This window comes from Aquabacter cavernae, assembly GCF_003993795.1.
In the GTDB taxonomy this organism is placed as follows: Bacteria; Pseudomonadota; Alphaproteobacteria; order Rhizobiales; family Xanthobacteraceae; genus Aquabacter; species Aquabacter cavernae.
On record NZ_RWKV01000001.1, the window covers coordinates 1 to 54,573 of the forward strand.

General features: G+C 69.2%; 56 protein-coding genes and 1 riboswitch (1 of these 57 only partly in view). Of the genes, 22 read left to right on the forward strand and 34 right to left on the reverse strand.

Features of this window, described 5'->3' with window-relative positions; all coding sequences use genetic code 11:
- Positions 1-246 precede the first annotated feature (246 nt).
- The 7 genes from EJJ38_RS00005 to EJJ38_RS00035 all read right to left on the reverse strand — a co-directional run bounded on the left by EJJ38_RS00005 (position 247) and on the right by EJJ38_RS00035 (position 5,371).
- Positions 247-723: an MmcB family DNA repair protein gene (locus EJJ38_RS00005; protein ID WP_127088384.1), complete on the reverse strand. Its 477-nt coding sequence runs from the start codon at positions 721-723 to the stop codon at positions 247-249.
- Between the two features lie 11 nt (positions 724-734).
- The gene (locus EJJ38_RS00010) at positions 735-1,610 is read right to left on the reverse strand and encodes a YihY/virulence factor BrkB family protein (protein ID WP_127088065.1); all 876 of its coding nucleotides are present in this window, start codon (positions 1,608-1,610) and stop codon (positions 735-737) included.
- A gap of 116 nt (positions 1,611-1,726) precedes the next feature.
- Positions 1,727-2,449, reverse strand: coding sequence for a DNA polymerase III subunit epsilon (gene dnaQ / locus EJJ38_RS00015; protein WP_127088066.1), 723 nt, complete (start codon positions 2,447-2,449; stop codon positions 1,727-1,729).
- A 4-nt stretch (positions 2,450-2,453) separates the two neighbouring features.
- Positions 2,454-3,059 (reverse strand): dephospho-CoA kinase, encoded by a 606-nt coding sequence (gene coaE / locus EJJ38_RS00020; RefSeq protein ID WP_127088067.1) that lies wholly within the window; start codon positions 3,057-3,059, stop codon positions 2,454-2,456.
- 4 nt (positions 3,060-3,063) lie between these two features.
- Positions 3,064-3,909, reverse strand: coding sequence for a shikimate dehydrogenase (locus tag EJJ38_RS00025; RefSeq protein ID WP_127088068.1), 846 nt, complete (start codon positions 3,907-3,909; stop codon positions 3,064-3,066).
- On the reverse strand, positions 3,906-4,520 hold the full coding sequence (locus EJJ38_RS00030; RefSeq protein ID WP_127088069.1) for a Maf family protein: 615 nt from the start codon (positions 4,518-4,520) through the stop codon (positions 3,906-3,908). Before EJJ38_RS00030 ends, EJJ38_RS00025 begins: the two co-directional genes overlap by 4 nt.
- Positions 4,517-5,371 carry a pyruvate, water dikinase regulatory protein gene (locus EJJ38_RS00035; protein ID WP_127088070.1) on the reverse strand — a complete coding sequence of 285 codons (855 nt, stop codon included), beginning with the start codon at positions 5,369-5,371 and terminating at the stop codon, positions 4,517-4,519. Before EJJ38_RS00035 ends, EJJ38_RS00030 begins: the two co-directional genes overlap by 4 nt.
- Before the next feature lie 350 nt (positions 5,372-5,721).
- On the opposite strand from EJJ38_RS00035, the gene hemE reads away from it, so the two are divergent.
- The 4 genes from hemE to EJJ38_RS00055 all read left to right on the forward strand — a co-directional run bounded on the left by hemE (position 5,722) and on the right by EJJ38_RS00055 (position 9,857).
- Positions 5,722-6,765, forward strand: a complete 1,044-nt coding sequence (gene hemE / locus EJJ38_RS00040; protein ID WP_127088071.1) for a uroporphyrinogen decarboxylase — start codon at positions 5,722-5,724, stop codon at positions 6,763-6,765.
- A 124-nt stretch (positions 6,766-6,889) separates the two neighbouring features.
- On the forward strand, positions 6,890-7,315 hold the full coding sequence (gene hemJ, locus EJJ38_RS00045) for a protoporphyrinogen oxidase HemJ (protein ID WP_127088072.1): 426 nt from the start codon (positions 6,890-6,892) through the stop codon (positions 7,313-7,315).
- A 13-nt stretch (positions 7,316-7,328) separates the two neighbouring features.
- Positions 7,329-7,826: a universal stress protein gene (locus tag EJJ38_RS00050; RefSeq protein WP_127088073.1), complete on the forward strand. Its 498-nt coding sequence runs from the start codon at positions 7,329-7,331 to the stop codon at positions 7,824-7,826.
- A 63-nt stretch (positions 7,827-7,889) separates the two neighbouring features.
- A complete protein-coding gene (locus tag EJJ38_RS00055; protein WP_127088074.1) occupies positions 7,890-9,857 on the forward strand; it encodes a SpoIIE family protein phosphatase in 1,968 nt (655 codons plus the stop codon).
- Between the two features lie 26 nt (positions 9,858-9,883).
- Here EJJ38_RS00055 and greA read toward each other — a convergent pair whose 3' ends face one another.
- From greA to EJJ38_RS00075, 4 genes are all read right to left on the reverse strand, one after another.
- Positions 9,884-10,360, reverse strand: coding sequence for a transcription elongation factor GreA (gene greA, locus EJJ38_RS00060; protein ID WP_127088075.1), 477 nt, complete (start codon positions 10,358-10,360; stop codon positions 9,884-9,886).
- 76 nt (positions 10,361-10,436) lie between these two features.
- On the reverse strand, positions 10,437-11,324 hold the full coding sequence (locus EJJ38_RS00065; protein ID WP_127088076.1) for an SDR family oxidoreductase: 888 nt from the start codon (positions 11,322-11,324) through the stop codon (positions 10,437-10,439).
- Positions 11,321-12,562, reverse strand: coding sequence for a tRNA epoxyqueuosine(34) reductase QueG (gene queG, locus EJJ38_RS00070; RefSeq protein ID WP_127088077.1), 1,242 nt, complete (start codon positions 12,560-12,562; stop codon positions 11,321-11,323). Before queG ends, EJJ38_RS00065 begins: the two co-directional genes overlap by 4 nt.
- Before the next feature lie 167 nt (positions 12,563-12,729).
- Positions 12,730-13,419 (reverse strand): glutathione S-transferase family protein, encoded by a 690-nt coding sequence (locus EJJ38_RS00075; protein WP_127088078.1) that lies wholly within the window; start codon positions 13,417-13,419, stop codon positions 12,730-12,732.
- 228 nt (positions 13,420-13,647) lie between these two features.
- On the opposite strand from EJJ38_RS00075, the gene EJJ38_RS00080 reads away from it, so the two are divergent.
- Positions 13,648-14,457, forward strand: a complete 810-nt coding sequence (locus tag EJJ38_RS00080) for an undecaprenyl-diphosphate phosphatase (RefSeq protein WP_127088079.1) — start codon at positions 13,648-13,650, stop codon at positions 14,455-14,457.
- A gap of 26 nt (positions 14,458-14,483) precedes the next feature.
- On the opposite strand, the gene EJJ38_RS00085 is transcribed toward EJJ38_RS00080, so the two are convergent.
- The gene (locus EJJ38_RS00085) at positions 14,484-14,702 is read right to left on the reverse strand and encodes a DUF1674 domain-containing protein (RefSeq protein ID WP_205666061.1); all 219 of its coding nucleotides are present in this window, start codon (positions 14,700-14,702) and stop codon (positions 14,484-14,486) included.
- A 100-nt stretch (positions 14,703-14,802) separates the two neighbouring features.
- On the opposite strand from EJJ38_RS00085, the gene secB reads away from it, so the two are divergent.
- The 3 genes from secB to EJJ38_RS00100 all read left to right on the forward strand — a co-directional run bounded on the left by secB (position 14,803) and on the right by EJJ38_RS00100 (position 17,795).
- Positions 14,803-15,285: a protein-export chaperone SecB gene (gene secB / locus EJJ38_RS00090; protein ID WP_127088081.1), complete on the forward strand. Its 483-nt coding sequence runs from the start codon at positions 14,803-14,805 to the stop codon at positions 15,283-15,285.
- A 56-nt stretch (positions 15,286-15,341) separates the two neighbouring features.
- A complete protein-coding gene (locus tag EJJ38_RS00095) occupies positions 15,342-15,962 on the forward strand; it encodes a hypothetical protein (protein WP_127088082.1) in 621 nt (206 codons plus the stop codon).
- A 135-nt stretch (positions 15,963-16,097) separates the two neighbouring features.
- Positions 16,098-17,795 (forward strand): acyl-CoA dehydrogenase family protein, encoded by a 1,698-nt coding sequence (locus EJJ38_RS00100; RefSeq protein WP_127088083.1) that lies wholly within the window; start codon positions 16,098-16,100, stop codon positions 17,793-17,795.
- Positions 17,796-17,885: 90 nt separating this feature from the next.
- On the opposite strand, the gene EJJ38_RS00105 is transcribed toward EJJ38_RS00100, so the two are convergent.
- The gene (locus EJJ38_RS00105) at positions 17,886-19,178 is read right to left on the reverse strand and encodes an MFS transporter (protein ID WP_127088084.1); all 1,293 of its coding nucleotides are present in this window, start codon (positions 19,176-19,178) and stop codon (positions 17,886-17,888) included.
- Between the two features lie 81 nt (positions 19,179-19,259).
- Positions 19,260-20,543 carry an MFS transporter gene (locus tag EJJ38_RS00110; RefSeq protein ID WP_127088085.1) on the reverse strand — a complete coding sequence of 428 codons (1,284 nt, stop codon included), beginning with the start codon at positions 20,541-20,543 and terminating at the stop codon, positions 19,260-19,262.
- A gap of 131 nt (positions 20,544-20,674) precedes the next feature.
- Here EJJ38_RS00110 and EJJ38_RS00115 point away from each other — a divergent pair, with 131 nt between their 5' ends.
- Together EJJ38_RS00115 and EJJ38_RS00120 are read left to right on the forward strand one after the other, a co-directional pair.
- Positions 20,675-21,181, forward strand: a complete 507-nt coding sequence (locus tag EJJ38_RS00115; RefSeq protein ID WP_245454036.1) for a TspO/MBR family protein — start codon at positions 20,675-20,677, stop codon at positions 21,179-21,181.
- 32 nt (positions 21,182-21,213) lie between these two features.
- Entirely contained in the window at positions 21,214-21,408 is a 195-nt protein-coding gene (locus EJJ38_RS00120) for a twin transmembrane helix small protein (RefSeq protein ID WP_127088086.1), read from the forward strand.
- Between the two features lie 303 nt (positions 21,409-21,711).
- On the opposite strand, the gene EJJ38_RS00125 is transcribed toward EJJ38_RS00120, so the two are convergent.
- From EJJ38_RS00125 to argH, 5 genes are all read right to left on the reverse strand, one after another.
- Positions 21,712-21,963, reverse strand: a complete 252-nt coding sequence (locus EJJ38_RS00125) for a hypothetical protein (protein ID WP_127088087.1) — start codon at positions 21,961-21,963, stop codon at positions 21,712-21,714.
- Between the two features lie 63 nt (positions 21,964-22,026).
- On the reverse strand, positions 22,027-23,304 hold the full coding sequence (gene lysA, locus EJJ38_RS00130) for a diaminopimelate decarboxylase (RefSeq protein WP_127088088.1): 1,278 nt from the start codon (positions 23,302-23,304) through the stop codon (positions 22,027-22,029).
- Positions 23,305-23,329: 25 nt separating this feature from the next.
- Complete coding sequence (lptM, locus tag EJJ38_RS00135) at positions 23,330-23,629, reverse strand: LPS translocon maturation chaperone LptM (protein WP_127088089.1); 300 nt, start codon at positions 23,627-23,629, stop codon at positions 23,330-23,332.
- Between the two features lie 105 nt (positions 23,630-23,734).
- The gene (gene bluB, locus EJJ38_RS00140; protein ID WP_245454037.1) at positions 23,735-24,379 is read right to left on the reverse strand and encodes a 5,6-dimethylbenzimidazole synthase; all 645 of its coding nucleotides are present in this window, start codon (positions 24,377-24,379) and stop codon (positions 23,735-23,737) included.
- Between the two features lie 4 nt (positions 24,380-24,383).
- Positions 24,384-25,778: an argininosuccinate lyase gene (gene argH, locus EJJ38_RS00145; protein WP_127088091.1), complete on the reverse strand. Its 1,395-nt coding sequence runs from the start codon at positions 25,776-25,778 to the stop codon at positions 24,384-24,386.
- A gap of 14 nt (positions 25,779-25,792) precedes the next feature.
- Here argH and tlpA point away from each other — a divergent pair, with 14 nt between their 5' ends.
- Positions 25,793-26,530 (forward strand): thiol:disulfide interchange protein TlpA, encoded by a 738-nt coding sequence (gene tlpA / locus EJJ38_RS00150; RefSeq protein ID WP_127088092.1) that lies wholly within the window; start codon positions 25,793-25,795, stop codon positions 26,528-26,530.
- Between the two features lie 205 nt (positions 26,531-26,735).
- Here tlpA and EJJ38_RS00155 read toward each other — a convergent pair whose 3' ends face one another.
- Together EJJ38_RS00155 and tsaD are read right to left on the reverse strand one after the other, a co-directional pair.
- Entirely contained in the window at positions 26,736-27,728 is a 993-nt protein-coding gene (locus tag EJJ38_RS00155; RefSeq protein ID WP_127088093.1) for an NAD(P)H-dependent glycerol-3-phosphate dehydrogenase, read from the reverse strand.
- Complete coding sequence (gene tsaD / locus EJJ38_RS00160; RefSeq protein WP_127088386.1) at positions 27,725-28,777, reverse strand: tRNA (adenosine(37)-N6)-threonylcarbamoyltransferase complex transferase subunit TsaD; 1,053 nt, start codon at positions 28,775-28,777, stop codon at positions 27,725-27,727. The genes EJJ38_RS00155 and tsaD overlap by 4 nt, the downstream gene beginning before the upstream one ends.
- A 90-nt stretch (positions 28,778-28,867) precedes the next feature.
- On the opposite strand from tsaD, the gene hemC reads away from it, so the two are divergent.
- From hemC to EJJ38_RS00180, 4 genes are read left to right on the forward strand one after another with little or no spacing between them, the layout of a single operon-like run.
- Positions 28,868-29,812: a hydroxymethylbilane synthase gene (gene hemC / locus EJJ38_RS00165; protein WP_127088094.1), complete on the forward strand. Its 945-nt coding sequence runs from the start codon at positions 28,868-28,870 to the stop codon at positions 29,810-29,812.
- A 4-nt stretch (positions 29,813-29,816) separates the two neighbouring features.
- Positions 29,817-30,551: a uroporphyrinogen-III synthase gene (locus tag EJJ38_RS00170; protein ID WP_127088095.1), complete on the forward strand. Its 735-nt coding sequence runs from the start codon at positions 29,817-29,819 to the stop codon at positions 30,549-30,551.
- Positions 30,552-30,586: 35 nt separating this feature from the next.
- On the forward strand, positions 30,587-31,825 hold the full coding sequence (locus tag EJJ38_RS00175) for a COG4223 family protein (protein WP_127088096.1): 1,239 nt from the start codon (positions 30,587-30,589) through the stop codon (positions 31,823-31,825).
- Positions 31,822-33,387 carry a heme biosynthesis protein HemY gene (locus tag EJJ38_RS00180; RefSeq protein WP_127088097.1) on the forward strand — a complete coding sequence of 522 codons (1,566 nt, stop codon included), beginning with the start codon at positions 31,822-31,824 and terminating at the stop codon, positions 33,385-33,387. Before EJJ38_RS00175 ends, EJJ38_RS00180 begins: the two co-directional genes overlap by 4 nt.
- Positions 33,388-33,416: 29 nt before the next feature.
- Here EJJ38_RS00180 and EJJ38_RS00185 read toward each other — a convergent pair whose 3' ends face one another.
- From EJJ38_RS00185 to EJJ38_RS00235, 11 genes are all read right to left on the reverse strand, one after another.
- The gene (locus EJJ38_RS00185) at positions 33,417-34,112 is read right to left on the reverse strand and encodes an SOS response-associated peptidase (RefSeq protein WP_127088098.1); all 696 of its coding nucleotides are present in this window, start codon (positions 34,110-34,112) and stop codon (positions 33,417-33,419) included.
- 47 nt (positions 34,113-34,159) lie between these two features.
- A complete protein-coding gene (uca, locus tag EJJ38_RS00190) occupies positions 34,160-37,696 on the reverse strand; it encodes an urea carboxylase (RefSeq protein ID WP_127088099.1) in 3,537 nt (1,178 codons plus the stop codon).
- Between the two features lie 196 nt (positions 37,697-37,892).
- Entirely contained in the window at positions 37,893-38,552 is a 660-nt protein-coding gene (locus EJJ38_RS00195) for an urea amidolyase associated protein UAAP2 (protein WP_127088100.1), read from the reverse strand.
- A gap of 11 nt (positions 38,553-38,563) precedes the next feature.
- Positions 38,564-39,388, reverse strand: coding sequence for an urea amidolyase associated protein UAAP1 (locus EJJ38_RS00200; RefSeq protein WP_127088101.1), 825 nt, complete (start codon positions 39,386-39,388; stop codon positions 38,564-38,566).
- Positions 39,389-39,398: 10 nt separating this feature from the next.
- A complete protein-coding gene (locus tag EJJ38_RS00205) occupies positions 39,399-40,211 on the reverse strand; it encodes an ABC transporter ATP-binding protein (RefSeq protein WP_127088102.1) in 813 nt (270 codons plus the stop codon).
- A complete protein-coding gene (locus EJJ38_RS00210; RefSeq protein WP_127088103.1) occupies positions 40,208-41,020 on the reverse strand; it encodes an ABC transporter permease in 813 nt (270 codons plus the stop codon). The genes EJJ38_RS00205 and EJJ38_RS00210 overlap by 4 nt, the downstream gene beginning before the upstream one ends.
- Positions 41,021-41,045: 25 nt before the next feature.
- Positions 41,046-42,113 (reverse strand): putative urea ABC transporter substrate-binding protein, encoded by a 1,068-nt coding sequence (locus EJJ38_RS00215; RefSeq protein WP_127088104.1) that lies wholly within the window; start codon positions 42,111-42,113, stop codon positions 41,046-41,048.
- Between the two features lie 91 nt (positions 42,114-42,204).
- Positions 42,205-42,320, reverse strand: a riboswitch (guanidine-I (ykkC/yxkD leader).
- A 269-nt stretch (positions 42,321-42,589) separates the two neighbouring features.
- Positions 42,590-43,519 (reverse strand): dihydrodipicolinate synthase family protein, encoded by a 930-nt coding sequence (locus EJJ38_RS00220; RefSeq protein ID WP_127088105.1) that lies wholly within the window; start codon positions 43,517-43,519, stop codon positions 42,590-42,592.
- Positions 43,520-43,575: 56 nt separating this feature from the next.
- Positions 43,576-44,577 (reverse strand): TRAP transporter substrate-binding protein, encoded by a 1,002-nt coding sequence (locus tag EJJ38_RS00225; protein ID WP_127088106.1) that lies wholly within the window; start codon positions 44,575-44,577, stop codon positions 43,576-43,578.
- A gap of 23 nt (positions 44,578-44,600) precedes the next feature.
- Entirely contained in the window at positions 44,601-45,866 is a 1,266-nt protein-coding gene (locus EJJ38_RS00230; protein WP_127088107.1) for a TRAP transporter large permease, read from the reverse strand.
- A 3-nt stretch (positions 45,867-45,869) separates the two neighbouring features.
- Positions 45,870-46,484, reverse strand: a complete 615-nt coding sequence (locus EJJ38_RS00235; RefSeq protein ID WP_127088108.1) for a TRAP transporter small permease — start codon at positions 46,482-46,484, stop codon at positions 45,870-45,872.
- 112 nt (positions 46,485-46,596) lie between these two features.
- Here EJJ38_RS00235 and EJJ38_RS00240 point away from each other — a divergent pair, with 112 nt between their 5' ends.
- The 3 genes from EJJ38_RS00240 to EJJ38_RS00250 all read left to right on the forward strand — a co-directional run bounded on the left by EJJ38_RS00240 (position 46,597) and on the right by EJJ38_RS00250 (position 49,004).
- Positions 46,597-47,286, forward strand: a complete 690-nt coding sequence (locus EJJ38_RS00240) for a GntR family transcriptional regulator (protein ID WP_127088109.1) — start codon at positions 46,597-46,599, stop codon at positions 47,284-47,286.
- Between the two features lie 138 nt (positions 47,287-47,424).
- On the forward strand, positions 47,425-48,276 hold the full coding sequence (gene kdsA / locus EJJ38_RS00245) for a 3-deoxy-8-phosphooctulonate synthase (RefSeq protein ID WP_245454038.1): 852 nt from the start codon (positions 47,425-47,427) through the stop codon (positions 48,274-48,276).
- A complete protein-coding gene (locus EJJ38_RS00250; protein ID WP_127088110.1) occupies positions 48,273-49,004 on the forward strand; it encodes a 3-deoxy-manno-octulosonate cytidylyltransferase in 732 nt (243 codons plus the stop codon). Before kdsA ends, EJJ38_RS00250 begins: the two co-directional genes overlap by 4 nt.
- Positions 49,005-49,009: 5 nt before the next feature.
- Here the strand turns inward: EJJ38_RS00250 and lhpI are convergent, their stop codons facing one another.
- Entirely contained in the window at positions 49,010-49,957 is a 948-nt protein-coding gene (lhpI, locus tag EJJ38_RS00255; RefSeq protein ID WP_127088111.1) for a bifunctional Delta(1)-pyrroline-2-carboxylate/Delta(1)-piperideine-2-carboxylate reductase, read from the reverse strand.
- A 165-nt stretch (positions 49,958-50,122) separates the two neighbouring features.
- Between lhpI and EJJ38_RS00260 the strand changes: the two genes are divergently transcribed.
- The 4 genes from EJJ38_RS00260 to EJJ38_RS00270 all read left to right on the forward strand — a co-directional run bounded on the left by EJJ38_RS00260 (position 50,123) and on the right by EJJ38_RS00270 (position 53,734).
- Positions 50,123-50,578: a hypothetical protein gene (locus tag EJJ38_RS00260; protein WP_245454039.1), complete on the forward strand. Its 456-nt coding sequence runs from the start codon at positions 50,123-50,125 to the stop codon at positions 50,576-50,578.
- A gap of 22 nt (positions 50,579-50,600) precedes the next feature.
- Positions 50,601-50,750, forward strand: coding sequence for a DUF5989 family protein (locus tag EJJ38_RS20220; RefSeq protein ID WP_164738352.1), 150 nt, complete (start codon positions 50,601-50,603; stop codon positions 50,748-50,750).
- Between the two features lie 11 nt (positions 50,751-50,761).
- Positions 50,762-52,594 (forward strand): carbamoyltransferase family protein, encoded by a 1,833-nt coding sequence (locus tag EJJ38_RS00265; RefSeq protein WP_127088112.1) that lies wholly within the window; start codon positions 50,762-50,764, stop codon positions 52,592-52,594.
- A 93-nt stretch (positions 52,595-52,687) separates the two neighbouring features.
- A complete protein-coding gene (locus EJJ38_RS00270; protein ID WP_127088113.1) occupies positions 52,688-53,734 on the forward strand; it encodes an AI-2E family transporter in 1,047 nt (348 codons plus the stop codon).
- 20 nt (positions 53,735-53,754) lie between these two features.
- Here the strand turns inward: EJJ38_RS00270 and EJJ38_RS00275 are convergent, their stop codons facing one another.
- Positions 53,755-54,573, reverse strand: the 3' portion of a protein-coding gene (locus EJJ38_RS00275) for a LysR substrate-binding domain-containing protein (RefSeq protein ID WP_127088114.1). It continues 72 nt past the right edge of the window; 819 of the gene's 891 nt are visible here — the last part of the coding sequence; the start codon falls outside the window, past its right edge; the stop codon is at positions 53,755-53,757.

The following is a 54,573-nucleotide window of genomic DNA, read 5'->3' on the forward strand; positions in this document are numbered from 1 at the left end:
CGGGAAAAACGGCGAGATCCGAGCCATCTGCCGCTCGCTCAGCAGGAACAAATCACCCATGCCAGCCTCCTCAAGGGAGACGGTGAATCACAGATCACAGCAGATTAATAGGTCCTGAGCCTAGAGCTTTCCCGAGCGAAGTGTGACGCGGTTCGCGTGAAGGAAATGCGGTAAAACAAAAAGATAGAGTGTTTCAGTGTTTCCGTGAAAAGCTGAAAAACTCTAGCCGCCTCCCTCGGAACGATCCTAAAAGTCCGGCAGCCCGGAAATATCGGGGTCATAGAGGCGCGAGAGCCGCCCGGCCCCGGCGCGGGCGAGGCGGATGAGCAGCGCCTTGCGGGTGGCCGCCGGCATGGGATGGAGCGGGGCCGGGCGGATGGTCTCGGCGCCGAACGCATCCCCCACCAGGATGCCGGTATCGTCGGGCAGGATCTCCAGGGGAAAGTCCGGCGCCACCGCGAAGAACAGCCGGTCGCACCAGGGCCGGTATTCCGGCCATTTCAGGTCGGCGCGGAAATCGGCGATGGAGGACTTGATCTCCACGATCACGATCTCCCCCTTGCCGTCCAGGGCCGCGATATCCGCCCGCCGCCCCGAGGCGAGGCAGAATTCCGGAATGCCCGTGAGGCCGAGCGCCGCCAGATGGCGCAGCACGCCCCGCTGGATCGCCAGGGCGCCGGGCGACTGGCGCCCGTCCGCCCGCAGCATCGGCTCCTTCGGCATTACGGCGCCGGTCACGAGGCCACCCGTCCGTGGTCCAGAAGGGTGCGCGCCTCTTTCCGGCGCGACTGCGCCCGCGTGATGGCCGCGTTCAGCTCGCCGCCGAACAGGAAGATGCTCGCGGTCAGATAGAGGAAGACCAGCGCGATCATGACCGAGGCGAGGCCCGCATAGGTGGTCACGTAATTGGTGGCGAATTCCGACAGGTAGAAGCCGAACGCCGCCGCCGCGATGAGCCACAGGATCAGCGTGACGAGGATGCCCGGCGCGATCTCCCACCAGCCGCGCCGCCCCGCCGGCAGCCATTTATGGGCCACCACCAGCCCGATGATGAGCACGAAGGAGGTGAGCGCGTAGCGCGCCAGGGTCACGGTCGGGCTGAGTTGGCGCGCGGCGGGCACGTTCTTGATGAGAATGCTCCAGAACAGCGGCCCCAGCACCACCAGGAAGGACAGAGCGAGCATGCCCATGGCGCCGATCAGCACATAGAGGATGGATTCGAAGCGCAGCCGGTACCAGGCGCGGGTCTCGCGGGCCTGGTAGGCGCGGTTCAGCCCGATGCGCAGGCTCTCCACGCCGTTGGAGGAGAAGTAGATGGCCAGCGCCACGCCGAAGGTGAGCAGGTCCGTGCGCACATGGTTGACCACATTGTAGATCTCGCGGGCGATGGGCTCGGAGACCGCGTCGGGCCATGTATCGAGAATGAGCAGGATGGTTTCGTTGGCCAGCGGCCGCAGGTCCAGGAAGGCGGCGAGCGCGGTGACGAAGATCAGGAACGGGAACAGCGACATGAGGATGGAGAGCGCGATATGGCTCGCGATCGCCCAGCCGTCATCGGCCACGAAGGTCCAGACGGCGTCCATGACGATCCGGTAGGTGCGCCGCAACATACCGTTCCCCGCTCCATGGCCGACCTCCGCCCACCCGGGACATGTGCCGCGCAGACGCCCCATTGTGCCATCCCCGGCGCGCGGATGGCAGTGCGAAGCGGGCATTTCCCGTCCCGTCAGTTGGCGGAGGGCTCTCCGTCGGTGGCCACATAGCTGTTCCATATGGCCTTTTCGCCCATGCCCTGGATGAAGGCGGCATGGGCGGCGGTCTCGTCCGGGGTCAGGCGCGAGGGCAGGGGGGTGGGCCTCTGGCGCGCCGCAACGGCTTCCACGGCGACGAGGCGCGGCGCGGCACTTTCCTCTTCCACCAGCCCCACCAGCATGGCCTGCCGGCCGCCCAGCAGCTCGCTATAGACCTCGGCCAGAAGCTCGGAATCCAGCAGCGCGCCATGCTTCACGCGGCGGGACGAATCGATCCCGTAGCGGTTCATGAGCACGTCGAGGCTGTTCGGCCCGCCGGGATGCTTGCGCCGCGCCAGCGCCAGCGTATCCACCACCCGGTCGCGGCGGATGGTGGGGCGCCCGGCCCGGTCCAGCTCCGCATTGAGGAAGCCAATATCGAAGGCGGCGTTGTGGATCACCAGCGTGTCCTCGCCGATGAAGGCCAGGAACTCGTCGGCCAGCGCCGCGAATTTCGGCTTGTCGGAAAGGAACTCGGCGGAGAGGCCGTGGACGTTGAACGCCTCCTGCGGCATGTCCCGCTCGGGATTGATATAGACGTGGAAGACGTTGCCCGTGGTGATGCGGTTCACCATCTCCACGCAGCCGATTTCCACGAGGCGATCCCCGTTCAGGGGGTCGAGGCCCGTGGTCTCGGTGTCGAGCACGATCTCACGCATCCTGTCACGTCCTCCTGCTGCGCCGTCCCGGGCCGCTCAGCGCCCGCACGATGCCGCGCACCTGATGCCGGGCAGCATCGAAGCCCCGGCCGGTATCGATGATGAAATGGGCCCGCCGCCGCTTCTCCGCGTCGGGCATCTGCTTGCGCAGGATGAGCGCGAACCGCTCTTCCGTCATGCCCGGCCGGGCCAGCACCCGCTCGCGCTGCACATCGGGCGCCGCGCTCACCACCGCCACCGCATCCATGCGCCGCGCGGAGCCGGTCTCCAGCAGAAGCGGAATGTCCAGAACCACGAGGCGCGCGCCCGCCGCCCGTGCCCGAAGCAGGAACGCCGTCTCGCGTGCCCGCACCAGAGGATGCACGATGGCTTCCAGGCGCTTCATGGCCTCGGCATCCCTCAGCACCCGCTGGGAGAGTTCCCCGCGATCGATGATGCCGTCACGGGTCACGCCGGGAAAAGCCGCCTCCACGGGCGCCACGGCTTCCTTGGTGTAGAGGTCGTGGACGGAGGCGTCCGCGTCATGCACAGGCACGCCTTCCGCGCCGAACATGGCGGCGGTGGCGGATTTTCCCATGCCGATGGAGCCGGTCAGGCCGAGAATCCACATGGCCTCACCCCTCCAACTGGCCTTTGGCGCGCAGGTCCTCCACCAGCATGGCGCGCAGGCCCGCATCCACCTTCGGGCGGATCCCGAACCAGCGCGCGAAGCCCGGCACCGCCTGGTGCATGAGCATGCCGAGGCCGTCCACGGTGGCAAGGCCGCGCGCCTTCGCCGCCCGCAGGAACGGGGTCTCCAGGGGCACATAGACCGCATCGCTCACCACCGCGTCGTCCCGCGCGCGGGACAAGTCGAGATCGAGCGGCGGCTGGCCCTTCATGCCCAGCGTGGTGGTGTTGGAGATGAGCCCGGCCTCCGCCAGGGGGCCGGACACGGCGTCAAGGCCGATGGGCCGTACCTTCGGCCCGAACAAAGCCTGCAGCTCCTCGGCCCGCGACAGCGTGCGGTTGGCGAGAAAGATGGTCTCCACGCCCCGCTCGATGAGCCCGTGGATGATGGAGCGCGCCGCGCCCCCCGCGCCGAGCACGAGGGCGGGACGCCCTGAGGCATCCCAGCCGGGCGCGTCCGCATCCAGGCTGCCCACATAGCCGATGGCATCTGTATTGCCGCCCATCATCCGGCCGTCCTCGAACCAGATGGTGTTCACCGCCTCCAGCCGCCGGGCGGTGGCGTCCGCCTCGTCCACGGCACGGAAGGCGGTCTGCTTATGGGGCGCGGTGACGTTGCCGCCCTGATAGCGCGCCTTCATCCCGGAGAAGAAGGACGCGGCGGCCTCGGGGGGAATCTCTTCCCGGCCGTAATGGCCGTCCAGCCCGTGCTGCTCGATCCAATAGCCGTGAAGCAGAGGCGAACGGGAATAGGCGGCGGGATATCCGACGATACACAGGCGGACGGTCACGACAGCAATCCTTCCTGCCGCAGGAAGCCGAGCAGCGGCAGGAGCGGCAGACCGAGAATGGTGAAATGGTTTCCCTCGATGCGCTCGAACAGGTGGCTGCCGCGGGATTCCAACTGATAACACCCCACCGACCCGAAAATGTCCGGACCGGCGGCGTCCAGATAGTCCCCGATCTGCACCTCCGACAACGGGCGCATGGTGAGGGCGGCGCTCTCCAAGACCTCGAACACCACTTCCCCATCCCGTGCAACGGCCACAGCCGAATGCAGAACATGGGTGTGACCCTGCAGGCGGGACAGCTGGAGCTTCGCGGCGGCGCGATCCGGCGCCTTGTGGAAGATGGTGCCGTTCAATGCCAGAGTCTGATCGGCACCCACCACATAGCGTCCGGGACCGGCGAGGGACGCACCCTTCAGAGCCTTGGTATGGGCGAGGAGCCGGGCCACATCATCGGGCGCGGCTTCAGCCCCGGGCGCCTGTGCCTCCACGGCCCGCTCATCCACGGACGTGTCGATAACCTCCAGGGGAATTCCCGTGGCCTTCAACATGTCCCGGCGAGCGGCACTGCGGGAGGCGAGGATCAGGGGTCGCGGTGCGATCCAGAAACTCATGTCTCCACGATGCTCCGGCGCTGGCGCTCCTTGAACAAGGCGATGATGGCCGCCGCCGTCTCCTCGATGGAGCGGCGCGTCACGTCGAGCTGCGGCCAGCCGTTGCGCGCGCTGAGCTTGCGGGAAAAGGCCAGTTCCTCGGAAATGGCCTCGCGGTCCACATAGGACGCGCTGGGGCTTGAGGCGTTCAGGCCCAGAAGGCGGTTCTGGCGGATCTCCGAAATGCGGTCCGGGCTTGCCACAAGCATCACCACCAAGGGCTTCTTCAGCCGCTCGATATTGGGCGGCAGCGGCACGTTGGGCACCAGCGGGATGTTCGCTGTCTTGATGCCGCGATTGGCCAGATAGATGGAGGTGGGCGTCTTGGAGGTGCGGGAGATGCCGATCAGCACCACGTCCGCATTCTCCAGATCCTCGGTCATGTGCCCATCATCGTGCATGACGGTGAAGTTCAGCGCGTCGATGCGCTTGAAATAGGTGGCGTCGAGCGCGTGCTGGCCGCCCACGCGCGGCTGGGGCTCGCCGCCGAGATAGGCCTGGAAGAGCTGCACCACGGGCGCCAGAACCGAGAGGAAGGGCACGCCCAATTCCTTGCAGCGCTCCTTCAGGCGGTCGCGGATGTCCCGGTCCACCAGCGTGTAGAGCACGATGCCGGGATTGGTCTCCACCTCGGCCAGCACCCGTTCCAGCTGCTTCATGGAGCGCACGAGGGGATAGACATGCTCGATGGGCAACACGTTGGAATATTGGGCGCAGGCGGCCCGCCCCACATTGATCAGGGTCTCGCCGGTGGCATCCGACACCAGATGCAGATGGAAGTAGGCGGGCTGCGCAACTTTTTCGCCATTCATGCGTTATCCCCCCTATTCCGATGCCCCTGTGGACAGCGTGTGCAGGAACGCATGGTCGGCACGCCCGCGCAAGGCGGGCCTGGGGAGATCGGGAATATCCATCCACATTTCAACCTCTGGGGACGGGATTCCGGACCCCCGCTGTGAAGCAGTGTGGACGGTTTCAAGAGCCGGCTCTTAACCTTTGATTAACCTCATGGATCGTGATCGCCCATCGGGGGAGAATCCCGCCCTTCCGATGGGTCAGTCTGTGGAGCGGTTGTCGATGCGCCTGGGAATGGTTAATCAACCGTTAAAACCAAACAGACTCTCTCTTTAAAAGAGATTCTTTATTTATGACGGGATTGGGAATGACCGGAGTTCCGGCTGAGCGTTCGTCCTTCCTTGCGGTGCTGGACGGGGATGTTATGAACCCTCCTCCGCTCTGGATGATGCGTCAGGCGGGACGCTATCTGCCCGAATATCGCGAGGTGCGGGCCAAGGCCGGAGACTTCCTCACCTTGTGCTATTCGCCGGAGCTGGCCACCGAGGTGACGCTCCAGCCCATCCGTCGCTTCGACTTCGATGCGGCAATCATCTTTTCGGACATCCTGGTGGTTCCCCATGCGCTCGGGGTCGGCCTGCGCTTCGAGACCGGCGAGGGACCGCGGCTCGATCCCGTGACGGACGCCGCCGCCATCGCTGCCTTGCCGGATATTCTCGATCCGTCCCGCGTGGGGCCGGTCTATGAGGCCATCTCCCGCACCCGCGCGGCCCTGCCCCGCTCCACGGCCCTCATCGGCTTCTGCGGCGCGCCCTGGACGGTCGCCACCTACATGGTGGCGGGCCGGGGCACCGACGACCAGGGACCCGCCCGTCTTCTGGCCCTGCGCGAGCCGGACCTGTTCCAGCGCCTCATCGACCATCTGGTGGAGACGTCCGTGACCCATCTGCTCGCCCAGATCGAGGCGGGGGCCGATGCGGTGCAGATCTTCGACACCTGGGCGGGCGTGCTGGACCCCATCTCCTTCGAGCGCTGGTGCTTCGATCCCCTGGCGCGCATCGCCGCCGGCATCTGGGCGGTGAAGCCGGACGCGCGCATCATCGCCTTCCCGAAGGGCGCTTCGTCCAAGGCGCTGGCGCGCATCGCGGCTTTGGGCGTGAATGCGGTGGGCCTCGACTGGACGGCGGACCGCACGGCCCTGCGCAAGCTGGGCGAAAAGACCGCGCTCCAGGGCAATCTCGATCCCCTGCGCCTCATTGCGGGCGGTCCCCAGCTGGACGAGGAAATCCTGCGCATCCGCTCGGATTTCGACGGCGTGCGGCACATCTTCAATCTCGGCCACGGCATCCGCCCCGAGACCCCCATCGCCCATGTGGAGCGGCTGGTGGAAAAGGCGCGCGCACCGCTTTAGGACGCGGCGCCAAGCCGGTTCCTCCGATAATCGCCCATGGGTGTGGACGGGCGTGCGGCCGTGGGCGCCCTTTGCGTGGGGGCCTGCCCATGGCAGAAGGGGCCGGTCACCCTCGGGACCGTGCATGCTCTATCTCTGGATCAAGGCGCTCCACATCATGGCGATCATCTCCTGGATGGCCGCCATGCTCTATCTGCCGCGCCTGTTCGTCTATCATTGCGACGCGCCGGTGGGCTCGCAGCAGTCCGAGACGTTCAAGACGATGGAGTTCAAGCTCTATCGCTACATTTCCAGCCCGGCCATGATGGTGGCCTGGATCGCCGGGCTGTTCCTCGCCTGGGATGCGGGCTGGTTCACGCAGGGCTGGTTCCACGCCAAATTGCTTCTGGTGCTCGTCCTGTCCGGTGTCCATGGGGTGCAGGGCAAATGGCTGAAGGCGTTCGCGCGGGACGAGCGGCCGCACAAAGCGCGCTTCTTCCGCATCATGAACGAGGTTCCGGCCTTGCTCATGGTGGGCATCGTCCTCTTGGTCGTCCTCAAGCCGTTCTGACAGGGGAGACGGCATGAGCCCCAAGCGCCAGATCCACGAACCCGGCCACCGCCGCAAATTCCTGGTGGTGGTGGACGACACGCCCGAATGCGACCGCGCCCTCTATTACGCCGCCCGCCGTGCCGCCCGCACCGGGGCGGGCGTGACCATGCTGGGCATCCTCTCTCTGGAGGAGGTGCGCCAGGAATGGCTGGGCGTGGCGGATCTCATGCGCGCCGAGGCCGAGGAGGCCATGCAGCAGCATCTGGACCGGTTCGCCGCCCGCGCCCGGCAGATTTCCGGCGTTGCCGCAGAGGCGCTGGTCCGGGAGGGCGACAAGGCCGATGCTTTGCTCTCCGTGATCACCGAGGACCGGGACATCGCCGTGCTGGTTCTGGCGGCGGGCACGGGTTCGGATGCGCCCGGCCCTTTGGTGGCGCTTCTGGCGGGCCCGGCGGCAGCGCGCTTTCCCATTCCCGTCACCATCGTGCCGGGCGCCCTCTCCGATGAGGAGCTGGACGCGCTCGCCTGAGGATGGCTCTGGCCTTCCTCCGCCCTTTGCTGCCAACATGGTGCGGGGTGGGAGGACAATGCGGTGAAACTGTTCGAGGCGCGACGGCCTGCCTCCCTGGAGGAGGTCTCCTGGCTGCGCAAGGCGCTGCGGCGCCAGTTCGGCGAATTGCGCCTGCCCTCAGACGTGGCTGACGAGACCGTGCTCGCCGTTGCGGAGCTGGCGGCGAACCTCGTCACCCACAGCCATCCCCCGCCCCGTGAGCTGGCCCTGGAGGCGGTTCTGGACGGCCTCGTCCTCACCGTCACCATCGAGGATGACGGCGGCCCCTTCGCCGGGTTCGAGGCGCAATGGGCGCGGGCGACATTGGCGGGGGCGGAGGACGGCTTTTCCGGCCGCGGCCTCGCCCTTGCCCGGCGCGCGCTCGACCGTGTCACCTATGAGCAGGGGCCGCCCAACCGCCTCACTGCCCGCCGGCTGCTCGCCCGCCGTCGCCCGGTCATCCTGGTGGTGGAGGACGAGGAGGTGCTGCTGGAGACCTATTGCGGCCTCCTGGAGCCCCATTACCGGCTGCTGGCGGCCGCCAATCTGAAGGACGCGCTCAAGATCGCCTCCGACACCACGGTGGACCTGATCCTCACCGACTTCCATCTGGGCTCGGAGCCGGGCACCGCCTTGATCCATGCGCTGGAGGATGACAGCGAGCGCCCGCCCATCCCCATCGTGATGATTACCGGCGATCCCAGCGTGCGGCTGCGCGCCCTGGAATTGGGCGTGGACACCTTCCTCACCAAGCCGGTCCAGCCCACCGCGCTGCTGGAGACGGTGAGCCTCGCCTTGATCCGCGCCACCCGGCAGCGGGCGCGGCTGCTGCGTTATTTCGGCTCGGCGCTGGACAGCCTGGTGCATCCCTCCCTGCCCGAGCGGCTGGGGCCGTTCAATCTGGCGCTGCGCACCGGCACCGCCGATATCGGCGGCGGCGACCTCGTGGTGCATCTGCCGCGCAAGGGCGCGGACCGTATCGTCATGGCCGATGTCATGGGCCACGGCATCAACGGCAAGGCGGGCGCGGTGGCGCAGGCGGCCATGATCCGGGCGCTGGACGTGGGCGAGCAGCTGGCGCCCAGTCCCTATCTCACCCGCTGGTCCAACCTGATCTTCTCCGAGCCCGGCTTCGACGCGGCCATGGCCACGGCGCTGGTGATCGATTTGTGGGAGGACGGCGCCATCGAGATCGCCTCGGCGGGCCATCCCTTGCCCATGGTGCTCTCGCGCACGGGCGTGCGCTCCATCGCCGCCGAGGGGCCGATCCTCGGCATCACCAAGGACGCCCGCTATGAGAGCGTGCAGCTGCGCCTCGACTGGGGCGACCGCCTGCTGCTCGCCACGGACGGGCTCGACCCCGTGGAGCTGGCCAGCGGCGGTCCGTGCCCGGACTGGCTGGTGCGCGAGGTTCTGGAGCGGGGACGCCAGCCGCTGGCCAAGGTGGTGGACGGCGCCTCCCACCGCATCGCCGACCGGCTGGGGCCGGACCCGGAGGATGACTGGACCCTGATCCTGGTGGAAGGCATTTCCCGGGCCCAGCGGGCGGGCGGGCTGCCCGCCATGGCCCAGCCTGTGCCGCCGGAGAGCGATCCCCTCCCATCAGGTACACCGGCACCCGCGCCCGCTTCTCCCACCGTTTCCGTCCCGGCGGACGGGCCATCCACCCTCGATCTCTCCGGCGTCGCCGCCTTGCGTCAGGCGGTGGGGGAAGACGGGTTCCGCCGCCTTGCTTTGCGCTTCGTGGACAACACGCTGCGCCGGTTCCTGGAATGGGAGGATCTGGTGGCACGGCGCGCGGATGTGCCATTGGCCAGCGCTGCCCATGCCTTTGCGGGCGTCCTGGCCCAGTTCGGCCTCGCGGGAACAGCGGCTTTGGCCCGGCAGGTGGAGCACGAACCCGACCCGGCCGCCCGGCTGGATCTCGCCCGCGCGGTCATCCAAAGCGGCCCGCCGGAACTGGCCGCGTTCCGGCAATGGCTCGACGCCCCATCGGACGGCGGGTCGTAGATCTCGCGCTGTGGCCCCCGCTGCCATCAATCGATGGCGATGATCTCCACCTCCTGGCCGGAGACCAGGGCGGCATCGCCCACCGCCTTGCCCATCATGGCCCGGGCCAGCGGGGACACATAGGACACGGAGCCGTTGGCCGGATCCGCCTCGTCCTCGCCCACGATGCGGAAGATCTGGCGCCGTCCGTCCTCCCGGTCGAGGGTCATGGTGGTGCCGAACTGCACCGTGTCGGGATTGGCCTGGGTCTCCACCAGCTGGGCATTGGCCCGCCGGGCGCTCCAATAGCGCAGGTCGCGAGTGGCACGGGCCATGGCCATGCGGTCGGCCTGCACATCGCCCATCTGCGCGGCGGCATAGGCGGCCCGTGCGTCCGCCAGGGCCGTGTCCAGCGCCGCAAGGCCGGTGACCGTCACGAGGTTCGGATGCGGGGAGATGGGACGGTCCGGCAGGTCGGCGGCGGTGGCCTCCAGATCGTTTTCACGGGTGAACGCGACGGACATGGTGTGCGGTTTCCTCGCTATGCCGTTCGGGGTGGACCCTGCGGGGGCGCGTGTTTCTGGTCTGGTGGGGGGCGCGCTAGCGCCCTTCTCCCTCCGCCAGGACGGCCGCGAGCCCCTCGCGGTAGGTGGGATGGCGCAGCGTGACGCCCAAGGATTTCAGCCGGTCGTTGCGCACCCTTTTGTTGCCCGCCCAGAAGGTGAGGGCCATGGGGCTCATCTGCTGGGCGGCTTCCGCGAAGGGCAGGAGCGGCGGCGGCGAAACGCCCAGCAGGGCGGCGGCATGGGCCACCGGCTCGCCGGGCGCGGTGGGCAGGTCGTCGGTCACGTTGAGAATGCCGTCGAACCCCCGCTGGATCACCGCCCGGATGGATTGCGCGATATCGTCCGCATGCACGCGGTTGAACACCTGGCCGGGCTTGTCGATGCGCCGTGCCTCTCCGGCTTGGATCTGCCGTAGCGCATTGCGGCCCGGCCCGTAAATGCCGGCGAGCCGCAGGATGGCGACCGGGATGTCCTTGCGCTGCCCGAAGGCCCGCCAATCCGCTTCCGCTGCAAGCCGCCGGCGCAGCCGGTCAGACCCGGGATTGGGCGTGGTCTCCTCGTCCACCCAGGCGCCGTCATGGTCGCCATAGACGCCGAGCGTGGTGAGATAGATCACCTGGGAGAGGCGCGGGCTGGTGGCGAGGGCGTCTTCGGCCAGCGCCAGGAGCGGGTCGCCGTCCGGCACCGGCGGGGCGGAGAGCAGCAGAATGTCGCTCTCGGCGATGGCCTCGGCCAGCACGTCCGGCAAGGCGGTGCCGTCGAAGGCGATGGCCTCCACGGGGCCGATGCCGGGCGTACCGGCAAGGCGCGCGGCGCCGTCCGGAGTGCGGCTGGTGCCGATGATGCGGTCGAAATCGTGGGGGGTGGTCGCCAGAAGATGGCGGGCGCAATAGCCGAGCCCCACGGCGAGCAAAGTGGTCATGCGGCGCTGTCCTTCAGGCCCGCCTGCCATTCGGCGGCCACGTCCGGGTCGGTTTCGCTGCGCGCATGCTGCGCAGCAAGGCGTGCGAAATCGGTGGGGGGGAGCAATTGCTCCAGCGCCCAGACCGCCGCCCCGCGCACCAGCGGCTCCGGGTCGCCCAGCAGGCGGTCCGCCTGCGGCACGAAGGCCGGATCGCCGGAATTCCCCATGGCGATCAGCACATTGCGCACCATGCGGGTGCGCCCGGTGCGCTTGATGGGGCTTTTGGGGAAGCGGGCGCGGAAGGCGGCATCGTCCAGCCCGGCCAGCTCCGCCAAGGACGGCGCGCGGTTCTCGGCGCGGGCGGCGAGGCGCATCTCGCGGCCTTCCTGGGCGAACTTGTTCCAGGGGCAGGCGGCGAGGCAATCGTCGCAGCCATAGATGCGGTTGCCCATGAGCGGGCGCAGCGCGCGGGGAATGGGCCCGCGATGCTCGATGGTGAGATAGGACACGCAGCGCCGCGCATCGATCTGGTAGGGGGCGGGGAAGGCTGCGGTGGGGCAGGCGTCCAGGCACGCCCGGCAGGCGCCGCAATGGTCGCGGGCGGGCGCGTCGGGCGGCAAGGGCAAGGTGGTGGCGATGGCGCCGAGAAACAGCCAGGAGCCCCGCTCGCGGGAGACGAGATTGGTGTGCTTGCCCTGCCAGCCGAGCCCCGCCGCCTGGGCGAGGGGCTTTTCCATGAGCGGGGCGGTGTCCACGAACACCTTCACATCGCCCTCGCCCGCTTCCGCCAGCGCGGCGCGGGCGACCCGCTTGAGCTTCGCCTTGATCAGCTCGTGATAATCCTCGCCCCGCGCATAGACCGAGATGGCGCCCCTGGCGCGCTCCGCCAGGATCGCGCGGGGATCCTCGTCCGGCCCGTAATTGAAGCCCAGCAGGATGACGGCGCGCATGTCCGGCCACAGGGCACGGGGACTGGCCCGGCGCTCCAGGGTCTCGCCCATCCAGTCCATGTCGCCATGGCGGCCTTCCGCCACGAAATGCGCGAGGCGGGGCGCGGCGGCGGCGATGCCGTCCGGGTCGGCGATGCCGAAGGCGTCGAAGCCTTCCTCGGCTGCGAGGACGGCGATGCGGGCCTTGAGGGTCTCTAGGGTGGGGGGCTCCCGGTTCTGCCGTGCGTGCTTGTCCGTGCCGGTGCCTTGCCCCCTCCCAACCCTCCCCCGCAAGCGGGAGAGGGCTTCGCTGTCCGCTTGCGGCATGGGTCCGCCCTCCCCCCGCACGGCCGAAGCTCCCTCTCCCGCTTGCGGGGGAGGGGTGGGGAGGGGGAAATGGGAAGAGGTGTCCAGGGGAGAGCCTGGGAAAGGAAAAGCGGGAAGAGGCAGATCATGGCCCTCGCCGGGCACAGCCCCGCCCGCTTCCGCCCCGCTCAGAAGTCCAGGTCCGCGTAGGTCTTGGAGGCCGGCATGCCCGGAATGCTGTCGTTCAGCAGGCCACGGAAGGTCGGCCGCGACTTCAGTCGCGCGTACCATTCCTTCGCGTCCTCGTCCTCGTCCCACGGCACGTCGCCCAGATAATCGGCCACGGACAGATGGGCGGCGGCGGCGAGATCCGCATGGGTCATCCGCTGCCCCGCCAGCCAGTTCCGGCCTTTGGCAAGCCATCCGATATATTTCAGATGATAGCGGATATTGGCCCGCGCCGCGCGCAGGGTGGTGGCGTCGGGCGATCCGCCGCCCTGATGGGCCTTCATGTAGCGCTTGTAGATGCGCTCGCGCACCAGATGGTCGGTGACGTCGAGGAACATCTTCTCGTTGAACCAGGCCACCAGCCGGCGCACCTCGATGCGCTCCAGCGGATTTTCGGGCAACAGGCGGCGATCGCCGAGCGCGAGGCCCCGCGTCTCGTCCAGATATTCGGCGATGATGGCCGCGCCGGGCACGGATGGGGCCTGCTGCTCGACCATCACCGGGGTTTCGTTGGCGGGATTGAGCGCCAGGAAGTCGGGACGGCGCTCCCACACCCGCTCCTCCACCAGTTCGGGCTCGATGCCGTATTCGGCGAGCACGAGGCGGACGAAACGCGAATGGGGGCAGAAGGAGTGGTGGTGGAGCTGCATTTCGGGGGAAGGGCCTCTCGGGCTCGCTTCGGTCTAGAGCCGTTCTTTCGGCACTGCAAGACGCAATGACGGGTGCCGCTGTGGCAATGGCGCCACATGGTGAACCAAAGGAAACACCTCTCCTTGGGACAAGTCGGCGGGGGTGCGGACGGCTTTCTTGCGCCCTTGGACCCAAAACCCCAGGATGCCGCCGCCGCGTCGGCGCGGCGATTTTTTCCGGACCGGACCATGACCCTCGGCACCATGCTCGAAGCCCTGTTCCTCGGTATCCTCGAGGGGCTCACCGAGTTCATCCCCGTCTCCTCCACCGCCCATCTGCTGCTGGCGGGGCACTTCCTGGGCTTCGAGAGCACGGGCAAGGCGTTCGAGGTTCTGATCCAGCTCGGGGCCGTGCTGGCCATCATCACGGTCTATTTCCAGCGCTTCCTGCGGGTGGCGATGATGCTGCCCAGCAATCCCGGCGCTCGCCGTTTCGTGATCGGTATAGTGCTCGCCTTCCTGCCGGCGGCGATCATCGGCGTGTTCGCGCACGGCTTCATCAAGGCGGTGCTGTTCGAATCGCCCATCCTCATCTGCTGCACGCTGATTCTGGGCGGCATCGTGCTCTTGTTCATCGACCATGTGGCGCCGACGCCGCGCTACAACAACGCCATGGGCCTGCCGCTCTCCATGGCGCTCAAGATCGGCCTCTGCCAGTGCGTGGCCATGATTCCCGGCATGTCGCGCTCGGGCTCCACCATCGTGGGCGCCATGCTCATGGGCGTGGACAAGCGGGCGGCGGCGGAATTTTCCTTCTTCCTCGCCTTGCCCACCATGATGGGGGCCTTCAGCTACGACCTCTACAAGAACCGAAACCTGCTCTCGCTGGATGACGGGCTGCTGATCGCCATCGGCTTCGTGGCGGCCTTCTGCTCGGCGGTGCTGGTGATCCGCTCGCTGCTCGACTTCGTGTCGCGCCACGGCTACGCGCCGTTCGGCTGGTGGCGCATCGCGGTGGGCCTCGCCGGCCTCGTGGGCCTCATGGTGTTCAAGCCCTGAGGCCAAGCGGGCCGGACGCTCGGGCGTCAGAAATCGGAGGCGATGCCGCCCACTTCCCAGTCGCCGTAGCGCACCGGCTCCTTGCCGCCGCGCCCGTTCAATTCCGTGGGCATGGTCTCGCCCACCGCATCGATGGCGGCGCGGCGCTCGGCAGCTTCCGCAAGGGCGCGCTTGGCCGCCTCGCTCAGCGGACGCTCCTCGGGAACCAGGGTGGCGGTGGAAAAGACGTTGGTGGGTTCGCTCATCTCATCTCTCCGGCGCGTCACCATTCTTGCTCCCGCCTGCCAGCCGTGCTAGCGCACCGTGCCCTCGTGGGGACGAGGCGACGATTGCAAGGAGAAGAGCATGGCGACGCAGAATGGCAGCCCGACGGACAACCAGGCGCCCGCGCTCAATGTGCTCGCCCAGTATATCAAGGATCTCTCCTTCGAGAATCCCAATGCACCCCGTTCGCTCTCGAATCCGGGCGGCCAGCCGGACGTGAAGATCCAGATCAACGTCAACGCCCGGCCGCTGCAGGCCGAGGAGTTCGAGGTTGAGCTGAAGATCGACGGCAGCGCCACGGCGGGCGGCTCCACCCTGTTCGCCTTCGACCTCGTCTATGGCGGCATCTTCCGGGTGCGCAACATTCCCGAGCAGAGCCTCCAGGCGGTGGTGCTCATCGAGTGCCCGCGCCTGCTCTTCCCCTTCGCCCGCCAGATCGTGGCGGACGCGGTGCGCGGCGGCGGCTTCCCGCCCCTCATGATCGACCCGGTGGACTTCGCCGCGCTCTACCAGCAGCGCATGGCGGCCGAGGCCCAGCGCCTCGCCACTGCCGGCCAGGCGTGAACGCGGGTCGCATCCGCGACCAGGACCCCCGGCCCTCGGCCGGGGACACGGGAATTTTGCTGAAAGGCCGCGCGGCCCTCGTGCTTGCGGCGCTGCTGTGCGGCGTCGCCGGGGCGGGGGCGCAATCGCTGCCCCCTCTCACCTGCAGCGGTCCCTTCGCCAAGCAGGCGAACCGCGCGGCGCTCGTCACCGCCTTTGGCGACGCCAATGTGCGGGATGACGATATCTATGTGGGCGAGGGGGCGAGCGAGCCCGGAACCCTCGTCTATCCCGACGATCCCGAGCGGCGCCTCGAAATCCTCTGGCATGACGACGACGCGCGGGCCCGCCCCGCGCTGATCCGCGCCAGCACGGGCAGCGTCTGGCGGGTCCCTGCGGGCCCAGGCGAATTGCGGGTCGGCATGGCCATCGCCGATGTGGAGGCGCTGAACGGGCGCGCCTTCTCCCTCTACGGCTTCGAGTGGGACTATGGGGGCTACGCTTCCGGCTGGAAGGGTGGCGCGCTAGGCGAGGCGCGCGACGGCTGCGTGGTGGGCCTGCGCTTCGGGCCAGATCCCAAGGCGGACGACAAGGCGCTGCGCAAGGTCTCCGGCGACCGCCAGCTCTCCTCCGCCGCGCCCGCCGTGCGTGCGGTGCATCCCGTGGTGGAACAGATCACCCTCAGCTGGCCGGAATAGGCCCACGGAACGTCTCCGGCACCTGCGGCAAGAGGTGCTTGGACCCAGGATCACCCCATTCGCTTATTGCGTGCAGGCCCCGGCGGCGCCAGGATGGCGAAAATTCTGCATTGCACAAAGAGGGGGTTGGTCGTCATGTCCGGCAGCGCTGCGCGCCTTGTGGAGGAAGAAGTCATCGACGCCGTGTCTCTCGGCCGCACCGCAACGGGGCTGCTGGAGAAGCTGCTGGCGGAAGCCACCTCCGCCGTGCGCGCCCGCGTCAGCGAGAATGGCCGCCTCTCCTCCCGCCTGATCGAGGATGAGCAGCGCGCCACCCACGGCCTCGCCTGGCTGGCCACCTATGTCTTCGGCGTGCGCGAGCTGGTCCATTATGCCGACAGCCTCACCGCCGCCGGCACCTTCGGCCCCACCGAGCAGCTGCTCGTGCAGATCGGGCTCGGGGAATATGTGACGCAGATCTTCGGCGGCATCCCCATGAGCCAGGGCGAGATGGTGCGCCTGGACGACCTGTTCGTCTCCGCGGAGACCGCTGAAGCGGTGCGCACCGATCCGGCGGTGGCGGCGCTCATCCGGGGCGGCAACACCGCCGCCGCCCGCAAGGCGCTGGCGGAGCGCATCCGCGCGCAGGGGCCCGGCACCGTGGGCGATGCCGGCCTCGACGAGACCATGGAGGCCATGCGCACCGAGATCCGCCGCTTCGTGGAAGCGGAGGTGGTGCCCCATGCCCATGAGTGGCACCTGAAGAACGCCTATATCCCCATGGAGATCATCCAGGGCCTCGCCGATCTCGGCGTGTTCGGCCTGACGATCCCGGAGGAATATGGCGGCCTCGGCCTGCCCAAGGAGGCCATGTGCCTCGTCACCGAGGAATTGTCGCGCGGCTATATCGGCGTGGGCTCGCTGGGCACCCGCTCGGAGATCGCGGCCGAGCTGATCCTGGGCGGCGGCACCGACGCGCAGAAGGAAACCTACCTGCCCAAGATCGCCTCGGGCGAGATCCTGCCCACGGCGGTGTTCACCGAGCCCAATACCGGCTCGGATCTCGCCTCGCTCCGCACCCGCGCGGTGAAGGAGGGGCAAGGGGAGGATGCGGTCTACAAGGTCTCCGGCAACAAGACCTGGATCACCCATCCGGTGCGCGCGGACCTCATGACGCTGCTGGTGCGCACCAATCCCGCCGAGCCCGGATACAAGGGCCTCTCCATGCTGCTGGCCGAGAAGCCGCGCGGCAGCGATGCCGAGCCCTTCCCCGCCAAGGGCATGACCGGCGGCGAGATCGAGGTGCTCGGCTATCGCGGCATGAAGGAATATGAGATCGGCTTCGACGCCTTCGAGGTGCCCGCCGGCCAGCTTCTCGGCGGCGAGGAAGGGCAGGGCTTCAAGCAGCTCATGAACACCTTCGAGGCGGCCCGCATCCAGACGGCGGCCCGCGCCGTGGGTGTCGCTCAGGCGGCCATGGAGACGGGCCTGCGCTATGCCGAGGAACGGGTCCAGTTCGGTAAGCCGCTCATTTCCTTCCCGCGCGTCGCCGACAAGATCGTGATGATGGCGGTGGAGATCGCCATCGCCCGCCAGATCACCTATTTCGCCGCCCGCGCCAAGGATGAGGGGCGCCGCACGGACCTTGAGGCAGGCATGTCAAAGCTTCTGGGCGCGCGCGTCGCCTGGGCAGCGGCGGACAATGCGCTGCAGATCCATGGCGGCAACGGCTTCGCGCTGGAATATCCCGTGTCGCGCCTGCTGTGCGACGCGCGCATCCTCAACATTTTCGAGGGCGCGGCGGAGATCCAGGCCCAGGTCATCGCCCGCCGCCTGCTGGAAGGCGGGAACTGACTGAACGGATCAGGACTGGGGCTTGCGCATCAGCGTGAGCCCCAGTGCGACGCCCGCCACCTGCTGGCGGGACGCTGCGGCGGCGCCCCGTCAGTGGGCCCGCGCCCTATGCAGCAGCCCGAGGCCGACGCTTGTGGCGGTGAGGCAGGCGGCGGCGAGATACCAGAGGGGCGCGGAGGGCAGCCAGGGCAGCACCCCCGAAATGAGCACCGGCGTGGCTCCGGCGATGATGCCCGAGACGAGGTTGAGCGACAGGGACACGCCGCTATAGGCGATGCGCGGCGGGAAGGCCCGGATCATCACCACCGAGGCCGCGCCGAGCATGCCGCCGCCCGCCCCCGCCAGGATGAAGAAGGGCACGGCGAGATCGGGCCGCGCGGTGGCGCCCAGGAAGAAAGCGGCGTCGGCGCACAAGGCGATGAGGCTCGCCAGCACCAGCGCCCGCGCCTGCCCGATGGCATCGAAGAGATGGCCGGACACCTGCGCGAACACCACGAAGGCGCCCGTGGCGAGGCAGCCGGCGGTGAGCGCCTCCACGGCGCTCAGATGAAACAGGGTCTGGAGCAGGGTCGGCCCCATCAGGCACAGCACCACGAAATGGGCGATGAAGCTCCAGAAGGCGCCCACCGACACCGCGACGGCGCGCGGATGCGCGCGCAGCACCTCGCCGATGGGCAAGGCCGGGGCCGTCCCGCCGGCGGCCTGCAGCGCCGCGAACACCGGCGTCTCGTGCAGGTGGCGGCGCAGGAAGAGAGCGAGAAAGCCCAGAAGGCCGCCCAGGGCGAAGGGCAGGCGCCATCCATAGGCCTGGATGGCGGGCTCGCTCAGCACCTGATGGAGCAGCGCCGATACGCTCACGCCCAGCAGCACGCCGCAGGTCATGCCCGAGGCGACGAAGCCGCAGGCCCGTCCGCGCCGGGCATCGGCCACATGCTCCGCGCCGAACAGATAGCCGCCCGCCACCTCCCCGCCCACGGCGATACCCTGCACGATGCGCAGCCCGCAGAGCAGGAGCGGGGCGGCCATGCCGATGGTGGCGTAGCCGGGCAGCACCGCCATGCCCAATGTCGCGCCGGCCATGAGGGTGACGGTGAAGGCGAAGGTGCGCTTGCGGCCGAGCCGGTCGCCGAAATGGGCGATGACCACGCCCCCAAAGGGCCGGGCGAAATAGCCCACCGCGAACACCACGAAGGTCTGGAGTTCCGCGAGCCACGAGGGGATGCCCGGCGGAAAGAAGGCCAATGCCAGCACCGGCACGAAGAAGACGAAGATGACGAAATCGAACAGTTCCAGCGCCCCGCCCAGCGAGGTGAGGAGCAGGGTGCGCATCTGCTCCCGGCTCAGGGGCCCGGTATCCGAGGGGTGGGCCGCGCGGGGCGTCATGGGGAAGCTTCGGCGGGAGGGTAGGGTGGGAGGTATTATGGCAGGTTTAAACCATGCCGTCTCGACCCACCCCGCCAGGTGTCAGGAAGTCGCGTCCTTCGGCAGGAAGAAGGACAGCACGAACCCCACCGCGCACAGCGCCAGCACGTAATGGGCATGGGCCATGGGGTCCACCTGCAGCGCCAGCGTGACGAAGAGCGGCGTGAGGCCGCCAAACACCGCGTAGGAGACGTTGTAGGAGAAGGACACGCCGGAGAAGGCCACCGACGGCGGGAAGGCCCGCACCATGACGAAGGGCACCACCGAGATCATGCCCACCAGCAGGCCCGCCGCCGAATAGAGCGGCAGGAGCAGGTCCGGCCGGGTGGGCACGAGGTAGAAGAAGGCGCCCGCCGTCAGCGCGAGGCCCACCGAGCCCAAGGACAGCACCTGCCGCGCGCCCAGCGCGTCGCACAGGAAGCCCGTGGTGACGCAGCCCACGGTGAGGAAGAAGGTGGCGAAGCTGTTGGCGGTGAGCGCCGTGGGCGCGGAGATGCCGTAGCGGGTCTGGAGCAAGGTGGGGGTCATGAGGATGACCACCACGATGCTGGCGGACAGCAGCCATGTGAGCAGCATGGACACCGTGACCGCCTTCAGGTGATCGCGCAGCACCACCGCGATGGGCAGGCCGTGGGACAGTTCCTTGCGCGCCTTCATCTGCTGGAAGACCGGTGTCTCCGCCAGCCAGGAGCGCAGATAGACGGCGAAGAAGCCGAACACGCCGCCCACGGCGAAGGGAATGCGCCACGCATAATCGTGGATCTCGGCCGGGGAGAAGGAGCGGTTGATGGCGGTGGCCACGAGCGCGCCCATGAGGATGCCCGCCGTGAGCCCCGCCGTGAGGATGCCGCAGGCCAGCCCCACCCGGCGCCGCGCCACATGCTCGGACACGAACACCCAGGCGCCCGGCACCTCGCCGCCGATGGCCGCGCCCTGGAGCACGCGCATGAGCAGCAGAAGCAGGGGCGCCGCATAGCCGAGGGTGGCGAAGGTGGGCAGGCAGGCAATGCCGAAGGTGGAGAGCGCCATCAGGAAGATGGAGAGGGTGAACATGCGCTTGCGGCCGAGCCGGTCGCCGAAATGGGCGAGCACGATGCCCCCCAGCGGCCGGGCGAGATAGCCGGCGGCGAAGATGCCGAACGCCTGGAGCTGCACCAGCCAGTCGGGAATGCCCGGCGGGAAGAACAGGTTTCCCAGCACCACCACGAAATAGACGAAGATGATGAAGTCGTAGAATTCCAGGGCGCCGCCCAGGGCGGAGAGGCCGAGGGTGCGCATGTCGGCGCCGCTGAGGCGGGCCCGAGCGGGGGCAGAAGGTGCATTCATGGCTCCCCTTTGCGCGCCGTTTGGACGAAACTCAAGAACGAGGGTTGAAAAAATTACGGCACGGGGCGCTCCGGCGAGGTGACCGGCCCGTACCAACAGCAAGAGCGGCGTCAACGCCGCCGGAGATGGCCATGATGCGTGCTTTCCTTACTCCGCGCCTTTCGCTCGCCGTCTGCCTGCTGCGCCTGTTTGCCTGCGCGCTACTGCTGGCGGGGGTGAGCGGTCTCGGCGCGGCGGTCACCTATCCTGAGATCGCGTCCTGGTATGCGGGGCTCGCCAAGCCCGGCTGGACGCCGCCCAACTTCGCCTTCCCCATCGTGTGGACCGCGCTCTATGGCCTGATGGCCATCGCCCTGTGGCGGCTGTGGGACCGGGCCGTGGAGAGCCCCGCGCGCCTGCGGGCGCTGGGCCTGTTCCTGGCCCAGCTCGCGCTCAATGCCCTCTGGTCTCCGGTGTTTTTCGGGCTGCACGCACCCGGGCCCGCCTTCGTCATCATCCTCGCCCTGATCGCCTGCGTGGCGGCCACGCTCCGTGCGGCCTTCAAGGCGGATGAAGTGGCGGGCTGGCTGCTGGTGCCCTATTTGCCCTGGCTTTGCTATGCCGCAGCCCTCAACGGTGCGATCCTGTTCCTCAATTGACGCCCGCGGCCAAGCGGGGGAGGGTTCCGGCCATGCTGTCCTGGTCCATCTATCTGCTGATCCCGCTCGCCTTGGCCGCGGTGGCGGGCGTGCTCGTCCTGGGCCTCGTCAATCTGGCGGCGGGCGGCTCGCCCCAGCGCTCGCAGAAGCTCATGCAGATGCGCGTGCTGCTTCAGTTCGCGGCCATCGTCCTCATCATGATCACCATCTTCTTCATGAGACGGTGAGGAGCGGCGGGAACGAAGCGGGAAGACGGGGCGGAACCCGATTCGGTCATGCCCTGTTCTGCTCACGCCCCCGCTGGGGCGGACGCCCGGTCCCGATCCGGGACGGCAGCGAACAGAGGGTGAATTCAGCCAAGCTTGCGATTCGGACCCGTCCCGTTCCCGCCCCGTTCGTTCGGCGCGCAGGCCCTGTCCCGGTCCGAGACGGGGAGAACGAAACGGGACAAGCGGGCGGTCAGCGATTCGGACCCGCTGTGTTCCTCCCGCGTTCCCCATGGGCAACGACAGCGTCCCGGAGCGGGACGCTCAGCCGCCTTTGATGGACAGGATAATGAGGATGGCGGCGCCCGCGGCCATGAAGCCCACCATCATGCCCCACAGGTGCCAGATGGGCGTTTCTTCCGTGAAGGCGCGCGGCTCGTTCTCGCGCAGGGCCTTGAGGGCCGAGCGGCGGGCGGAACCGGGCTCGGCCTCGGCCGGGTGCTGAAAAGCCGACGAGGCGTCGGGCGGGCGCAGGCTGGAGCCGGCGCGCCGGCGTTCGGGGAAAGATGTATCCATCGGGCGGCTCCTTTCGTGAGGAGTAACCCGCATTGCGCCACCCGGTTCCGGGTTGGCGCCCGTTCAGGCGCCGGAAGCGAGCCAGGGCGCCGTGCGGTCCAGGCCGATCAGCGTCTCCGGCTCCACGCGCGGGCGCACCAGCGCGTGGTCCGCGCCCTTCACCAGCACCTCGGGAATGAGGGCGCGGGTGTTGTAGGTGCCCGCCTGCACGGCGCCATAGGCACCGGCCGTCATCACCGCCAGCAGGTCGCCGGGGGCGGGCAGGGGCATTTCGCGGCCCAGCGCCAGATAATCGCCGGTCTCGCAGACCGGGCCGACCAGGTCCACCCGCGCGGCGGGCGTGCCGGGGGCGGGCAGCACCACGGGCTGGATGTCGTGATGGGCCTCGTAGAGGGTCGGGCGGATCAAATCGTTCATGGCCGCGTCGGCGATGACGAAGGTCTTGGCCTCGCCGGTCTTCACATAGAGCACGCGGGTGACGAGGATGCCCGCATTGGCGACGATCATGCGGCCCATCTCGAAGACGAGCGGCAGCTTCAGGTCGCCCAGCGCGCGGTTGATGACTTCGGCATAGGCGGTGGGCGCGGGGGGCACCGGGTCGGAGGCGGCATAGGGCACGCCGAGCCCGCCGCCCAGGTCCATATGGTGCAGCTTGTGCCCGGCGGCCAGGAGGTCGCGCGCCAGCTCGGCCAGCAGCAGCGTCGCATTCTCGAACGGCGCCATATTGGTGATCTGGCTGCCGATATGCATGTCCACGCCGGTGATGGCGATGCCCGGCAGGCGGGCCGCATGGTCATAGACCGCGCGGGCACGGGAAATGGGGATGCCGAACTTGGTCTCCGACGTGCCCGTGGAGATCTTGGCATGGGTCTTGGCGTCCACGTCCGGATTGACGCGGATGGAGATGGGGGCGATGGCGCCCCGGCTCACGGCCACCTGGGAGAGCAGGTCCAGTTCCGGTTCGCTCTCGATATTGAAGCACAGGATGCCCGCATCGAGCGCCTGGGCCATTTCCGGCGGGGTCTTGCCCACGCCCGAGAAGACGATGCGGCTGGCGGGCACGCCCGCCGCCAGCGCCCGCTGCAATTCGCCGCCGGAGACGATGTCCGCCCCCGCCCCGAGGCGGGCGAGCGTGCCGATGACCGACTGGTTGGAATTGGCCTTGAGCGCGTAGCACAGCAGCACGTCGCGGCCCGTGAAGGCCTGCGTGAACACCGTATAGTGCCGCTCCAGCGTGGCGGTGGAATAGCAGTAGAAGGGCGTGCCGATCTCGTCCGCGAGCGCGGTCAGGTCCACGTCCTCGGCATGAAGCCGGCCGTTGCGATAGTCGAAATGATGCATGTCGGGCCTGCGATCGGGTCCGCGCTCAGAGCAGGAAATCGAGGAAGAACGACTTCTTGGTCGCGGGAGTGGTGGTGGCCGGGGCGGGCGTGGACACCGAATTGCCGGGCATGTCCGGCGGGTTCAGGCCGCCCGTATAGACCGGGTTCGCGCCCCAGGCCTGGTCACCCGCCTCGCGCGCCGCTTCCGCATTGGTCATGGGCGCGGGGGTGGCCTGCGCCGTGGGAGCGCCGGCGTCCTTGGGATGCTCTAGCGGGCCTTTCACGCCGCACCCGGCAAGAGCGAGGGCGGCGGCGCAGGTCAGAAGGAGAAGGCGGACAGACACGGTGCGGCAATTCCAATGGAATTCGGCGGCGAATTGGCCGCCACTATAACGGCCATGGCGGCAAAGGCGAGCCCCGACCTGCTGCGCCGCACGCGCACGATCGCGCTACCGCCGCAGGATGGTGCTCGCCGCCGGCCGGCGATGCTCCCAGCCAAGCTGTTCCAGGGTGGGGCTGTCGGTCTGGTCCTGGGGATAGCCGATGCAGAAATAGCCGATGAAGCGCCAGTCATCGGGAACATCGAGGGCGGCGCGCACCGCCTGCGGGTCGAGGATGGAGACCCAGCCCATGCCGATGCCTTCCGCCCGCGCGGCGATCCATAAGGTGTGCACCGCCATCACCACCGAATAGTCGATGGTCTCGGGCATGGTGAGGCGGCCGAGCCCGTGGCCCTGGCGGGTGGCGGACTCGGAGAAGACGGCGAGGTGCACGGGGGCTTCATCCAGCCCTTCCAGCTTCAGCCGCGCATAGGAGGCGACCCGCTCCGGCGCCTGCCGGGAGAGGGCCTGCGCATTGCAGGCTTCGAACGAGGCGCGCACCTCGGCCCGTCGCGCGGGATCCTCCACGATGACGAAGCGCCAGGGCTGGCTCAGCCCGACTGAGGGGGCGAGGGCCGCCACGTCAATGAGACGTTCCAGCGCCCCCTCGGGCAGGGGATCGGGGCGGAACCGGCGCACGTCGCGCCGCCAGACGAGAAGATCCCGCAGCCGGGCGCGGAACCTGTCGTCGAAATGCGGCGCGGCGCCGGTCACGGCTTCAGGCCGGTGTTTTGGGCTGGAGCTTCTTGATCCAGCGGCGCGCCTGGGCGCGCACCCGCACGGGCGCGGTGCCGCCATAGGAGGTGCGGCTCGCCACGGACTTGGTGACAGAGAGGACCGAGAACACGTCCTGCGTGATCTTCTTGTCCACGCTCTGCATCTCCTCAAGCGAGAGGCGGTGCAGGGCGACGCCCTTCTCCGAGGCCAGCGCCACGATGCGCCCGGTGATGTGGTGCGCCTCGCGGAACGGGATGCCCAGCGTGCGCACCAGCCAGTCGGCGAGGTCGGTGGCGGTGGAATAGCCCTGGCCGGCTGCGGTGCGCATGCGCGCGGCGTCGGGCTCCAGGTCGCGCACCATTCCGGCGGTGGCGGCGATCACCAGCGAGAGGGCGGAGAAGGCGTCGAACGCCCCCTCCTTGTCCTCCTGCATGTCCTTGGCATAGGCCAGCGGCAGGCCCTTCATCACCACCAGCAGCCCGGTGAGCGCGCCGATGATGCGCCCCGACTTGCCGCGCGCCAGCTCGGCGGCGTCCGGGTTGCGCTTCTGCGGCATGATGGACGAGCCGGTGGTGAAGGCGTCCGACAGCTTGATGAGGCCGAAGGAGGGCGAGGTCCAGATCACCACCTCTTCCGCGAAGCGCGAGAGATGCATGGCGCAGATGGACGCGGCGGCGAGGCATTCCAGCACGAAGTCGCGGTCGGAGACGGCATCCAGCGAATTGGCGGTGGGCCGGTCGAAGCCGAGCGCCTTGGCGGTGGCCTCGCGGTCGATGGGGAAGGAGGTGCCGGCCAGCGCCGCCGAGCCCAGCGGGGATTCGTTCAGCCGCGCGCGGGCGTCCCTGAGGCGCCCCCGGTCGCGGGCATACATCTCCACATAGGCCATGAGATGGTGGCCGAAGGTCACCGGCTGGGCGGTCTGGAGATGGGTGAAGCCGGGCATGACGGTGGCGGCGTGGGCGAGCGCCTTCTCGCTGAGCGCCAGCATCAAATCGGCGAGCTGGGCGTCCAGGGCATCGACCGTGTCGCGCACATAGAGGCGGAAGTCGGTGGCCACCTGGTCGTTGCGCGAGCGGGCGGTGTGCAGGCGGCCGGCGCTGGCGCCGATCAGGTCCGCGAGGCGCTGTTCCACATTCATGTGGATGTCTTCGAGGTCGCGCCGGAAGGTGAAGGTGCCCGCCTCGATCTCTGACAGGATCGTGTCTAGACCCTTCTGGATCTTCTGGACATCCTTCGCCGCCACGATGCCCTGGGCCGCCAGCATGGCCGCATGGGCCTTGGAGCCGGCGATGTCCTGGGCGTAAAGACGCTGGTCGAAGCCGATGGAGGCGTTGATCTCCTCCATGATGGCATCGGGGCCCGTGGAGAAACGCCCGCCCCACATCTTATTGCTCATGACGGACCTCCTTGATGACCGAACCTGACGCGCCGCTCCCGCCCTCCGCTTCTCCGCACCGTTCCGGGCGCGGGCGCATGGTCGCGGTGCTGGGCGCGGCGGCCGTGGCCGGCGCGCTGGCGGGCGCGCTCGCCCTATACGTGATCGGGGGCACCCCCCGCAATGCGCCAGCGGGGCAGACGGCCGCCGTTTCGGCGTCTCCCGCCCCCTCCGGCACCGCCGATCCCGCCTGCGCGGCCGCCGTGACCCTGGCGGACCGGCTGAAGCCGCTGGCCAAGGGCGAGGTGGCGGCCTTCTCGCTGGCCACCGAGCCGCGCCGCCTGCCGCCGCTCAGCTTCACGGACGCGCAGGGCAAGGCCATGAGCCTCGCCGATTTCAAGGGCAAGCTGCTTCTGGTCAATCTCTGGGCCACATGGTGCGTGCCCTGCCGCAAGGAAATGCCGGAGCTGGATCATCTGGAACAGGCCCTGGGCGGCGACCGCTTCCAGGTGGTGGCCATCAATCTGGACACCAAGGACCCGGAAAAGCCCAAGGCGTTTCTCTCCGAGATCGGCAACAAGTCCCTCGCCTTCTATGCCGATCCCGGCACCAAGAGCTTCTCGGCCCTGCGCGCGGTGGGGCGCGGCTTCGGTCTGCCCACCACGCTTCTGGTGGACGGGAACGGCTGCGAGATCGGCTTCCTGGCGGGCCCCGCCGCATGGGCGAGCGAGGACGCGCAGGCGGTGATCAAGGCGGCGCTGGCGGGCGGCTGAGGCGCAGGGTGCCGTTTCCGGCCCTTGAGCATTGCCCCCTCCCAACCCTCCCCCGCACGCGGGAGAGGGCTTTGCCGCGTGTTTGCGGCATGGGCCTGCCCTCATCTCCCCGCGCACCCAAAGCTCCCTCTCCCGCTTGCGGGGGAGGGCTGGGGAGGGGGAAATCGGCGGGGGTTCGGAGGCAGACCCTCAGGGAGAGTCTCCCCTACCCCTCCGCCATCTCCGAGCGCTGCGGGCGGGCCATGAGCGCCTCAATGGCGCCCGCAATTGTTAGCCGGCCATCAAGCACCGCTTCCACCGCCGCGCAGACCGGCATGTCGATGTCGCGCGCCCGCGCCATTTCCATGAGCACGGCGGCGGTGAAGGCGCCTTCCGCCAGCTTCCCCTCGGCGGCCTTGCCTTCCCCGAGGGCGAGGCCCAGAGCGAAATTGCGCGATTGCGTGCTCGACGCCGTGAGAATCAGGTCGCCGAGGCCCGACAGGCCGGTAAGCGTCTCCGGCCGCGCCCCGAAGGCGGTGCCGAAGCGGGCCAGCTCCGCAAAGCCGCGCGCGATGAGCGCCGCGCCCGCGCTGGCGCCGAGCCGGCGCCCGGCCACGATGCCCGCCGCGATGGCCAGCACATTCTTCGCCGCCCCGCCGATCTCCACGCCCCGCACGTCGGAGGAGTGATAGAGCCGGAAGGTGGCCGAGCCCAGGCTGGCGCTGAGATCCCGCGCGAGGTCGAGGTCGGCGGCGGCCAGCGTCACGGCCGTGGGCAGGCCCTGCGCCACGTCGGCGGCGAAGCTCGGGCCGGAGAGGATGGCGGCGGGCAAACCGGGTGCGGCGGCGGCCAGAACCTGCGTCATGAAGGCGTGGGTGCCGCGCTCGATACCCTTGGCGCAGGTGACCAGCGGCGTGCCCTCCGGCAGCACCTCGGCCAAAGCCCCCGCCACCTGTCGGCTCGCCTGCGCGGGCACCACCAAGAGCACGGCGCCGCAGGGGGTGAGATCGGTCAGCGACGATGTGGGCGTCACTCCCGCTTCCAAAGCCACCCCCGGCAGGCCGCGCCGGTTCTCAGCCGTGGCCGCCATGTCTGCCGCCTGCGCGGGATCGCGCGTCCACAGCACCACCTCGCGCCCGGCGCGGGTGGCGGCATTGGCGAGCGCGGTGCCCCAGGAGCCCGCGCCCGCGACGCCTATGCGGGAAAAGAGCGCGCTCATGCCTTCGCGCCCGTGGCCGAGGGGTCGAGCGGCCAGCGCGCGCGGGGGCTGATGGTGAGCGTGTCGGTGAGCCCGCGCGCGAGCCGTTCCGCTCCCGCCCAGGCAATCATGGCGCCGTTGTCGGTGCACAGAGCGGGCGGGGGCACCGCGATGCGGGTGCCGATCTCGGCGGCGGTCTTCTGCAGCGCGAGGCGGATGGCGATGTTGGCGCCCACGCCGCCCGCCACCACGAGGGCGGTGGGCCCGCAGCCCGCAATGTCGCGGAACTGGCGCGCGCCCGCCCGCACCCGGTCGCAGATCACGTCCACCACCGACGCCTGGAAGGAGGCGCACAGGTCCGCCACGTCGGTGTCGGTGAGCGGGGCCAGCCGGTCCGCTTCCACGCGCACGGCGGTCTTGAGGCCGGACAAAGAGAAATCGGGTTCGCGCCGCCCGAACAGGGGGCGCGGGAAGGCGAAGCGCTCGGGATCGCCGCGCAGCGCCTGGCTCTCCACCTCGGGGCCGCCCGGATAAGGCAGGCTCAGCATCTTCGCCACCTTGTCGAAGGCCTCGCCCACCGCATCGTCGATGGTGGTGCCGATGCGCCGGTAGCGGCCCACATCCTCCACCGCCAGCAATTGGGTGTGCCCACCCGAGACCAGCAGCAGGAGATAGGGGAAGGCGACGCCATCCGTGAGGCGGGCGGTGAGGGCGTGGGCTTCCAGATGGTTCACGGCGATGAGCGGCCGGTCCGCCGCCAGCGCCAGCGCCTTGGCGGTGGTAAGCCCCACGATGACCCCGCCGATGAGCCCCGGCCCGGCCGCCGCCGCGATGCCGCTGAGATCGGAAAAGCCGATGCCCGCCTGGCGCATGGCTTCCGCGATGACGATGTCCAGCACCTCCACATGGGCGCGGGCGGCGATTTCGGGCACCACGCCGCCATAGGGCGAATGCTCCTCCACCTGGCTGCGCACCACGTTGGAAATCACATGGCCCGCCCCGGAGGGCGCGCGTGCCACCACCGCCGCGGCGGTCTCGTCGCAGGTGGTCTCGATGCCGAGCACGAGCAGGTCCGCCAAAGGCCCATCCTCCCGCGCGGGACGCCGCGCTCGAACGCCGCTCCATCGCGGCGCAATTCCCGGCTATCATCCCGCCCAGCCATGACACAAGCCATCCCCGCCTCTTCCGCCCCGCGCCTCGCCATCGGCACACGCGGTTCCCCCCTTGCCCTTTGGCAGGCCTATGCGGTGCGCGACGCCCTCGCGGCCGCCTTCGGCCGTGCGCCGGACACCATTTCCCTGGAGGTGATTCGCACCTCCGGCGACCAGATCCAGGACCGCGCCCTCTCCGAGGCGGGCGGCAAGGGGCTGTTCACCAAGGAGATCGAGGAAGCGCTCCTCGACGGGCGAATCGATCTCGCCGTCCATTCCGCGAAGGACGTGGCCACCGTGTTGCCGGACGGGCTCCATCTCGCCGGCTACCTGCCCCGCGCGGATGTGCGCGATGCGCTGATCCTCGCCGAGGGTGCGGGCCTCTCCGACCTGCCGTCCGGCGCGCGGGTGGGCACCGCCTCGCTCCGGCGCGAGGCGCAATTGCGCCGCCTGCGGCCGGACCTGCAGGTGGGACTGCTGCGCGGCAATGTGCAGACCCGGCTCGCCAAGGTGCGCGGCGGCGAATTCCAGGGCACGCTGCTGGCGCTCGCCGGCCTTACCCGGCTCGGCCTTGCCCATGAAGCCAGCGCCATCCTGCCGCTGGACCATTTCCTGCCCGCCGTGGGCCAGGGGGCGGTGGCCATCGAGTGCCGCGTGGCGGATGAAGCCACCAACGCCGCCATCGCCCGCATCGCCTGCCGGGCCACGGGCATCGCGCTGGCGGCCGAGCGCGCCTTCCTCGCGGCGCTGGACGGCTCCTGCCGCACGCCCATTGCGGGCCTCGCCACGGTGGAGGGGGACATTGTGCGCCTGCGCGGCCTCGTCCTGTCGCCGGACGGACGGGACGCGGCGGAGGCGGACGAGAGTGCGCCCGTGGCGGACGCCGCCCGGCTCGGCACCGAGAGCGGCGTTCGGCTGCGCGGGTCCGCCCCGGCGCGGGCGCTCGGCCTCTAGGCCCGTGCGCCTCCTCCTCACCCGGCCCGAGCCCGGCGCGTCGCGCACGGCGGCCCGGCTGCGCGGGATGGGGCATGAGGTGCTGGCGGATCCCATGCTGTGCATCGTGCCGGTGGCCGCGCCTGTGCCGCCGGGCCGGTTCGATGCGCTCGCCTTCACCAGCGCCAACGGGGTGCGGGCCTTCGCTGCCCGCCCGCCGGGTTTACCGGTTTATGCCGTGGGCACGCGCACGGGCGACGTGGCGCGGGACAGCGGGTTTTCCCCCGTGACGGACTGCGCGGGGGATGTGGACGCGCTGGCGGCGCGGCTCGCGGCGGATTTCCCCCCCGGCGCGCGCATCCTCCACGCGGCGGGAGCGGACCGGGCGGGCGACCTCGCGGCCCTGGTGGCGTCCGCCGGTCTCGAAATCGTGACCCTCGTGGTCTATCGCGCCGAGGCGGCCGACGCCCTGGCGCCGGAGACCCGTGCCGCGCTTACGGACGGCGCTGTGGACGGCGTGCTGCATTTCTCCCCGCGCACCGCCGTGGCCGTTCTGTCCGCCGTCGCGGCGGCGGGGCTCATGGAACCGTTCGCCCGGCTGCGACACTTCTGCTTGTCTGCGGCCGTCGCGGCGGTACTGGCGCCCGCCGGAATCGCCGCGCGCGTGGCGCCCGTGCCGGAGGAGGAGGCGTTGCTTTCCCTCCTGTCCGAGGGCGGTGGAGCGGGGGGCGAGGTTGCCCCGGAAGGGCTGCCGGTTTAAGCCGGAGAGAGCGGAAGCGGAGCACGAGGGAGGCCATGGCCAGCGAGGATCCCAACCGGCAGGAGCATGCGTCTTCCACCGACGCATCGTCCGCCTCGACCTCCCCGGCCGAGATCGAGGCCGCCGTGGCGCGCCTCACACCCGAAGCGGCCCAGTCTGCTGCCGACACGTCTGCTGAATCTGCGCCCCGGGGAGAGGCTTCGGACCCCGACGCGAAATCCGACGACGCCCAGTCGCCGCCCCCGCCGCCTGCCGCAGAAGAGGCGGCCCCGGCCCCCATTCCGGTTCCCCCTTCGCTCGCCGCGCCGCGCCGCTCCGGGCCTTCGCCCTGGCTGGCTCTGCCCATCGGCGCCCTCGCGGGTGCGCTCGCGTCCGGCATGGTGGCCTATGGCCTCATCGAGAGCGGCACGCTGAAGCCCCTGCCCGGCAGCGACATGCAGCCCTTGCTCCAGCGCCTCTCCGCCCTGGAACAGCGCCCCCGCCAGGATCTCGCGCCCTCCGTGGCGCAACTGGACAGCCGTGTCGCCCAATTGGAAGCGTCCGCCGCGTCCGTGGCCGACCTCCAGAAGACCCTCGCCGCCACCCAGTCCGAAGTGGCCAGCCTCAAGCAGGCGCTCGCCGCCCTCACCACGTCCGCCTCCCAGTCCGCCACGCTCGCCCAGCAGGCGGCGGGACTTGCGGGGCAGGTGGCGACCCTCTCCAAGGCGGTGCAGGACCGCGCGGCGGCCTCCGAGGGCTTCGACCGGGCGCTGGGCGCCGTGGTGACGGTGGGCGCGCTGCGCGAGGCGGTGGCCGCCGGGCGGCCCTTCGCGGCTGAATTGACTGCGGCACGGGGCATTCTGGGCGCGCAGGCCGCCGCCTTCGAGCCCTTCGTGGCTGCCGCCGCCAAGGGTTATCCCACGCCCATCCAGGCCGCCGCGCGGTTGCGTGACATCGCCCGGACCCCCGTGGAGGGGCAGGCCACGTCCGCGCCGCTGAGCAGCCCCGGTTCGTTCGTGGACCGGATCCTCTCCAGCGCCGAAAGCCTCGTGAAGGTCCAGCCCGCCGACCGCGCGTTCCGCGCCAGCGACCAGCGCGCGCTCGATGCCGCCGCCGACCAACTCGCCGGGGGCGATACAGCCCAGGCGCTGGCGACCATCGACACCCTGTCGCCCGAGGCCAAGGCCAAGGTGAAGGGCATCGTCGCCGAGATTTCCGCCCGCCGCGATGCGCTTCAGGCCGCCGCCACCCTTCTTCAGCAGGCGCTCGCCGCCATTTCCGGGAAGCTGCCGTGATCCGTCTCGTCCTGCTCCTCGTCCTGCTGGCCGCCGTCGCGTTCGGCGCCTCCTGGATCGCCGACCGGCCCGGCGAGCTGGTGATGGTCTGGCAAGGCTGGCGCCTGGAGACCACGGTTCCCGTGGCCCTGGCTGCGCTCGCCGCCTTCAGCTTTGTGCTGCTGGTGCTCGCCAAGCTGGTCTCGCTCATCCTCAAGTCCCCGCGCCTCTTCGCCAGCGGCTCGCGCCGCCGCCGCCGGGAAAAGGGCTGGCAGGCTTTGTCGCGCGGTCTCCTCGCCATCGGCGCCGGGGACGGCGCCCGCGCCCGCGCGGCGCGGGACGAGGCGGCCAAGCTGCTGCCGCATGAGCCCCTGACCCATCTGCTGGCCGCCCAGTCCGCCCAGTTCGACGGCGACGGCAATCTCGCCGCCAAGTCGTTCCGCCTCATGCTGGAGGCGCCGGAAACCCGGCTCATCGCCTTGCGGGGCCTGTATATGGAAGCCCGCCGCGCGGGCGAGGCGGCGTCCGCCAGCGCCTTCGCCGAGGAAGCGGCCCGCGAGGCTCCTTCGCTCGCCTGGGCGGTGGATGCGGTGATTGAGGCGCGCTGCGCGGACGGCGATTATGCCGGCGCCCGCGAGGTGCTGGAGCGCCGCATGGCCGGGCGCGGCGTGGACCGCGCCACCCATCGCCGCCACCGGGCCGTGCTGCTGGCGGCCGAGGCCATGGCGCTGGAAACCGCCGATCCTGCCGTGGCGAAGGAGCGCGCCGTCGAGGCGGTGCGCCTCGCCCCCACTCTGGTGCCCGCCGCCGCCGTGGCCGGGCGCCTGCTGGGGGCCGGGGGCGATCTGAAGCGGGCCGCGAAGGTTCTCGCCACGGCTTATGAAGCCTCGCCCCATCCCGAGCTTGCGGAGGCCTATGCCCATCTGCGTCCCGGCGATTCTGCGCAGGACCGGCTGAAGCGCGTGCGGGTGCTGGCCGCCAAGGCGCCGTCCCATCCCGAAAGCCTCATCGCGCTGGCCCACGCCACCATCGACGCCCAGGAATTCGCCGAGGCGCGGGCCGTGCTCTCGCCGCTGGTGGAAGAGCCGACCCAGCGCATCTGCCTGCTCATGGCGGAGCTGGAGGCGCGCGAGACCGCCGATGTGGGCAAGGCCCGCGAATGGGCCGCCCGCGCCGTACGTGCGCCCCGCGATCCGGCCTGGATCGCCGACGGCGTCGTCTCCGAGCAATGGGCGGCGGTCTCGCCGGTGTCCGGGCGGCTGGATGCCTATGTCTGGGCGGTGCCGCCGGGCGTGACCGCCACGCCGCTGCTGGAGCACGAGGCCGAGCGCGTGCGCAACGCCATCGCCGCCATTCCCGCGCCCCAGGCGCCCCTGCCGGAGCCGGTGGCGGAGACGCCCGCCGCCCCCGAGACGCAGGCGCCCGCCGTTGTCGCGGTCCCCGCACCGAAGCCTGAGGCGGCGCCCGCCCCGGTGCTCAACGGCGCGAAGAAGGCGGCGCCCATCATCGCCGAGCCGCCTTTGCCGGACGATCCCGGCCCCCTCAGCGAGGGCGAGGACGCCAACGCGCCGCGTACGCACTGAGTTGGTGGCCCGGCAGCGTCCGGGCCGTTTCAGAACAGCGTGGCCGCCGCCGGGAGGGCAGGGGCGAGAAGCTCCGCGTCGTCATTGGCGGGCCGGTTGATGCGGGGCGAGACCGGCCACAGGTCCAGCGCTTCGCCCGCGAAGGGCACCAGCATCTCCGCGCCGGTCTCTCCCGCGAGCCAGGGACGGACCGCCTCCGGCGACAGGATCACCGGCATGCGGTCATGCAGCGTTCCCATGGCCGGATTGGCCGGGCAGGTGAGAAGCGTGAAGCTGCGCAGCCACTCCCCCGTGGCGGGATCCTTCCAGCCGTCCCACAGGCCCGCGAGGGCGAGCGGTGCCCGGTCCCGCGCGGCGATGGCATAAGGCTGGCGGGGGCTGGGGCCCGCCTTCCACTCATAATAGGCATCCACCGGCACCGCGCAGCGGCGCTTGGCGGCCCAGGCGTCGCGGAAGGCAGGCGTCTCGGCCACGCTTTCCGAGCGGGCATTGATGGTGCGCCCGCCAAAGGCGGGGTCCGACGCCCAGCGCGGTACCAGCCCCCAGCGCAACGGCCCGAGCGCCCCGCGCCCCGTGCGGGGGTCCATGCGCATCACCTGGGCGTCCTGCGTGGGGGCGATGTTGAAGCGCGGCGGCACATGGACGAAGGCCGGATCGAGCCAGTCCGGCCCGAACCGTTCCACATAGCGTTTGGAATCCCGCGTCTGGGCGAATCGACCGCACATGAGGGGAGGATAGACCGGGCGTCGCCACCCGTCCGGCCTGTCCCGCTTTATGCCGGCTCCAGCACCGCCACCACGTCGCCCGAACGCACCGTGCGGCCCGGCTGGAGGCGCAGTTCGCGCACCCGGCCGGAGGCATGGGCAGTGATGGAAATCTCCATCTTCATGGATTCGATGATGGCGATGGTGTCGCCCGCCGCCACATGGTCTCCGTCCGCCACCACCACCTTCCAGACATTGCCCGGCACGGTGGCGCTGACGCCGAAGCAGCCCTGCGGGATATCGGCGTCGCCCACGGAGATGGCGCTGTCGTCCACGGTGAAGCTGTCCAGCCCCTCGGCCTTCCAGCGCGCCCGTTCCGCCTCGAAGGCCGCCTGCTGGCGGGTCTTGAAGGCGGAGATGGCGTCCGCGTTGCGGGCAAGGCCCGCCGCATACTCCCCATAGGAGAAGCGCGTCTCCTCAATGCGCACCGGATAGGCTCCGTGGGGGAAGGCGGCGCGGGCCTCCTGCAATTCCGCGTGGGAGACTGGGAAGAAGCGCACCTGGTCGAAGAAGCGCAGCAGCCAGGGCGTCCCGGGCTGGAAGACAGGCGTGGGCCGCCAGGTGTTCCAGACCTGGATGGTGCGGCCGAACAACTGATATCCGCCCGGTCCTTCCATGCCGTAGATGCACATATAGGCGCCGCCGATGCCCACGGCGTTTTCCGGCGTCCAGGTGCGGGCGGGATTGTATTTGGTGGTGACGAGACGGTGGCGCGGGTCCACCGGTGTCGCCACCGGGGCGCCGAGATAGACGTCCCCCAGCCCCAGAACCAGATAGGAGGCGTCGAACACCACGTCCTTCACCGCCTGCTCGTCGGCCAAGCCGTTGATGCGGCGGATGAACTCGATGTTGGAGGGGCACCAGGGCGCATCCGGCCGCACCAGCTCCTGGTATTTGCGCATGGCGAGCTGCGCGTCCGGATCATCCCATGACAAGGGCAGGTGGACGATGCGGCTCGGCACCACCACGTCCTCGGCGGCGGGGAGCGACCGCTCGATCTCGTCCAGAAGGCCCAGCAGGCGGGTCCGGGTCAGCGCCGTGCCGTCATAATGGAGCTGGAGCGAGCGGATGCCGGGCGTGACGTCCATGAGCCCCGGCAGCTTGGCCTGCGCCACCGCTTCCGCCAGCAGGTGGGCCCGCAGGCGCAGCGCGATGTCGAGGCGCATGTCGCCGAATTCCACCAGGAGATTGTCGTCCCCCTGGCGGCGATAGACCACGTTCACCGGCCCGTCCGTCCGCTGGGCCAGGATGGGGGAGGCGGCGTCGGGCACGCGGTGCACCATCGGCCCCGCCACCGGGTCTTCCGGCCGGGCGAGGGGGTGGAAGCGCACGGTGTCGCCGGGCTTGAGCTGCCCCATCTTCCATTGCTCGTCCCGCGCGATCACCGCCGGGCAGACGAAGCCGCCCAGCGAGGGGCCGTCCGGGCCGAGAATGATGGGCATGTCGCCGGTAAAGTCGATGGCGCCCACCGCATAGGGGTTGTCGTGGAGATTGGACGGGTGGAGCCCCGCCTCCCCGCCATCCGTGCGCGCCCAGCGCGGCGTGGGGCCCATGAGCCGCACGCCGGTGCGGGCGCTGTTGAAATGCACCTCATAGGTGGCCTCGAAGAGGTCGGCGATGTCCTCCTCGCGGAAGAAGTCCGGCGCGCCGTGGGGGCCATAGAGGACGCCGATCTCCCAGTTCCGCGTCAAAGGCGCGGCGGGCGCGTCCACCGTTTCCGGTAGCGCGACGGGCACCTTGCCGGCAAGGTGGAGCGTGTCGCCCGCCTTTAGCGTGCCCGTGGCATGGCCGCCGAACAGGCCGAGGGCAAAAGTGGCGCGCGAGCCCAGCACTTCCGGCGCGTCGAACCCGCCGCCCACCGCCAGATAGGCGCGCTGGCCGGGGCCGGAAATGGCACCCACGGCGAGCATCTGCCCCGCCTTCACGACGAAGCCCGCATCATGGGGCACGGGCATGCCGTCCAGCGTCGCGGGCATGTGTGCGCCCGCCAGCGCCACGGTGGCGTCCGCATGGAAGCGGAGCGTCGGGCCGTTGACGGTGAGTTCCAGGGCCGGAACGGTCTCCGCATTGCCCACCAAGGCGTTGGCGCGGGCGAAGGAGCGCGCGTCCATGGGGCCGGACGGGGGCACGCCCACATGCCACAGATGCAGCCGCCCCGGCAGGTCCTGGAGGCTGGTCTGGGCGCCCGGGCTCAGCACCTCCACGCTTTGCGGCCGGAAGGCGAAATCGCGCAGCGCCGTGGTGGCCACCTGGCCGGAGGCGAACAGCTCCGAGCCCGCAATGGCCCGCAGATAGGCGAGGTTGGTCTCGATACCGCTGAGCGCGGAACCTTCCAGCGCCGCCTGGAGCGCGGCGATGGCGGCGGGCCGGTCGGGGCCGGAGACGATCACCTTGGCCAGCATGGGATCGTAGAAGGCGGTCACGTCCGTGCCGGTCTCCACCCATGTGTCCACCCGCGCGGTTTCCGGGAAGCGCACCTGCGTGAGCAGTCCGGCGCTGGGCTGGAAATTGGCGTGGGGGATTTCCGCATAGATGCGCGCCTCGATGGCGGCGCCGGTGGGGACGAGGGGCGCGGCGGGGATCACCGTCTCGCCCGCCGCCTGCCGGATCATCCATTCCACGAGGTCGATGCCGAAGATGGCCTCGGTCACGGGATGCTCCACCTGCAGGCGGGTATTCACCTCCAGGAAGTAGAAATCCTCCCGCGCGGGGTCATAGATGAATTCCACCGTGCCCGCCGAGGCATAGGACACGCTTTCGCCGAGCCGCACCGCCGCCGCGTGGAGGCGCGCGCGGGTCTGGTCGGAGAGGAGCGGGGCGGGGGCCTCCTCGATGACCTTCTGGTTGCGTCGCTGGAGCGAGCAGTCCCGCTCGCCCAGGGCCACCACGCGGCCCTTGCCGTCGCCGAAGATCTGCACCTCCACATGGCGGGCATCCGCCACGAAGCGCTCCAGATAGACCCGCGCATCACCGAACGAGGCGCGGGCGGTGCGCTGGACGCGCTCGAACGTGTCCCGCAGCGCCTCCGGCGCGGCGCAGAGCTGCATGCCGATGCCGCCGCCGCCCGCCGTGCTCTTCAGCATGACAGGATAGGTGATGGTCTCGGCCGCTTCCAGCGCGTCCTCCACGGTCTCCAGCAGGCCCGTGCCGGGCAGGAGCGGCACGCCGCTCGCCTGCGCGATCTCGCGGGCCGTGTGCTTGAGCCCGAAGGCGGTGAGATGCTCCGGGCGCGGGCCGATGAAGACGATGCCCGCCTCCGCCAGCGCCTGCGCGAAGCGCACATTCTCGGACAGGAAGCCGTAGCCGGGATGCACCGCCTCAGCGCCCGTGGCCTTGCAGGCGGCGATCACCGCGTCCACGTCGAGATAGCTCTCGGCGGCGGGAGCGGGGCCGAGGCGCACCGCCTCGTCCGCCTCCAGCACCGGCCGCGTGAAGCGGTCGGCGTCGGAATAGACAGCCACCGAGGCAATATTGAGCCGGCGAAGTGTCCGCGCGACCCGGCGCGCGATCTCGCCGCGATTGGCGATCAGAACCTTCTTGAACATGGCATCACCCATAAAGACCCATGGGCCGTGCCGACGGAAAGCACTTGCGGCGGGCGGTCATGCCCGGGCTTGTCCCGGGCATCCACGGCCATCCTTCAAGCGCGCACCCGGCGGAGCCCCGTGGATGGCCGGGGCAAGCCCGGCCATGACGGTTGGAAGAGCGGGGCCGCCGCTCGTCTTCGGCGTTGGCGGCTGGTCAGCCTTGCGTATCCGCGCCGGCGAAGATCTGCACGCGGATGGGCGTGGGATTGAAGCCGTTGCAGGGATTGTTGATCTGCGGGCAATTGGAGATGACGCAGAGCAGGTCCATCTCCGCCAGGATCTCCACATAGTCCCCGGGCTTCGAGACCCCATCGACGATGGCGAGGTTGCCGGACGGCTCCACGGGCACGTTCATGAAGAAGTTGATGTTGGGCACGATGTCCCGCTTCGACATGCCGTGCTTCATCACCGCCACCAGGAAATTCTCCCGGCAGGCATGCTGGTACTTGGTGTGGTGGCCGAAGCGGGCCGTATTGCTCTCGCAGGAGCAGGCCCCGGCGGAGGTGTCGTGGCTGCCGCTGGTATCGGCGGTCACGGTGGCCATGAGCCGCCCCTCGCTGGAGATGAGGCGGGTGCCCGTGCTCACATAGGCCGAACCCTGGACGCGCAGCGTGTCCTGCGAGGAATAGCGCTCGGAGAAGTCGTCGGCGCGGTAGAACAAAGTGTCCACCGCCTGCTGGCCTTCCAGGTCGATGATGCGGATGGACTGGCCCTTGCGGACCAAACCGGACCAGGGCGCCTGCGCGGGAATGTCATGCACCGCGATCGCGCTTTTGGGATCGCGCACGGGAGTGGCGAGGAAACGGTTGCTCATGTGGGCCTCCCTCAGCGCGCGAGATTGTCGAAGCCGCGCGCGGCCTCGCGGGTGGCGGTGCGGCAGAAATCGTCGAAGCTGGGCTCCGGCGCCCAATAGCGGATGGCCTCCACGTTCCCCGCCGCATAGTCCGGGTTCGGGTCCATGGGGTGGGGACAGTTGGAGAGCGCCACCAGCAGGTCCATCTCGGCCCGCAGATCCACGAAATCGCCCCCCGCGCGGGGCGTGTCGCGCCACACGAAGCGGCCCTCCTCGTCGGTGCGCACGGGCGCGAAGAAGGTGAGGCAGGGCGGGATGTCGCGCTTGTCGAGGCCGAGCTTTCCGGCGGCCAGGATGAAATTGTCCCGCGTGTTGCGCAGGCCCGCGCCCTCCGCCGCGTCCCCTTGCGCATATTTGCGGTTCGAGGCGGGGGTGGAGCCGCCCACCAGGGCGTCATGCATGCCGCTGGTGTCCTCGATGATGGAGAACATGACGCGGCCCATGTCGGAGAAGACCACCCGGCCCTTGGAGAGGGCGGCGGTCCACTGGATCTTCACCGTGTCCGCGTAATTGATGCGCTCGGACGTATCCGCGGCGTTCCAGGCGATGAGGGAGACGGCGGCGGGCGCGTCCATGAGGGCGATGCGCAGCGCCTCGCCGGCAAGAAGCCGCGTGGTCCAGTACCAGCCGCCCGGAATGGTCTCGCGCTTCAGGGGGCCGGGCGGCAGCAGCACGGCGCCGGCTTGCGTGGGCGCGGGCATCACGCGGGGCGTCTGGCCCTGGCCGGCGGCCTTCAATTCCTCGTAGCGGCGCCGGTACTCGTCCATGCGCGCCTGCGTTTCAGGGGTGACGGTCATGTCTGTCTCCTCAGAGAGGACGGGGCGCCGGGTCGTCCCGGACAAGGTCGATGGAGGAGATCGGGTCGTCCCGATCGGCAGGGATGTCCGGCTGGCCCGCCACGCGGCGGGGCCACACCTCGATGTCGCGCGCCACCACGGCGCCGAAGCGGGCGCGGTCGTCGCCGGTGCGCCGCCGCTCGAAGGCGATGACGCGGGTGGCCAGCGTGAAGGCTTCCTTCAGGTCATGGGTCACCATGACCACGCTCATCTCGCAGCTGTTCCACAGCCGCCGCATGAGCACATGGATGTCGGCGCGGATGCCGGGATCGAGCGCGCCGAAGGGCTCGTCCAGCAGCAGGATCTTGGGCTTGCGCATGATGGCCTGGGCGAGCGCCAGGCGCTGCTGCATGCCCCCCGACAGAGCGGCGGGATATTTGTCCTCCGCCCCCGCGAGGCCCACTTCGGCGATCAGCGCGCGGGCCTCGTCCTGCGCCTGCCGCCGGGCGGTGCCGAACAGGCGGCCGGTGAGCGGGGCCCTCGGCAGTTCCGCCGCCAGTAGCACGTTGCCGAGCACGGTGAGGTGGGGGAAGACCGAATAGCGCTGGAACACCACCCCCCGGTCGGCCCCCGGCTCGCGGGGCAGGGGGCGGCCGTCCACCAGGATCTGGCCGCGCGTGGGGACCTCCTCGGAGAGCAGCATGCGCAGGAAGGTGGTCTTGCCGCAGCCGGACGGCCCCACCAGCGCCACGAAGGAGCGGGGCGCGAAATCGAGGGTGACGTTCTCCAGCACGATCTGGTCGCCATATTCCTTCCAGACATGGGAGACGGAGATGGCGGTCATCGGGCGCCTCCGAACCAGGGGAAGGCGGCATCGCGCAGCTTGGCGAGGCCGTAATCCATGGCCACGGAGAGGATGGTGATCCAGGCCACATAGGGCAGGATCACATCCATGGCGAGGTAGCGCCGCACGAGGAAGATGCGGTAGCCGAGGCCTGAATCCGAGGCGATGGCCTCCGCCGCGATGAGGAACAGGAAGGCCGGCCCCAGCGACAGGCGCAGCGCGTCCAGAAGGCGCGGCAGGATCTGCGGCAGCACCACGCGCAGCGCGATCTGCCAGGTGGAGGCGCCCAGCGTCTGTGCCTTGATGAGCTGCTCCTTGGGCAGCTCCTTCACCCGCATGGCGAGGTCGCGGGTGAGGAAGGGCGCGACGCCGATGACGATGAGCGCGATCTTCGACGCCTCGCCCAGTCCCATGACGATGAACAATATGGGCAGCAGCGCGAGCGGCGGCACCATGGAGACCAAAGCGACGAACGGCGCGAGGAAGGCGTTCATCAGCGGCAGGAGGCCGATGAGCAGCCCCAGCACCAGAGCGAGCGCGGTGGAGATGGCGAGCGCGGACCAGAGCCGCTCCAGGCTCGCCAGCGTGTCGGTGAGCAGCATGTAGTCCCCGGTGCGGGCATCGGGGGAGAAGGCGACCCGGCCGGTGGTCTCGGCCAGGGTCGCAAGGCTCGGGAGGAGCTTGTCGGCGGGGTTTTCCGCCAGGCGCTCGGCGGAGCCGAGCACATAGGCGGCCACCACCAGCACGAACGGGACGAGGGCGAGCACGATGGCCGTGCCCTTGTCCGGTCGCAGGTTGACGAGGCGCATCACGTCCTCCCGGCGCGGGGCGGCGTCAGAGCTTGCCGTCGGCCGCGGCGGCCATGAAGGTGTCGGTGAAGCGGAACTTCACGTTCTTCGCGTCGCCCAGCACCTTGCCGTCCGCCAGCTCGATGCCCACCGCGTCCGCCGACTTGGCGTTGTCGCCCAGCAGCTTCTTGGCGAACAGGAACTTGCGCACCCGGTCCATGGTGGTGCCCACGTCCGGCGACTTCACGAAGGCGGAGGCCGCCGCCGCCTTGGCAAACAGCTTGGTGGCGGCGAGCTGGGCGTCGAAGCCGGCGAGGTCCGTGCCGGAGGCCTTGCCCATGGCGGTGCGGGCGGCGATGCCCTTCTCGCCGGGGTCGGTCATGACGGCCATGGTCTCGTACCAGATGCCGGCCAGCGCCTTGCCGAAGTCGGGATTGTCCTTGAGCACGGCGGTGTTGGCCACCATGAGGTCCATGATCTCGCCGGGGATCTTGGAGCTGTCGAAGACGTTGTGGGCGCTCTTCTCCTGCAGGATCTCGGAGACCAGCGGGTTCCAGGTGACCACCGACGTTACGGACTTGGTCTTGTAGGCGGCCACCATGTCGGCGTCGGAGGTGTTCACCACCTTCACGTCCCGCTCGGACAGGTTGATGCTTTCGAGCGCGCGGGCCAGCAGATAGTGGGAGACCGAGAACTCCACCAGATTGACCTTCTGGCCCTTGATCTCGGAGAGCTTGGTCTTGTTCTTCAGGATCACGGCGTCATTGCCGTTGGAGAAGTCGCCCACGATGACGGTGGTGGTGTCCACGCCGCCGGCGGCGGGCACGGAGAGGGCATCCATATTGGTCACGGTCAGCGCGTCGAAGGCGCCCGCCGTGTACTGGTTGATGCTCTCCACATAGTCGTTGAACTGGGTGACGGTGATGTTGAGGCCGTATTTGTCGGCCCACTTCTTCACGATGCCCGTGTCGGAGGCATAGCCCCACGGCATCCAGCCCACATAGATGGACCAGGCGACCTTGAAGTCCTTCTTCGGCGCGGCCATTGCGGGCGCGGCGCCGATGAGGAGGGCGGTGAAGGCCACACCGAGGCTTTTCAGGAAGCGAGAGCGCATTGAGTGAATTCCCCTTCGTTGCGTCATGTATCGGGTGACGTCGCGAGGAATTGGCGGAGACTCGCGTGCCACCAATTCCTTGGCCACCGAGGTCTCCCGGGCTTTTATCCCGCCGTGCGTCCGGCCGGATGTCTCCCGGACCGGCGGCAGCTCTCGGACCAGCGCATCGCCCCATGGGGAGATGCCGGAACCCTAGCCACCAACTCTGACATGTAAGAAAGCAAACTGCGTGCCAGTTGGAAATTCATGTCTGGCAAGGCTTTTCGGGGTCGCAGACCTGAGGGTCTGCATGCGGGGCGTGCGGCCTGCCCCCTTTTTGGGCTGAATCTGCCGCTTTGGCGCGCCATGCATGCACAGCGGACGCGCTGCCCGGATGGGCCCCGGCACCACTCTCCGGCTGGGCTCCCCGGCGCGTTTTGCGCCGGGGATGAGGCCGTCCTGGCGGCGAAGCTTGGGCCTTGCGGCCCGGTGGCCGTTCAGGCGGCGGCCTTGAGGCCCACGTCGGGCAGGGAGGGGCGCGTGGCCATGGCCTTGGCCATCAGGGCTTCCACTTCGGACTTGTCCGCCTGCGGCAGTTCGAGGCGCGGCGGGCGGGTGCGCCAGGTGCCGCGGCCCATGATGTGCTCGCACAGCTTGATGCACTGGACGAGATCCGGGCGGGCATCGAGATGCAGCAGCGGCATGAACCACTCATAGAGCGACATGGCCTCGGCGAAGCGGCCCTGGCGGGCGAGGCGGAACAGGGTCTCGCCCTCGCGCGGGAAGGCGTTGGACATGCCCGACACCCAGCCCGTGGCGCCCATGGCGATGCTCTCCACCACCACGTCGTCGAGACCCGCGAACATCACGAAGCGGTCGCCCACCTTGTTGCGCAGGTCGATGAAGCGGCGGGTGTCGCCGGAGCTTTCCTTGAAGCAGACGATGGTCTCCACATCCGTCAGCGTGGCGAGGATGTCGGGGGTCACGTCATTCTTGTAGATGGGCGGGTTGTTATAGACCATGACCGGCAGGTCGGTGGCCGTCGCGACGCCCCGGAAATGAGCAGCGGTCTCGTGGGGCTTGGAGGAATAGACCAAGGCCGGCATGACCATGATGCCGTCCACGCCCACCCGGGCGGCTTCCTTCGCCGTCTCGGCCGCGAACGCGGTGGTGAATTCGGCGATGCCGCAGATCACCGGCACGCGGCCGGCGGCGGCGGCCTTCGCGGTCTCCATGAGCGCGACCTTCTCGGCCGTGGTGAGCGAGCAGTTCTCACCCACCGTGCCGCAGATGATCAGGCCGGAGACGCCGTCGCGGATGAGGGCGTCGATGACCGAGGCCGTGGCCTCCAGATCGACGGACAGGTCCTCGCGGAACTGGGTGGTGACGGCGGGGAAAACGCCTTCCCAGGAGACTTTGGGCGTCATGTTCTTCTACCTTCAAGGGGAAGGCCGGCGGGATCGCCCCGCCGGCGCGGGGGAGATCAGAGCGTCGCGCCGACCTTGCGCAGCTCGGTGAGGATGGGCGCCTTGGGCACCCAGATCTTGTCGTATTCGGCGATGATGGCCTTGGTCTCGGCGTCGCCGATCTTGGCTTCCTTGATGGAAATGCCGGTGCCCTTGAACTTCTCGATCAGCACCGGCTCGTTCACCACCGTCTCGGCCACCTGGGCGTCGAGCGCGGTCTTGGTGGCGCTGGAGATCAGCGCCTTGTCCTCGGCCGACAGCCCCTGCCACACGCGGCCGGAGACCAGCGCGACGCACGGCATGAAGATGGCGTTCATGCGCAGCATGGTCTTCGACACCTTGTCGAAGCGCTGGTTCCACGAGAAGTCGAGGTCCGCCTCCAGGCCGTCCACCTGGCCGTTGCTCATGGCCTCGAACACCTGTGGGGTGGGGATCGGGGTCGGGGCGGCGCCCAGCAGCTGGTAGAAATCCTTGTAGGCCGGCGTCGTGTTGATGCGCAGCTTCATGCCCTTGAGGTCGGCGATGCCCTCGATGGGCTTGGCCGTGAACACCACGCGCATGGTGGTGATGCCCCAGGCGAGGCCGATGGTGCCGGTCTCGCGCGGCAGCAGGTCGAACAGGCTCATGGCCACGGGGGTCTTCACGAGCTTGGCGACCTTGGCCGTGGAATCCACGATCCAGGGGGCGTTGATGGCGGCGATGGCGGGCACGCGGGAGCCCAGCTCCGCCGTCATGATCCAGCCCATGTCCAGCGCGCCGCTCTGCATCTGCTGCAGCATGGCCGCCTCGTTGCCGAGCTGGCCGGAGGGGAAGACGGTGATGGAGAGGCGACCGTTGGTCTCCTTCTTCAGCACTTCGCCCACCTTGATGGCGGCCTCGTTCCAGGGATGGCCGGGAGGCGTGATGATGCCCAGGCGGAAGTCCTTGGCCTGCGCCCGCGCGATGGAGGGCGCGGCGATCGGCAGGACCGCGCCGGCGGCGGCAGCGCCCGCGAGGAAGGTACGACGGGAAATGGTCATGCTCTTGTCTCCGGAAGGTTTGGTTATTTGATGAGAGCGGTGGACAGGATCGGGAAGATGGACAGCAGGACGAGCAGCCCGCAGGCCGCGAAGAAGAACGGCAGGGTGACGATGAACATCTTGCCGGTCTTGGCGCCGGTGACGGCGGAGGCCACGAAGAAGCACAGGCCAACGGGCGGGGAGAGGAAGCCCAGCACCAGATTGATCACCACCACGACGCCGAAATGGATCGGGTCGATGTGATAGATCTCGGTGGCGATGGGCAGCAGGATCGGCACCGTCATGATGAGGCCGGGCGCCCCGTCGATCACCGTGCCGATCACCAGCAGGACCACGTTCACCAGCAGCATGAAGGTGATGGGGTCGTGGGCCGCGGTCTGCACCCAGCGGGCCACTTCCTGCGGGACCTTGGCGTAGATGAGCACCCAGGTGAACACCGCCGCCGCCGCCACCAGGAACAGCACCGCCGCCGAATAGATGCCGGCGCGCAGGAACATGGCGGGGAGCTGGCGCAGATGCAGTTCCTTGAACCAGAACTTGCCCACCAGAGCGGCCGCCACCGCGCCCACCGCCGCCGCCTCCGTGGCATTGGCGAGCCCGGTGAGGATGGAGCCGACGATGATGATGGGGATGAGCAAGGTGGGCGCGCAATCCAGGAACACGCGGACGCGCCGGCGCAGCGACATGGCCTCGCCGCGCGGGTAATTATAGACGAAGCCCATCAGCGCGATGACCACGCAGAAGATGCCCGTCAGCAGGATGCCGGGAATGATGCCGGCGATGAGCATGTCGCTCACCGGCACCTGCGCCATCACGCTGTAGACCACGAACATGATGGAGGGCGGGATGATGGGGCCGAGCATGCCCGCATAGGCGGTGAGCCCGGCCGCGAAGGTCTTGTCGTAGCCCTGCTTCTCCATCTCGGGCACGAGCACCTGGGCCATCACAGCCACCTGGGCGGTGGCCGAGCCGAGGATGGAGGAGACGAACATGTTGGCCAGCATGTTCACATAAGCGAGCCCGCCCTTGATCTGGCCCATGAGCGACATGGACAGGTCGATGATGCGCCGGGTGATGCCGCCCCCGTTCATGATCTCGCCGATCAGGATGAAGAGCGGGATGGCGATGAGGCTGTAGCTGTCCACCCCGCCGAACAACTGGGTGGGAAAGGTCTGGAACAGGACCGGGTTGCCGGTGGCCTGGATGAAGATGATGCCCGCCAGGCACAGGCACAGGCTGATGGGCAGGCCCACCAGCATGAGGGCGACGAAGGCTGCGGTGGTGATCATGGCTCAGCTCACCCCTTCGGCCGAGGCGAGGCCCACGCGGCGCGGCGCGCTGGCAAGGCCCAGGTCCTCGACGAGGTTGGCGAGGCCGTGGACCACCATGGACAGGGCGAAGATGGGCATGATCAGCCCCACCAGCCAGCTCGGCCAGCGCAGGGTCTGGGTCTGCTCCGTGTAGAGGAAGTTGAACGTCTGCGCGGCATATTCGCGGGCGTCGAAACCCGCCGCCGTGATGCCCACGGGGTCCATCCACACCCAGCACATGGCGGCGAGCGCCAGCCCGAAGAAGACGAGCAGCAGGGTCGCGATGACCTGCGCCGCCCGCGCCATGGGCGGGGAGAGGTGCTCGGTGAGCAGCGTCACGCTGAAATCGAGGCGCAGCCGCGTCATGGCGGACGCGCCGACGAAGGTCAGCCACACCACCGAATAGATGGAGGCTTCATCTATCCAATAGAGCGGAACGCCGGTGTAGCGGGTGACCACATTCAGCAGGATGAGGCCCGTGAGGAGAAACATGAAAAAGGAGACCGCCGCCTTCTCCACCTTCAGCAGACCTTCGGAAAGGCCGATGACGAGGGCGAAGGGGGTTCCCGGCTCTGGATTATGCGGACGCCGTTCCATCGGGTGTCCATTCCTTATGCGCGGCCAAAAATTAGGCTTACAATCGGACTGTAGATTTTATACATTTTCTCCGTCAATCCCTTTTTGAACGAAATTCGGTTAGCGCTCGCCCATGATCAGCCGTACGGACTCCAAGCGCCCTGACCCGGCCCGCCTCAAGCACCGGACGCTGTCCGGGGCGATCCTTGAGCAATTGCGCACCGACATTCTCAACGGCGCCCATCCGGGCGGCGCGCAATTGCGCCAGGACGCGCTGGCGGAGGCCTATGGGGTCAGCCGCATCCCCGTGCGCGAGGCGCTGTTCCAGCTGGAAGCCGAGGGGCTGGTGCGGATCACGCCGCAGAAGGGCGCCATCGTCTCGGAACTGTCGGTTTCCGAGATCACGGACGTTTTCGATCTGCGCGCCATCCTGGAGCCGCGCCTTCTGGAAGCGTCGTTTCCGGCCCTCATGCCGGAGGACCTGACCCGGCTGGACGACATCCAGGCCCGCTTCAGCGCCGCCACGGCCGCCCGCGACGTGGGCAGCTTCGGCATCCTCAATGCCGAGTTCCACATGGCGCTCTATCGCCATGCCTATCTGCCGCGCACCCAGGTGATCGTCGCGGCCCTGCTCCAGACATCCGACCGCTACACCCGCGTCCAGCTTTCCAGCGCCGCCGCCATGGCGCTGGCCGTGGCCGAGCATGCGGAGCTGATCGCCTTGTGCCGGGCCGGGGACGGGGCGGGCGCCCGTGACCTGCTGCGCCGGCATATCGAGACGGTGCACCGCGACCTGCTGCGGGTGGTGGAGAAGAGCGCCTGACCCGCCCGCCGGTGCCCGGCGCATCACGCACGCGGCGTCAGGTGTAACGCCGGCTTGCACTCGGCATGTCCGGCGCGTAGGGGGAGGGCGAATAGATCAGCCCCGCTGCGGCGGGGCGCGGCAGAAAGGTCCGATCCCTTGACCCCTTCGCCCCATTCCGTGGTTTCCGCCGGCAATGTCCGCTTCGGCAACCAGCTCCCCATCGCGGTGATCGCCGGCCCCTGCCAGCTCGAAAGCCGGGCCCATGCGCTGGAAGTGGCGTCCGCGCTGAAGGAGATCGCGGCGCGCGTCGGCTTCGGCCTCGTCTACAAGACCTCCTTCGACAAGGCGAACCGCACCAGCGCCGGGGCCCAGCGGGGCCTGGGCCTGGACAAGTCGCTGCCCATCTTCGCCGAGATCCGCGAGAGCCTGGGCCTGCCCGTGCTCACCGACGTGCATGACGCCGCCCAGTGCGCCCCCGTGGCCGAGGCGGTGGACATCCTGCAGATCCCCGCCTTCCTGTGCCGCCAGACCGACCTGCTGCTGGCCGCCGCCGCCACGGGGCGGGTGGTGAATGTGAAGAAGGGCCAGTTCCTGGCGCCCTGGGACATGGCCAACGTGGTCTCCAAGATCACCGGCGCGGGCAATCCGGACGTGCTGCTCACCGATCGCGGCACCTCCTTCGGCTACAACACGCTGGTCACCGACTTCCGCGGCCTGCCCATCATGGCGCGCACCGGCGCGCCCGTGATCTTCGATGCCACCCATTCCGTGCAGCAGCCGGGCGGGCAGGGCACCTCTTCCGGCGGCCAGCGCGAATTCGTGCCGGTGCTCTCCCGCGCGGCGGTGGCCGTGGGCGTGGCGGGCCTGTTCATCGAGACCCATCCGGACCCGGACCACGCCCCCTCGGACGGCCCCAACATGGTGCCGCTGAAGGAGTTCGAGCCCATGATGCGCGACCTCGTCGCCCTCGACAGGCTCAGCAAGGCGCAGCTGGCGGGTGCCGCGTGAAGCCGGTTATCCTCATTCCCTCGCGCCTCGCCGCGACCCGCCTGCCCAACAAGCCGCTGCTGGACCTCAATGGCGAGCCCATGATCGTCGCCGTGTGGCGCCGCGCCATGGAGGCGGACCTCGCGCCGGTCTATGTGGCCGCCGACACGCCCGCCATCGCCGATGCCATCCATGCGGTGGGCGGCAAGGCGGTGATGACGCGCATGGACCATCCCTCCGGCTCCGACCGTATCTTCGAGGCGGTGGAGAGCATCGACCCCGATCGCAATTTCGATGCGATCATCAATGTGCAGGGCGACCTGCCCACCGTGGCACCCGACACCATCCGCGCCACGTTCGAGCCCCTGAAGGATCCGGACGTGGCCATCGGCACGCCGGTAGCGGTCATCACCCGCGAGGAAGAGCGCACCGCGTCCAGCGTGGTGAAGATGGTCGGCTCGCCGCTGGGTGGCGGGCGCTTCCGGGCGCTCTATTTCACCCGCGCCACCGCGCCCTGGGGCGAGGGGCCGCTGCACCACCATATCGGCCTCTATGCCTGGCGGCGCAGCGCGCTGGAGCGGTTCGTCGCCTTGCCGCCGTCCCCGCTGGAAATCCGCGAGAAGCTGGAGCAGCTTCGCGCCTTGGAGGCGGGCATGCGCATCGACGCCATGGAAGTGGGCGAAGTGCCCCTCGGCGTGGACACGCCCCACGATCTGGCGCGGGCCCGCGCGATGCTCGCCGCCCGCTGAGCGGGTCAGGCGCGCTTCACGACCAGCATGGCGGCGGTCAGGTCCTCGATGGCCGCCCCCACCGACTTGAACAGGGTGATCTCTTCCGCCGACCTGCGGCCCGCCACCTTGCCGGCGCACAGATCGTGCAGGTCGCCCCGGAACAGGTCCGCGCTCCAGGCGCCGGACGTGATGGGCTGGAGCAGGTCGCCCGCCTCCGCCAGAACCCCGCCGCGCGTATCGCCATAGACGGCGCTCTTGGCCACCAGCGCGTCGTCGCTCTCGCGCATCTGGGGCGTGAAGGCCCCCACCAGGTCCACATGGGTGCCCGGCCGCACATGGGCGCCGAGGATGAGCGGCGCCTTCGACGTGGTGCCGCAGGCGATGATATCCGCCTGTTCCGTGGCCGCGGCGAGGTCGGTCATGGGGCGCACCTCCCGCTCCGGTCCGAGCCGGGCGGCGAGCTTCTGCCCGAAGGCGGCGGCCTTCTCGGCCGAGCGCCCATAGACCAGGACCTGCGTGATGGGGCGCACCGCGCAATGGGCTTCCGCCGCGTGGAAGGCCACATGGCCGTTGCCCACCACCAGGAGGGTCCGGCTGTCCGGCCGCGAGAGATAGGTGGAGGCGAGCGCCGAGGTCGCCCCGGTGCGCCGGTTGGTCAGTTCATCGCCGGCCAGGATGGCCTGCGCCGCGCCGGTCTGCCCGTCGAACAGCACATAGAGCGAGGAGACCGAGCCGAGGCCCAGCGCCGCATTGGCGGGGAAGATGGTGACGAGCTTGGTGCCGATGGCCTCGCCCCGCCGCCAGGCGGGCATGGAGAGCAGGTGGCCCGGCGCCTCCGGCGTGCCCACGTCATAGGACTGGCGGACCGGCATGGGCTCGCCCTCGGCGCGGAACGCCTCCCGCAGCGCCTCCACGAGGCGGGGATAGGCGAGGGCGGCCTCCACATCGGCGGCGCTGTAGAGGGTCGTCATGGCGGGCTCCGGGGGGCGGGAACGGGCGATTCGCCGGGAACCTTAAGCAGTTGTGACAGGGGGGCAAGGCATCTTGGATGCCGTTTCCATTGACCCGCAATCCGGCCTCGTGCTACCGCCGGACCATGGGCGCGCAGACGCTGCCGCACCCTGTGAGAGGGCAACATGACAGCATCGCGCAAACCGGGTGCGAAATCGGGTGCGTTCGAGAGCTTTGCCCGCGATCCCGACGAGCTGAAAAGCTCGGATCGCGCCTTCGGCCGAATCATGGCGGTCTTCTTCGCCATCGTCTCGGTGTTCCAGTATTGGCACGAGCGGCCGGTCATCGCCTCCAGCCTCCTCGCCATCGCGCTGGTCTTCGCGGGCGTCGCCCAGGTGCGCCCCACCGCGCTGCACCGCCTGAACATCCTGTGGTTCAAGCTGGGCCTGCTGCTGCACAAGGTGGTGAACCCCATCGTCATGGCGGTCATCTTCTACGGCGCCGTGGTGCCCACGGGCCTGCTCATGCGGCTGTTTGGAAAGCGCCCGATTCCCCTGAAGCGCGACCCCGCCGCCGCCACCTATTGGATCGCGCGCGATCCGCCCGGCCCCGCGCCGGAAAGCATGACGCGCCAGTTCTAACCCGATCGATCGAGGTGCCCCCATGGGCTTTGTCTCTGAACTCTGGGAATTCCTCCGCGTCCGCAAGAAGTTCTGGCTTCTGCCCATGCTTGTGGTGATGGCGCTGCTGGGCGGGCTGCTCATCCTGGCCAAGGGCTCGGCCGTCGCGCCCTTCATCTACACCTTGTTCTGAGGGGGGCGGCGGTGCGCATTCTCGGTCTTTCCGCGCTTTATCACGACAGTGCCGCCGCCCTGGTGGTGGACGGGGAGATCGTGGCCGCGGCGCAGGAAGAGCGCTTCACCCGCCGCAAGCACGACGACCGGTTCCCGCAGAACGCCATCGCCTATTGCCTTGAGGAAGGCGGCATCAGCCTGTCGGACCTCGACCATGTGGTGTTCTACGACAAGCCGTTCCTCAAGTTCGAGCGGCTGCTGGAAACCTATGTGGCCTTCGCGCCCAAGGGCTTCCGCTCGTTCCGCATCGCCCTGCCGCTCTGGCTGCGCGAGAAGCTGTTCCAGAAGGACCTTCTGGCCGGCGAGCTGAAGGGCATGGGCGGCGGCACGTTCGAGGCCAGCAAGCTGCTCTTCACCGAGCACCATCTGAGCCATGCGGCCAGCGCCTTCTTTCCCTCGCCCTTCGAGGAGGCCCTGGTACTCACGCTGGACGGCGTGGGCGAATGGGCCACCACCTCGGCCGCCATCGGCAAGGGCAACCAGCTCGACATCTTCAAGGAAGTGCATTTCCCGCACTCCCTCGGCCTGCTTTATTCGGCCTTCACCTATTATACCGGCTTCAAGGTCAATTCCGGCGAGTACAAGGTCATGGGCCTCGCGCCCTATGGCGAGCCGCGCTTCGTGCAGACCATCCTCGACCATCTCATCGATGTGAAGGAGGACGGGTCCTACCGCCTGAACCTCGACTATTTCGACTATTGCACCGGCCTGACCATGACCAACAGCCGGTTCGACGCCCTGTTCGGCGCGCCTCCGCGCCGGCCGGACAAGGAGGTGCTGACCCCCTTCCACATGGACCTCGCCGCCTCCGTGCAGAAGGTGACCGAGATCGTGGTGGAGAAGCTGGCGCGCGGCCTCCAGAAGGAGACCGGGCAGCGCAAGCTATGCATGGCGGGCGGCGTGGCGCTGAACTGCGTGGCCAACGGCGTGCTGCACCGGCTCGGCCTGTTCGACGACATCTATGTCCAGCCCGCCGCCGGCGATGCGGGCGGCGCGGTGGGTGCGGCGCTGGCCGCCTATCACATCCATCACGGCAAGCCGCGGACCTCGGGCAAGGACCGCATGCGCGGCGCCTATCTCGGCCCGGTCTTCGCGCAGGCCGACATCGAGCGCCGCCTGACCGAGGCGGGCGCCGTGTTCGAGGTGCTGGACGAGGACACCCTCGTTGATGAGACCGCCCGCGCGCTGGCGGACGAGAAGGCGGTGGGCTGGTTCCAGGGGCGCATGGAGTTCGGGCCGCGCGCGCTGGGCGGGCGCTCCATCCTGGGCGATCCGCGCTCGCCCACCATGCAGAAGACCTTGAACCTGAAGGTCAAGTATCGCGAGAGCTTCCGCCCCTTCGCGCCCTCCGTGCTGCGCGAGCATGTGGCCGATTATTTCGAATACGACGCCGACAGCCCCTACATGCTCATGGTGGCGCCCGTGGTGGAAAGCCGCCGCCGCCCCATGACCGCCGAGCAGGAGGCGCTGTTCGGCATCGAAAAGCTGAACGTGCCGCGCTCCGACATTCCCGCCGTGACCCATGTGGACTATTCCGCGCGGCTCCAGACGGTGACGGCGGACGTGGCGCCCCGCTATCACGCGCTCATCTCCCGCTTCCGCGACCTCACCGGCTGCCCGCTGGTGGTGAACACCTCGTTCAACGTGCGCGGCGAGCCCATCGTCTGCACGCCGGAAGACGCCTTCCGCTGCTTCATGGGCACCGACATCGAGGTGCTCGCGGTCGGCAATTGCCTGCTGCGCAAGGAGCGGCAGGACCCCGCGCTGAAGCTCAATTACGAGACCGCGTTCGAGCTGGACTGAGCCGCGCGCGCTCCCGCATTGACAGTGAAGCAGGCGCCCTGCCAAAGCTGGCGCTTCGACAAGCGGGAGCGCGGGATTTCATGGCGGGTTTTCATGGCCGGTGAGCGGTCGAGCGGCATTCTGGTTGGCATCCTGGCTTTTCTCGGCCTCTGCGCGGCCTTCTTCTTCGCCGAGGCCCTGCTGGCGCCCGTGGCGTTCGCGCTGTTCATCATTGCGGTGGTGCGCCCGGTGCAGGTGGCGTTCTCCCGCCGCATCCCCGCCTTGCCCGCCGCGCTGCTGACGGTGCTGATCACGCTGGCGGTGGTGGCCTCGGTGCTGTCCACCGTGGTCTGGGGGCTCGGCCATGTGGGCCAGTGGGTGTTCGGCAACGTGGCCCGCTTCCAGGCGCTCTATGAGAATGTGACCACCTTCCTGGAAGGCCACGGCTTCGTCATGGCCAGCCTGCTGGCGGATCATTTCGACGTGCGCTGGCTGCTGCGCCTGATCCAGGAAATCTCCGGGCGCCTCAATACGCTGGGCTCCTTCCTGGTGATCACCTTCGTCTATGTGCTGCTGGGCCTGCTTGAGGTGGATGTGCTGCGCCGGCAGGTGGGGCGCCTGCCGCGCCGCGAGACGGCGGACTTCCTGCTGGCGGCCGGCGGGGACGTGGCGCGCAAGCTGCAGACCTACATGCTGGTGCGCACGCTCATGAGCGTCGCCACCGGCTTCGTGGTCTGGGGCTTCACGCTTGCGGCGGGGCTGGAACTGGCCACGGCCTGGGGCGCCATCGCCTTCGCCATGAACTACATCCCGTTCATCGGGCCGTTCATCGCCACGTTCCTGCCCACCGTGTTCGCAGTGGTGCAGTCCGGTTCGTGGGAACTGGCGGTGCTGGTGTTCGTGTCGCTGAACGTGATCCAGTTCCTCACCGGCAGCTATCTGGAGCCGCGCATCGCGGGGCGGGCGCTGGCGGTCTCGCCCTTCATGGTGCTGTTCGCCGTGTTCTTCTTCAGCTTCCTCTGGGGGCTGGAGGGGGCCTTTATCGGCGTGCCCATCCTCATCGCCACCCTCACGGTCTGCGCCCGCAGCACGTCCGCCCGCTGGGTGGCGGACCTGCTGTCGGGGCGCGATCCACCGGAAACCCCGGCGGCGGAGACCTGACGCCGAAGGGCCGGGGGCAGTCAGCCCTTCCGGTCGCCGCGGATCAGTTCCAGCAGGGCCTCTTCCGCCCGCGAGCGGTAGCGGTCCACATGGCGCAGGATGAAGAAGGGGCGCTCGGGAAACGCCATGGGCACGAGGCAGAGCTGCCCCGTGGCGAGCCCCGCGCCCACCACCAGCTCGGAGATGACGGTGGCGCCCGCGCCCGCCGCCACGGCGCTCAGAACGGCTTCGTTGGACGGGAACTCCAGCGCCACGGTAAGGGCCTTGGGGTCCACCCCATAGGCGCGGCACCCATCCTCGAACACCTGCCGGGTGCCTGAACCGCTCTCGCGCAGCACCCAGTCCGTGGCGAGGAGGTCTGCCGGGGCGAGGTCCGCGCGACCCGCCCAGGGATGGTCGCGGCCCACCACCAGCACCAGCCGGTCGCCGGGCACGGCGAGCCGCACGAGGGGGGCTTCGCTCACGCCCCCTTCCACGAAGGCGAGATCCGCCTGTCCGTCCAGCAGCGCCGCCACGCCCTCCGCCGTATTGCCGATCTCCACCTTGATGGCGATGCCGGGATGCAGGAGCCGGTAGCGGGCAAGGCGCGGGCCCAGCCAGTAATTGGCGATGGTCTGGCTGGCATGGACCGAGAGGCTGCCCCGGCGCAGGCCGGAAATGTCGTTCAGCACCGCCTCGGCGCGCGACACGCGCTCCAGGATGGCCTGCGCCTCGACCAGGAAGACCTGCCCCGCCTCGGTCAATTCGATGCGGCGGCCGACGCGATGGAACAGATGGGTGCCGCAGCCCGCCTCAAGCGCGGCCACCGAGGCGCTGACCGCAGGCTGGGTCATGTTGAG

Coding starts and splice junctions, on each gene's coding strand:
- EJJ38_RS00005 (WP_127088384.1), bottom strand. CDS start 723: ATGCCGAAGGAGCCGATGCTGCGGGCGGACGGGCGCCAGTCGCCCGGC.
- EJJ38_RS00010 (WP_127088065.1), bottom strand. CDS start 1,610: ATGTTGCGGCGCACCTACCGGATCGTCATGGACGCCGTCTGGACCTTC.
- dnaQ (WP_127088066.1), bottom strand. CDS start 2,449: ATGCGTGAGATCGTGCTCGACACCGAGACCACGGGCCTCGACCCCCTG.
- coaE (WP_127088067.1), bottom strand. CDS start 3,059: ATGTGGATTCTCGGCCTGACCGGCTCCATCGGCATGGGAAAATCCGCC.
- EJJ38_RS00030 (WP_127088069.1), bottom strand. CDS start 4,520: ATGAGTTTCTGGATCGCACCGCGACCCCTGATCCTCGCCTCCCGCAGT.
- EJJ38_RS00035 (WP_127088070.1), bottom strand. CDS start 5,371: ATGAATGGCGAAAAAGTTGCGCAGCCCGCCTACTTCCATCTGCATCTG.
- hemE (WP_127088071.1), top strand. CDS start 5,722: ATGACCGGAGTTCCGGCTGAGCGTTCGTCCTTCCTTGCGGTGCTGGAC.
- hemJ (WP_127088072.1), top strand. CDS start 6,890: ATGCTCTATCTCTGGATCAAGGCGCTCCACATCATGGCGATCATCTCC.
- EJJ38_RS00050 (WP_127088073.1), top strand. CDS start 7,329: ATGAGCCCCAAGCGCCAGATCCACGAACCCGGCCACCGCCGCAAATTC.
- greA (WP_127088075.1), bottom strand. CDS start 10,360: ATGTCCGTCGCGTTCACCCGTGAAAACGATCTGGAGGCCACCGCCGCC.
- EJJ38_RS00065 (WP_127088076.1), bottom strand. CDS start 11,324: ATGACCACTTTGCTCGCCGTGGGGCTCGGCTATTGCGCCCGCCATCTT.
- queG (WP_127088077.1), bottom strand. CDS start 12,562: ATGCCGCAAGCGGACAGCGAAGCCCTCTCCCGCTTGCGGGGGAGGGTT.
- EJJ38_RS00075 (WP_127088078.1), bottom strand. CDS start 13,419: ATGCAGCTCCACCACCACTCCTTCTGCCCCCATTCGCGTTTCGTCCGC.
- EJJ38_RS00080 (WP_127088079.1), top strand. CDS start 13,648: ATGACCCTCGGCACCATGCTCGAAGCCCTGTTCCTCGGTATCCTCGAG.
- EJJ38_RS00085 (WP_205666061.1), bottom strand. CDS start 14,702: ATGAGCGAACCCACCAACGTCTTTTCCACCGCCACCCTGGTTCCCGAG.
- secB (WP_127088081.1), top strand. CDS start 14,803: ATGGCGACGCAGAATGGCAGCCCGACGGACAACCAGGCGCCCGCGCTC.
- EJJ38_RS00100 (WP_127088083.1), top strand. CDS start 16,098: ATGTCCGGCAGCGCTGCGCGCCTTGTGGAGGAAGAAGTCATCGACGCC.
- EJJ38_RS00105 (WP_127088084.1), bottom strand. CDS start 19,178: ATGACGCCCCGCGCGGCCCACCCCTCGGATACCGGGCCCCTGAGCCGG.
- EJJ38_RS00110 (WP_127088085.1), bottom strand. CDS start 20,543: ATGAATGCACCTTCTGCCCCCGCTCGGGCCCGCCTCAGCGGCGCCGAC.
- EJJ38_RS00115 (WP_245454036.1), top strand. CDS start 20,675: ATGATGCGTGCTTTCCTTACTCCGCGCCTTTCGCTCGCCGTCTGCCTG.
- EJJ38_RS00120 (WP_127088086.1), top strand. CDS start 21,214: ATGCTGTCCTGGTCCATCTATCTGCTGATCCCGCTCGCCTTGGCCGCG.
- EJJ38_RS00125 (WP_127088087.1), bottom strand. CDS start 21,963: ATGGATACATCTTTCCCCGAACGCCGGCGCGCCGGCTCCAGCCTGCGC.
- lysA (WP_127088088.1), bottom strand. CDS start 23,304: ATGCATCATTTCGACTATCGCAACGGCCGGCTTCATGCCGAGGACGTG.
- argH (WP_127088091.1), bottom strand. CDS start 25,778: ATGAGCAATAAGATGTGGGGCGGGCGTTTCTCCACGGGCCCCGATGCC.
- tlpA (WP_127088092.1), top strand. CDS start 25,793: ATGACCGAACCTGACGCGCCGCTCCCGCCCTCCGCTTCTCCGCACCGT.
- EJJ38_RS00155 (WP_127088093.1), bottom strand. CDS start 27,728: ATGAGCGCGCTCTTTTCCCGCATAGGCGTCGCGGGCGCGGGCTCCTGG.
- hemC (WP_127088094.1), top strand. CDS start 28,868: ATGACACAAGCCATCCCCGCCTCTTCCGCCCCGCGCCTCGCCATCGGC.
- EJJ38_RS00175 (WP_127088096.1), top strand. CDS start 30,587: ATGGCCAGCGAGGATCCCAACCGGCAGGAGCATGCGTCTTCCACCGAC.
- EJJ38_RS00185 (WP_127088098.1), bottom strand. CDS start 34,112: ATGTGCGGTCGATTCGCCCAGACGCGGGATTCCAAACGCTATGTGGAA.
- uca (WP_127088099.1), bottom strand. CDS start 37,696: ATGTTCAAGAAGGTTCTGATCGCCAATCGCGGCGAGATCGCGCGCCGG.
- EJJ38_RS00195 (WP_127088100.1), bottom strand. CDS start 38,552: ATGAGCAACCGTTTCCTCGCCACTCCCGTGCGCGATCCCAAAAGCGCG.
- EJJ38_RS00200 (WP_127088101.1), bottom strand. CDS start 39,388: ATGACCGTCACCCCTGAAACGCAGGCGCGCATGGACGAGTACCGGCGC.
- EJJ38_RS00205 (WP_127088102.1), bottom strand. CDS start 40,211: ATGACCGCCATCTCCGTCTCCCATGTCTGGAAGGAATATGGCGACCAG.
- EJJ38_RS00210 (WP_127088103.1), bottom strand. CDS start 41,020: ATGCGCCTCGTCAACCTGCGACCGGACAAGGGCACGGCCATCGTGCTC.
- EJJ38_RS00215 (WP_127088104.1), bottom strand. CDS start 42,113: ATGCGCTCTCGCTTCCTGAAAAGCCTCGGTGTGGCCTTCACCGCCCTC.
- EJJ38_RS00220 (WP_127088105.1), bottom strand. CDS start 43,519: ATGACGCCCAAAGTCTCCTGGGAAGGCGTTTTCCCCGCCGTCACCACC.
- EJJ38_RS00225 (WP_127088106.1), bottom strand. CDS start 44,577: ATGACCATTTCCCGTCGTACCTTCCTCGCGGGCGCTGCCGCCGCCGGC.
- EJJ38_RS00230 (WP_127088107.1), bottom strand. CDS start 45,866: ATGATCACCACCGCAGCCTTCGTCGCCCTCATGCTGGTGGGCCTGCCC.
- EJJ38_RS00235 (WP_127088108.1), bottom strand. CDS start 46,484: ATGGAACGGCGTCCGCATAATCCAGAGCCGGGAACCCCCTTCGCCCTC.
- EJJ38_RS00240 (WP_127088109.1), top strand. CDS start 46,597: ATGATCAGCCGTACGGACTCCAAGCGCCCTGACCCGGCCCGCCTCAAG.
- lhpI (WP_127088111.1), bottom strand. CDS start 49,957: ATGACGACCCTCTACAGCGCCGCCGATGTGGAGGCCGCCCTCGCCTAT.
- EJJ38_RS00260 (WP_245454039.1), top strand. CDS start 50,123: ATGACAGCATCGCGCAAACCGGGTGCGAAATCGGGTGCGTTCGAGAGC.
- EJJ38_RS20220 (WP_164738352.1), top strand. CDS start 50,601: ATGGGCTTTGTCTCTGAACTCTGGGAATTCCTCCGCGTCCGCAAGAAG.
- EJJ38_RS00270 (WP_127088113.1), top strand. CDS start 52,688: ATGGCCGGTGAGCGGTCGAGCGGCATTCTGGTTGGCATCCTGGCTTTT.